Source organism: Streptomyces sp. NPDC001056, from assembly GCF_053598955.1.
In genome coordinates this window covers 1-55,986 of sequence record NZ_JBSFLI010000028.1, presented here as the reverse complement: position 1 = coordinate 55,986, position 55,986 = coordinate 1, and the positions used below count along the sequence as shown (strand labels likewise).

The 55,986-nt window shown below is 72.3% G+C and carries 51 protein-coding genes and 1 pseudogene (1 of these 52 only partly in view); 32 read left to right on the top strand and 20 right to left on the bottom strand.

The genetic code is table 11. The features are described from left to right. From tilS to folE, 4 genes are all read left to right on the top strand, one after another. Positions 1-811, top strand: partial view of a tRNA lysidine(34) synthetase TilS gene (tilS, locus tag ACWDD7_RS28160; RefSeq protein WP_450459474.1) — the 3' portion only. 257 nt of this gene lie to the left of the window's left edge; the window shows 811 of its 1,068 coding nt (coding positions 258-1,068); the start codon falls outside the window, past its left edge; the stop codon is at positions 809-811. An 89-nt stretch (positions 812-900) separates the two neighbouring features. Next, entirely contained in the window at positions 901-1,461 is a 561-nt protein-coding gene (gene hpt / locus ACWDD7_RS28155) for a hypoxanthine phosphoribosyltransferase (protein WP_037660361.1), read from the top strand. 218 nt (positions 1,462-1,679) lie between these two features. Then, positions 1,680-3,719, top strand: coding sequence for an ATP-dependent zinc metalloprotease FtsH (gene ftsH / locus ACWDD7_RS28150; protein ID WP_351876876.1), 2,040 nt, complete (start codon positions 1,680-1,682; stop codon positions 3,717-3,719). 124 nt (positions 3,720-3,843) lie between these two features. After that, positions 3,844-4,449 (top strand): GTP cyclohydrolase I FolE, encoded by a 606-nt coding sequence (folE, locus tag ACWDD7_RS28145; RefSeq protein ID WP_450459473.1) that lies wholly within the window; start codon positions 3,844-3,846, stop codon positions 4,447-4,449. Positions 4,450-4,480: 31 nt separating this feature from the next. On the opposite strand, the gene ACWDD7_RS28140 is transcribed toward folE, so the two are convergent. From ACWDD7_RS28140 to ACWDD7_RS28115, 6 genes are all read right to left on the bottom strand, one after another. After that, positions 4,481-4,972, bottom strand: a complete 492-nt coding sequence (locus ACWDD7_RS28140) for a DUF3180 domain-containing protein (protein WP_351876877.1) — start codon at positions 4,970-4,972, stop codon at positions 4,481-4,483. Positions 4,973-5,052: 80 nt separating this feature from the next. Beyond that, positions 5,053-5,664, bottom strand: coding sequence for a 2-amino-4-hydroxy-6-hydroxymethyldihydropteridine diphosphokinase (gene folK / locus ACWDD7_RS28135; RefSeq protein WP_450459472.1), 612 nt, complete (start codon positions 5,662-5,664; stop codon positions 5,053-5,055). Continuing rightward, on the bottom strand, positions 5,661-6,020 hold the full coding sequence (gene folB / locus ACWDD7_RS28130) for a dihydroneopterin aldolase (protein ID WP_450459471.1): 360 nt from the start codon (positions 6,018-6,020) through the stop codon (positions 5,661-5,663). Before folB ends, folK begins: the two co-directional genes overlap by 4 nt. 258 nt (positions 6,021-6,278) lie before the next feature. Continuing rightward, the gene (locus ACWDD7_RS28125) at positions 6,279-6,815 is read right to left on the bottom strand and encodes a nuclear transport factor 2 family protein (protein ID WP_450459470.1); all 537 of its coding nucleotides are present in this window, start codon (positions 6,813-6,815) and stop codon (positions 6,279-6,281) included. Further along, positions 6,812-7,690 (bottom strand): dihydropteroate synthase, encoded by an 879-nt coding sequence (gene folP, locus ACWDD7_RS28120; RefSeq protein ID WP_450459469.1) that lies wholly within the window; start codon positions 7,688-7,690, stop codon positions 6,812-6,814. The genes ACWDD7_RS28125 and folP overlap by 4 nt, the downstream gene beginning before the upstream one ends. Before the next feature lie 68 nt (positions 7,691-7,758). Beyond that, positions 7,759-9,573 (bottom strand): phosphatidylglycerol lysyltransferase domain-containing protein, encoded by a 1,815-nt coding sequence (locus ACWDD7_RS28115; protein ID WP_351874035.1) that lies wholly within the window; start codon positions 9,571-9,573, stop codon positions 7,759-7,761. Positions 9,574-9,798: 225 nt separating this feature from the next. On the opposite strand from ACWDD7_RS28115, the gene ACWDD7_RS28110 reads away from it, so the two are divergent. The 3 genes from ACWDD7_RS28110 to ACWDD7_RS28100 all read left to right on the top strand — a co-directional run bounded on the left by ACWDD7_RS28110 (position 9,799) and on the right by ACWDD7_RS28100 (position 13,705). Then, positions 9,799-10,917 carry an alpha/beta hydrolase gene (locus tag ACWDD7_RS28110; protein ID WP_351874038.1) on the top strand — a complete coding sequence of 373 codons (1,119 nt, stop codon included), beginning with the start codon at positions 9,799-9,801 and terminating at the stop codon, positions 10,915-10,917. Between the two features lie 96 nt (positions 10,918-11,013). Further along, positions 11,014-12,438 carry a hypothetical protein gene (locus ACWDD7_RS28105; protein WP_450459468.1) on the top strand — a complete coding sequence of 475 codons (1,425 nt, stop codon included), beginning with the start codon at positions 11,014-11,016 and terminating at the stop codon, positions 12,436-12,438. Between the two features lie 115 nt (positions 12,439-12,553). Continuing rightward, on the top strand, positions 12,554-13,705 hold the full coding sequence (locus ACWDD7_RS28100) for an NADH-quinone oxidoreductase subunit D (protein WP_392213712.1): 1,152 nt from the start codon (positions 12,554-12,556) through the stop codon (positions 13,703-13,705). 127 nt (positions 13,706-13,832) lie between these two features. Here ACWDD7_RS28100 and ACWDD7_RS28095 read toward each other — a convergent pair whose 3' ends face one another. Further along, a complete protein-coding gene (locus ACWDD7_RS28095; protein WP_450459467.1) occupies positions 13,833-14,888 on the bottom strand; it encodes an SAM-dependent methyltransferase in 1,056 nt (351 codons plus the stop codon). A gap of 118 nt (positions 14,889-15,006) precedes the next feature. On the opposite strand from ACWDD7_RS28095, the gene ACWDD7_RS28090 reads away from it, so the two are divergent. Both ACWDD7_RS28090 and ACWDD7_RS28085 read left to right on the top strand, forming a co-directional pair. Continuing rightward, positions 15,007-16,212, top strand: a complete 1,206-nt coding sequence (locus ACWDD7_RS28090) for a sensor histidine kinase (RefSeq protein ID WP_351874045.1) — start codon at positions 15,007-15,009, stop codon at positions 16,210-16,212. A 28-nt stretch (positions 16,213-16,240) separates the two neighbouring features. After that, the gene (locus ACWDD7_RS28085; RefSeq protein ID WP_351874047.1) at positions 16,241-16,918 is read left to right on the top strand and encodes a response regulator transcription factor; all 678 of its coding nucleotides are present in this window, start codon (positions 16,241-16,243) and stop codon (positions 16,916-16,918) included. Between the two features lie 151 nt (positions 16,919-17,069). On the opposite strand, the gene ACWDD7_RS28080 is transcribed toward ACWDD7_RS28085, so the two are convergent. Beyond that, a complete protein-coding gene (locus ACWDD7_RS28080) occupies positions 17,070-18,233 on the bottom strand; it encodes a threonine aldolase family protein (protein ID WP_450459466.1) in 1,164 nt (387 codons plus the stop codon). A gap of 185 nt (positions 18,234-18,418) precedes the next feature. Here ACWDD7_RS28080 and ACWDD7_RS28075 point away from each other — a divergent pair, with 185 nt between their 5' ends. From ACWDD7_RS28075 to ACWDD7_RS28030, 10 genes are all read left to right on the top strand, one after another. Next, positions 18,419-19,420: a Rossmann-like and DUF2520 domain-containing protein gene (locus ACWDD7_RS28075; protein WP_450459465.1), complete on the top strand. Its 1,002-nt coding sequence runs from the start codon at positions 18,419-18,421 to the stop codon at positions 19,418-19,420. After that, complete coding sequence (gene panC / locus ACWDD7_RS28070) at positions 19,417-20,418, top strand: pantoate--beta-alanine ligase (RefSeq protein ID WP_351874055.1); 1,002 nt, start codon at positions 19,417-19,419, stop codon at positions 20,416-20,418. Before ACWDD7_RS28075 ends, panC begins: the two co-directional genes overlap by 4 nt. Then, positions 20,415-22,112, top strand: a complete 1,698-nt coding sequence (locus tag ACWDD7_RS28065; RefSeq protein WP_351874058.1) for an L-aspartate oxidase — start codon at positions 20,415-20,417, stop codon at positions 22,110-22,112. Before panC ends, ACWDD7_RS28065 begins: the two co-directional genes overlap by 4 nt. 29 nt (positions 22,113-22,141) lie before the next feature. After that, positions 22,142-23,119, top strand: coding sequence for a carboxylating nicotinate-nucleotide diphosphorylase (gene nadC / locus ACWDD7_RS28060; protein WP_392213718.1), 978 nt, complete (start codon positions 22,142-22,144; stop codon positions 23,117-23,119). Between the two features lie 5 nt (positions 23,120-23,124). Next, a complete protein-coding gene (locus tag ACWDD7_RS28055) occupies positions 23,125-23,922 on the top strand; it encodes a type III pantothenate kinase (RefSeq protein WP_351874063.1) in 798 nt (265 codons plus the stop codon). Between the two features lie 223 nt (positions 23,923-24,145). Then, positions 24,146-24,760 carry a hypothetical protein gene (locus ACWDD7_RS28050; RefSeq protein WP_450459504.1) on the top strand — a complete coding sequence of 205 codons (615 nt, stop codon included), beginning with the start codon at positions 24,146-24,148 and terminating at the stop codon, positions 24,758-24,760. A 161-nt stretch (positions 24,761-24,921) separates the two neighbouring features. Continuing rightward, positions 24,922-25,104 (top strand): hypothetical protein, encoded by a 183-nt coding sequence (locus tag ACWDD7_RS28045; RefSeq protein WP_351874066.1) that lies wholly within the window; start codon positions 24,922-24,924, stop codon positions 25,102-25,104. Positions 25,105-25,268: 164 nt separating this feature from the next. Then, the gene (locus ACWDD7_RS28040; RefSeq protein WP_450459503.1) at positions 25,269-25,688 is read left to right on the top strand and encodes a BlaI/MecI/CopY family transcriptional regulator; all 420 of its coding nucleotides are present in this window, start codon (positions 25,269-25,271) and stop codon (positions 25,686-25,688) included. A 9-nt stretch (positions 25,689-25,697) separates the two neighbouring features. Continuing rightward, the gene (locus ACWDD7_RS28035; RefSeq protein ID WP_450459464.1) at positions 25,698-26,231 is read left to right on the top strand and encodes an amino-acid N-acetyltransferase; all 534 of its coding nucleotides are present in this window, start codon (positions 25,698-25,700) and stop codon (positions 26,229-26,231) included. 214 nt (positions 26,232-26,445) lie between these two features. Continuing rightward, entirely contained in the window at positions 26,446-26,781 is a 336-nt protein-coding gene (locus ACWDD7_RS28030; protein WP_392213722.1) for a histone-like nucleoid-structuring protein Lsr2, read from the top strand. Between the two features lie 43 nt (positions 26,782-26,824). Here ACWDD7_RS28030 and ACWDD7_RS28025 read toward each other — a convergent pair whose 3' ends face one another. Next, positions 26,825-27,445: an SCO3374 family protein gene (locus ACWDD7_RS28025; RefSeq protein ID WP_450459463.1), complete on the bottom strand. Its 621-nt coding sequence runs from the start codon at positions 27,443-27,445 to the stop codon at positions 26,825-26,827. Between the two features lie 430 nt (positions 27,446-27,875). On the opposite strand from ACWDD7_RS28025, the gene ACWDD7_RS28020 reads away from it, so the two are divergent. Then, entirely contained in the window at positions 27,876-30,398 is a 2,523-nt protein-coding gene (locus ACWDD7_RS28020) for an ATP-dependent Clp protease ATP-binding subunit (protein WP_285562743.1), read from the top strand. A gap of 344 nt (positions 30,399-30,742) precedes the next feature. On the opposite strand, the gene ACWDD7_RS28015 is transcribed toward ACWDD7_RS28020, so the two are convergent. After that, on the bottom strand, positions 30,743-31,387 hold the full coding sequence (locus ACWDD7_RS28015) for an HAD family acid phosphatase (RefSeq protein ID WP_351874084.1): 645 nt from the start codon (positions 31,385-31,387) through the stop codon (positions 30,743-30,745). Positions 31,388-31,845: 458 nt separating this feature from the next. Here ACWDD7_RS28015 and ACWDD7_RS28010 point away from each other — a divergent pair, with 458 nt between their 5' ends. Further along, positions 31,846-32,394, top strand: coding sequence for a M23 family metallopeptidase (locus tag ACWDD7_RS28010; protein ID WP_450459462.1), 549 nt, complete (start codon positions 31,846-31,848; stop codon positions 32,392-32,394). Positions 32,395-32,408: 14 nt separating this feature from the next. Here ACWDD7_RS28010 and ACWDD7_RS28005 read toward each other — a convergent pair whose 3' ends face one another. Further along, positions 32,409-33,002 (bottom strand): TetR/AcrR family transcriptional regulator, encoded by a 594-nt coding sequence (locus tag ACWDD7_RS28005; protein ID WP_392213726.1) that lies wholly within the window; start codon positions 33,000-33,002, stop codon positions 32,409-32,411. A gap of 174 nt (positions 33,003-33,176) precedes the next feature. Here ACWDD7_RS28005 and ACWDD7_RS28000 point away from each other — a divergent pair, with 174 nt between their 5' ends. Further along, positions 33,177-34,739 carry an MDR family MFS transporter gene (locus ACWDD7_RS28000; RefSeq protein ID WP_450459461.1) on the top strand — a complete coding sequence of 521 codons (1,563 nt, stop codon included), beginning with the start codon at positions 33,177-33,179 and terminating at the stop codon, positions 34,737-34,739. 87 nt (positions 34,740-34,826) lie between these two features. Here the strand turns inward: ACWDD7_RS28000 and cseC are convergent, their stop codons facing one another. The 5 genes from cseC to ACWDD7_RS27975 all read right to left on the bottom strand — a co-directional run bounded on the left by cseC (position 34,827) and on the right by ACWDD7_RS27975 (position 39,287). Further along, positions 34,827-36,173 (bottom strand): two-component system sensor histidine kinase CseC, encoded by a 1,347-nt coding sequence (cseC, locus tag ACWDD7_RS27995; protein ID WP_351874094.1) that lies wholly within the window; start codon positions 36,171-36,173, stop codon positions 34,827-34,829. A gap of 10 nt (positions 36,174-36,183) precedes the next feature. Further along, positions 36,184-36,888, bottom strand: a complete 705-nt coding sequence (cseB, locus tag ACWDD7_RS27990; RefSeq protein WP_351874097.1) for a two-component system response regulator CseB — start codon at positions 36,886-36,888, stop codon at positions 36,184-36,186. A gap of 50 nt (positions 36,889-36,938) precedes the next feature. After that, positions 36,939-37,550 carry a hypothetical protein gene (locus ACWDD7_RS27985; RefSeq protein ID WP_351874100.1) on the bottom strand — a complete coding sequence of 204 codons (612 nt, stop codon included), beginning with the start codon at positions 37,548-37,550 and terminating at the stop codon, positions 36,939-36,941. 41 nt (positions 37,551-37,591) lie between these two features. Beyond that, positions 37,592-38,131 (bottom strand): SigE family RNA polymerase sigma factor, encoded by a 540-nt coding sequence (locus ACWDD7_RS27980; protein WP_086809325.1) that lies wholly within the window; start codon positions 38,129-38,131, stop codon positions 37,592-37,594. A 280-nt stretch (positions 38,132-38,411) separates the two neighbouring features. Next, on the bottom strand, positions 38,412-39,287 hold the full coding sequence (locus ACWDD7_RS27975) for an HhH-GPD family protein (protein WP_351874104.1): 876 nt from the start codon (positions 39,285-39,287) through the stop codon (positions 38,412-38,414). 179 nt (positions 39,288-39,466) lie between these two features. On the opposite strand from ACWDD7_RS27975, the gene ACWDD7_RS27970 reads away from it, so the two are divergent. Continuing rightward, positions 39,467-40,270, top strand: a complete 804-nt coding sequence (locus tag ACWDD7_RS27970) for a hypothetical protein (protein ID WP_450459460.1) — start codon at positions 39,467-39,469, stop codon at positions 40,268-40,270. Positions 40,271-40,324: 54 nt separating this feature from the next. On the opposite strand, the gene disA is transcribed toward ACWDD7_RS27970, so the two are convergent. Both disA and radA read right to left on the bottom strand, forming a co-directional pair. After that, the gene (gene disA, locus ACWDD7_RS27965) at positions 40,325-41,449 is read right to left on the bottom strand and encodes a DNA integrity scanning diadenylate cyclase DisA (protein ID WP_351874110.1); all 1,125 of its coding nucleotides are present in this window, start codon (positions 41,447-41,449) and stop codon (positions 40,325-40,327) included. 80 nt (positions 41,450-41,529) lie between these two features. Next, positions 41,530-42,939, bottom strand: coding sequence for a DNA repair protein RadA (radA, locus tag ACWDD7_RS27960; protein WP_351874113.1), 1,410 nt, complete (start codon positions 42,937-42,939; stop codon positions 41,530-41,532). A 201-nt stretch (positions 42,940-43,140) separates the two neighbouring features. Between radA and ACWDD7_RS27955 the strand changes: the two genes are divergently transcribed. Continuing rightward, positions 43,141-44,997 (top strand): BACON domain-containing protein, encoded by a 1,857-nt coding sequence (locus tag ACWDD7_RS27955; protein ID WP_450459459.1) that lies wholly within the window; start codon positions 43,141-43,143, stop codon positions 44,995-44,997. Positions 44,998-45,180: 183 nt separating this feature from the next. Here ACWDD7_RS27955 and ACWDD7_RS27950 read toward each other — a convergent pair whose 3' ends face one another. After that, entirely contained in the window at positions 45,181-46,020 is an 840-nt protein-coding gene (locus tag ACWDD7_RS27950; RefSeq protein WP_450459458.1) for a hypothetical protein, read from the bottom strand. A gap of 71 nt (positions 46,021-46,091) precedes the next feature. On the opposite strand from ACWDD7_RS27950, the gene ACWDD7_RS27945 reads away from it, so the two are divergent. The 4 genes and pseudogenes from ACWDD7_RS27945 (at position 46,092) to ilvD (ending at position 50,366) form a co-directional block, all read left to right on the top strand. Then, a complete protein-coding gene (locus ACWDD7_RS27945; protein WP_351880765.1) occupies positions 46,092-47,024 on the top strand; it encodes a Ppx/GppA phosphatase family protein in 933 nt (310 codons plus the stop codon). Positions 47,025-47,173: 149 nt separating this feature from the next. Then, complete coding sequence (locus ACWDD7_RS27940; RefSeq protein ID WP_351880767.1) at positions 47,174-47,986, top strand: sugar phosphate isomerase/epimerase family protein; 813 nt, start codon at positions 47,174-47,176, stop codon at positions 47,984-47,986. A 207-nt stretch (positions 47,987-48,193) separates the two neighbouring features. Further along, positions 48,194-48,295 (top strand): annotated as a pseudogene (locus ACWDD7_RS27935) (TetR family transcriptional regulator); the annotation flags it as partial. A gap of 217 nt (positions 48,296-48,512) precedes the next feature. Beyond that, positions 48,513-50,366, top strand: a complete 1,854-nt coding sequence (gene ilvD / locus ACWDD7_RS27930) for a dihydroxy-acid dehydratase (protein ID WP_392213736.1) — start codon at positions 48,513-48,515, stop codon at positions 50,364-50,366. A gap of 64 nt (positions 50,367-50,430) precedes the next feature. Here the strand turns inward: ilvD and ACWDD7_RS27925 are convergent, their stop codons facing one another. After that, positions 50,431-52,563, bottom strand: a complete 2,133-nt coding sequence (locus tag ACWDD7_RS27925) for a serine/threonine-protein kinase (RefSeq protein ID WP_450459457.1) — start codon at positions 52,561-52,563, stop codon at positions 50,431-50,433. Between the two features lie 146 nt (positions 52,564-52,709). On the opposite strand from ACWDD7_RS27925, the gene ACWDD7_RS27920 reads away from it, so the two are divergent. The 4 genes from ACWDD7_RS27920 (at position 52,710) to proC (ending at position 55,525) form a co-directional block, all read left to right on the top strand. Further along, positions 52,710-52,964: an SH3 domain-containing protein gene (locus tag ACWDD7_RS27920; RefSeq protein WP_351881078.1), complete on the top strand. Its 255-nt coding sequence runs from the start codon at positions 52,710-52,712 to the stop codon at positions 52,962-52,964. A 262-nt stretch (positions 52,965-53,226) separates the two neighbouring features. Beyond that, positions 53,227-53,733: an EamA/RhaT family transporter gene (locus ACWDD7_RS27915; protein ID WP_392213738.1), complete on the top strand. Its 507-nt coding sequence runs from the start codon at positions 53,227-53,229 to the stop codon at positions 53,731-53,733. Positions 53,734-53,786: 53 nt separating this feature from the next. Continuing rightward, positions 53,787-54,569 carry a class I SAM-dependent methyltransferase gene (locus tag ACWDD7_RS27910; protein ID WP_450459456.1) on the top strand — a complete coding sequence of 261 codons (783 nt, stop codon included), beginning with the start codon at positions 53,787-53,789 and terminating at the stop codon, positions 54,567-54,569. 143 nt (positions 54,570-54,712) lie between these two features. Next, complete coding sequence (gene proC, locus ACWDD7_RS27905; protein WP_351881087.1) at positions 54,713-55,525, top strand: pyrroline-5-carboxylate reductase; 813 nt, start codon at positions 54,713-54,715, stop codon at positions 55,523-55,525. Positions 55,526-55,986: the final 461 nt, after the last annotated feature.

Genomic DNA, 55,986 nt, shown 5'->3' with positions numbered 1-55,986 from the left:
CGTCACCGTCGACCACGGACTCCAGCCCGGCTCGGACCTGCGCGCGGCCGAGGTCGCCCTGCGGATGCGCGGCCTCGGCCTCGACCCCGTCGAGTCCGTCTCCGTCGACGTCGGCCGCGACGGCGGCCCCGAGGCCGCCGCCCGCGACGCCCGCTATGCCGCCCTGGACGCCGCGCTCGAACGCCACGGCGCCGCCGCGATCCTGCTCGGCCACACCCGCGACGACCAGGCCGAGACCGTCCTGCTGGGCCTCGCCCGCGGCTCCGGCATCCGCTCCCTGTCCGGAATGGCCGCGGTCTCGGGGGCCGGCGGCCGTTACCGGCGCCCCTTCCTCCAGCTCGACCGGCAGACCGCCCGCAAGGCCTGCATGGTCCAGTCCCTGCCCGTCTGGGACGATCCTCACAACACCGACCCCGCCTACACCCGCTCCCGGCTGCGCCACGAGGGCCTGCCCGCCCTGGAGAAGGCCCTCGGCAAGGGGGTCGTCGAGGCGCTCGCCCGTACCGCCCAGCTGTCCCGCGACGACGCCGACGCCCTCGACTCCTGGGCCAGCCAGGCCGAGGCGTCCGTACGCGACGCCGCGGGACTCCTGGAGTGCGCCAAGCTCTACGCCCTGCCGCCCGCCGTGCGCCGCCGGATCCTGCGCCGGGCCGCCATCGCGGCCGGCGCTCCGGCCGGCTCCCTGTTCGCCCGCCACATCGAGGAAGTCGACCGCCTGATCACCGGCTGGCGCGGCCAGGGAGCCATCAATCTCCCGGGCCGGGTCGTCGCTCAGCGGCAGGGTGGCAGACTGGTGATTCGGCAAGGCTGAATCCCGACGGCCCGGAGCGAGTCTCCTCCGGCCGCCCGGGCCGGCCGGAGGCCGTGATTGCGGCCGTAAGTGCGGGACGACCGAAAGTGATGCGGGTGGACGCGAAAGACATGGGTGCCGACCTTGAGAAGGTGCTCATCACCAAGGAAGAGATCGACGCCAAGCTGGCCGAGCTGGCGGCGAAGATCGACGCGGAGTACGCGGGCAAGGACCTGCTGATCGTCGGTGTCCTCAAGGGCGCGGTGATGGTCATGGCCGACCTCGCACGGGCGCTGTCCACCCCGGTCACCATGGACTGGATGGCCGTGTCCTCGTACGGCGCGGGCACCCAGTCCTCCGGCGTCGTGCGCATCCTCAAGGACCTCGACACCGACATCAAGGGCCGGGACGTCCTGATCGTCGAGGACATCATCGACTCCGGCCTGACCCTGTCCTGGCTGATCAACAACCTCGGCTCGCGCGAGCCCGCCTCTCTCAAGGTGTGCACGCTGCTGCGCAAGCCCGACGCCGCCAAGGTCGCCATCGACGTGGAATGGGTCGGCTTCGACATCCCGAACGAGTTCGTCGTCGGTTACGGCCTGGACTACGCCGAGAAGTACCGCAACCTGCCGTTCGTCGGTACGCTCGCGCCGCACGTCTACGGCGGCTGAAACCGCACCGGGCACGCGGGCTGCGCCAGTCGGCCCAAGACCGGTGAGGCGATCGGGAACCCCGGCGGGTCCCGTGCCGTTGAAGCATGCAGAGACGGGTTCCCAGCCGTCGAAACGGCTTAGCGCGGCTTCGGGCGCCGAGGCTGGGGTACCGTCGGAAGAACTGTCTTATCAAACTCACTATGGCAGGAGGGACGGGGCGGCACCGCTCCGTATGGATGGACGTGAAGCGATACTTCCGTGGGCCGGTCATGTGGATCGTGCTGGCCGTCCTTGCCGTGGTCGTGTTGATGCAGGTCGTCGGCTCGTCCGGCGGCTACAAGTCGGTGGACACCGGCCAGGTCGTCGCGGCGATCAATGACAACAGGGTCCAGTCGGCCAAGCTGACCACCGGCGACGAGCAGACCGTCAAGGTCACGCTCAAGGACGGTCAGAAGGTCCAGGGCAGCTCCAAGATCCAGGCGAGCTACATCGGCGACCAGGGTGTGCAGCTCGCCAACAACCTGCAGACCAAGTACCAGGAGAAGCAGATCCCGGACGGCTACACCGTGTCGCCGTCCAAGCAGAACCCGTTCGTCGGTGTCCTGCTCTCCCTCCTGCCCTTCGTCCTGATCGTCGTCGTCTTCCTGTTCCTGATGAACCAGATGCAGGGCGGCGGTTCCCGGGTGATGAACTTCGGGAAGTCCAAGGCCAAGCTCATCACCAAGGACACCCCGAAGACGACCTTCTCCGACGTCGCCGGCTGCGACGAGGCCGTCGAGGAGCTCCACGAGATCAAGGAGTTCCTCCAGGAGCCGGCCAAGTTCCAGGCCGTCGGCGCCAAGATCCCCAAGGGCGTGCTGCTCTACGGCCGCCCGGGTACCGGTAAGACCCTGCTCGCGCGCGCCGTCGCCGGCGAGGCGGGCGTCCCCTTCTACTCGATCTCCGGTTCCGACTTCGTCGAGATGTTCGTCGGTGTCGGTGCCTCCCGCGTCCGGGACCTGTTCGAGCAGGCCAAGGCCAACGCCCCGGCGATCGTCTTCGTCGACGAGATCGACGCGGTCGGCCGCCACCGCGGCGCCGGCCTCGGCGGTGGTCACGACGAGCGTGAGCAGACCCTCAACCAGCTGCTGGTCGAGATGGACGGCTTCGACGTCAAGGGCGGCGTGATCCTGATCGCCGCGACCAACCGGCCCGACATCCTGGACCCGGCGCTGCTGCGCCCCGGCCGCTTCGACCGCCAGATCGCCGTCGACCCGCCGGACCTGCAGGGCCGCCTGGAGATCCTCAAGGTCCACCAGAAGGGCAAGCCGGTCGCGCCCGACGTCGACCTGGCCGCCGTCGCCCGCCGTACTCCCGGCATGACCGGCGCCGACCTGGCCAACGTGCTCAACGAGGCGGCGCTGCTCACTGCCCGCAGCGACCAGAAGCTGATCGACAACAAGGCGCTGGACGAGGCGATCGACCGCGTGGTCGCGGGCCCGCAGAAGCGGACCCGGATCATGTCGGACAAGGAGAAGAAGATCACCGCGTACCACGAGGGCGGTCACGCCCTGGTCGCGGCGGCCTCGCCGAACTCCGACCCGGTCCACAAGATCACCATCCTGTCCCGCGGCCGCGCCCTCGGCTACACGATGGTCCTGCCGGACGAGGACAAGTACTCGACCACGCGCAACGAGATGCTCGACCAGCTCGCCTACATGCTGGGCGGCCGCGCGGCCGAGGAACTGGTCTTCCACGACCCGACCACGGGTGCCGCCAACGACATCGAGAAGGCCACCAACCTGGCCCGCGCGATGGTCACCCAGTACGGCATGACCGAGCGGCTCGGCGCCATCAAGTTCGGCGGCGACAACAGCGAGCCCTTCCTCGGCCGTGAGATGGCGCACCAGCGCGACTACTCGGAAGAGGTCGCCGCGCTGGTGGACGAAGAGGTCAAGAAGCTCATCGAGACCGCGCACAACGAGGCCTGGGAGATCCTGGTCGAGAACCGCGACGTGCTCGACCACCTGGTGCTCCAGCTGCTGGAGAAGGAGACGCTCGGCAAGGAGCAGATCGCCGAGATCTTCGCCCCGATCGTCAAGCGCCCGCCGCGGCCCGCCTGGACCGGTTCCTCGCGCCGCACCCCGTCCACCCGCCCGCCGGTGCTCTCCCCCAAGGAGCTGGCGCTGACCAACGGTGCGAACGGCTCGACAGCCGCGATCAGCACGGTCAAGTCCACCGCCGGCGAGTCCGCCCCCGTGACGGACCAGACCCCGGAAGAGCGCCCGGAGAGCTGACCGCCCGGCGGCCGCTTTCCGGCCACTGAGGCCCGGAATGAACGCCGTGCCCCCCAGGTTCTAGCCTGGGGGGCGCGGCATTTTCCGTATGCACGCACGTGGGACGACAGGAACGAGGCACCAGATGACCGACCCGGTGACGCTGGACGGCGAGCGCCCCGTCGGCGAGTTCGACGAGAAGCGCGCCGAGAACGCCGTGCGCGAGCTGCTGATCGCCATCGGTGAGGATCCCGACCGCGAGGGGCTGCGCGAGACGCCGGCCCGGGTGGCGCGGGCCTACCAGGAGATCTTCGCCGGGTTGTGGCAGAAGCCCGAGGACGTGCTGACCACGACGTTCGACCTGGGCCACGACGAGATGGTCCTGGTCAAGGACATCGAGGTGTACTCGACCTGTGAGCACCATCTGGTGCCGTTCCGGGGTGTCGCCCACGTCGGCTACATCCCGTCGGTCTCCGGGAAGATCACCGGCCTGTCCAAGCTGGCCCGTCTGGTGGACGTCTACGCCCGCCGGCCGCAGGTGCAAGAGCGGCTCACCACGCAGATCGCGGACTCCCTGATGGAGATCCTGGAGCCGCGGGGCGTCATCGTGGTGGTCGAGTGCGAGCACATGTGCATGTCGATGCGCGGCATCCGCAAGCCGGGGGCCAAGACCATAACGTCCGCGGTGCGCGGTCAGCTGCGGGACGCGGCGACCCGCAACGAGGCCATGAGCCTGATCATGGCGCGCTGAGCCGCCACCGAGGCTCGGCCGGGACCGGCGGTCAGGCCGCCGGTTCCGTGCCCTGGTGGTGGTTCTGGTCGTCGTCCTCGGGGAGCTTGCAGACGCGCTCCAGGAAGAGGGCGGCCGCTATCACGCCGATGCCCGCGAGGACGGAGAAACCGGCGTAGAAGGCCTGGTCGCGGCGCGTCGGGAGGTCGAGGAGCTCCAGCAGGAACACGCCCGTGCCGCCGTACATGCCCGCGACGAGGGCGGCGACCAGGGCGCTGGCCTGGGCGAAGACGACCGCGCGGGCGGCCATCAGGGGGTCGACACCCTTCGCGCCGGGGCGCCGCTCGCGCTGGGCCTTGAAGCGGGCGCGCAGCGAGAGTGCCGTGGCCAGCAGGACCACGGCGATCAGGGCGAGCACGACGGGCGCGGCCAGGGGGACGCTCGGAAGGGTCCCGATCGAGTTCCAGAGGCGGGCGCCCGCCCAGGACAGGATGCCCGCCACGACGAACACGCCGGCCAGCACCCTGATGCGCAGCTCTCTCACGGTGTCCCTTCAGTTCCCCCGGACCGGGCCCCGGATGATGCCCGGATGTGCGACTGCCGGGTAGTCGTTGACCTTAACGACTACTCGGGCAGTCGGAGTTCCAGGTCCGCGCGCGGTTCGACGCCCTCGCGGGTGACGGCGGCGAGCAGCTCGGCCACGGCGCCGCGGCCGGGCAGCTGGGCCGCCGGGTCCACGTCGTGCCAGGGCGCGAGCACGAAGGCGCGCTCGTGGGCGCGCGGGTGGGGCAGGGTCAGCTGCGGGTCGTCGGAGACGACGTCGGCGTAGGCGACGACGTCCACGTCCAGGGTGCGCGGGCCCCAGCGCTCGTCACGGACGCGGTTGAAGGCCTCCTCGATGGCGTGCCCGCGCTCCAGCAGGGAGGAGGGCGGCAGGGTGGTCTTCAGGGCCACGACCGCGTTGAAGTACGACGGCTGGCTGCCGGGCTCGACGCCCCAGGGCTCCGTCTCGTAGACCGGCGACACGGCCTTCACGCGGACGCCGGGCGTGTCCTCCAGCGCGTCCACGGCGCCCTGGAGGGTCTCCAGGCGGTTGCCGAGGTTGGAACCGAGGGAGATCACGGCCCACTTGGGGTTCTGCAGGGTGGTGTCCGCCGCGTCCACCCGCTCGACGACCGAGGCGGGTACCGGCTGGACGGTCGGGTCACTGTGACCCTGGACGAAAGGTCGGGTCATACTCGGCTCCGGGTGATGGTGACGGTCACGTCGTCGAAGGGGACGGTGATCGGGGCGTCCGGCTTGTGCACGCAGACCTCGACCTCCTGGACCCCTCCGTGTTTCAGGCAGGTCTGGGCGATCCGCTCGGCGAGCGTCTCGATGAGGTTCACCGGCTCGCCCTCGACCACTGCCACGACCTCCTCGGCCACGATGCCGTAGTGGACGGTCTTCGACAGGTCGTCGTCGGCCGCGGCCGTCCGGATGTCCAGGCCCAGGACGAGGTCCACGAGGAAGGTCTGGCCCTCCTCGCGCTCCCTGGGGAACACGCCGTGGTGCCCGCGAGCCCTCAGGCCGCGCAGCGCGACACGATCCACGCGAATCACTCCTGCAATCGTCGGGAACGACCGGCCGTACCGCGTGCGAGCGACACACCGGTCGCACACGAATCTACCTGCGGGCACCGACAAAGCCGGGCCCCAGGGGCGTGGGCCCGGCCGGCGCCCGCAGCGTTCACCGGCCGTTTTCCCCGGTGAACCCGGCCCCGTCATGGGTTGGTAGCCCGTCATACCCGGGGGGAGGTGATTCCAACCACTTCCGGGAACCGCCGGGGCGCCCGCCCTTTACCTACCCGCTCAGGCGAGGGGGCCGTCGTCCGGATTCAGCCCGTTCGCGCCGTCGTCGCCTTCGTCCTCGTCGTCGGTCTCCGCCAGCACCGGGGAGGCGTGGTGCGACCAGAGTTTCCAGCCCTGCGGTGTGCGCCGGAACACATTGGTGGCGACGACGAGCTGGCCGACCAGCGGCCCGAGTTCGTCGCCCTCCGCCGGGGCGGGGCCGCCGCTGAGGATGTTCTCGGTGCAGGTCACGAGCGCGGTGTCGCCGGTGACGGAGACATGGACGTCGGTGAGGAAGAACTGGATGTAGTCGGTGTTCGCCATGATCAGGGCGTACGACCTGAGGACCTCGCCGCGTCCGGTGAGCACCGGCCAGCCCGGGTGGACGCAGGAGACCACGCCGGTGTCGGCGGGGTCGTGGTACTCCTCGTCGACGCCCAGGTCGGCGGGGGTGAGCCAGAGGGCCGAGACCTCCTCGAAGTCGCCGCGTTCCAGCGCCTCGTAGAAGGCGGTGTTGGCGGCCTCCACCTGTTCCACATCGGTGTGCGGGGCGCTCACCGGGCTCCGTCCGTCGTACGGGCCTCTTCCACCGCGCGCGCGACCCGTACGGCGTCCGCCGTGGCGCGCACCTCGTGGACGCGCACGGCCCAGGCGCCCGCCTGCGCCGCGAGCGCGGAGACGGCGGCGGTGGCGGCGTCGCGCTCCCGGGCGGGCGGGGGCGCGCCCTCGGGGCCGGCGAGGACGCGGCCGAGGAACCGCTTGCGGGAGGCGGCCACCAGCAGGGGGTGGCCGAGGGCGTGCAGCCGGTCCAGGTGGGCGAGGAGGGCGAGGTCGTGCTCGGCCTCCTTGGAGAAGCCGAGGCCGGGGTCGACCACGATCCGGTCGGGCGCGATGCCGCCGGCCAGGACGGCGTCCACCCGGGCGCGCAGCTCGTCCACGACTTCGCCGACGACGTCGTCGTAAACGCCCTGGACGGCGGCGCCCTCCAGGAGGCCGCGCCAGTGCATGACGACGAAGGGGGCGCCGGCGTCGGCGACGACCGGGATCATCTCGGGGTCGACGAGGCCGCCGCTGACGTCGTTGACGAGGGCCGCGCCGGCCGCGAGGGACCGGGCCGCGACGGAGGCGCGCATGGTGTCGACGGAGACGACGACGCCCTCGGAGGCGAGGCCGCGCACGACGGGGATGACCCGGCGCAGTTCCTCGGCCTCGTCCACCCGGGTGGCGCCCGGGCGGGTGGACTCACCGCCCACGTCCACCAGGTCGGCGCCCTCGGCGACCAGGTCGAGGCCGTGCTTGACGGCCGCGGTGGTGTCGAACCAGCGGCCGCCGTCGGAGAAGGAATCGGGGGTGACGTTCACGACCCCCATGACCGCGCACCGGTCCCATGCCGGAAGGCCCGCCACTCGGCCGCGCCCGCTGTGGTTGTTCATACGTTCAGCGTAGGCCCCGGACGGCGCCGCCACGGCTCGCGGGCCCGCGGCGCCGCCGGGACGGGCGATCACGCCGCGCGGGCGTCCCGTTCGGTCACCGTGTGGGCGCACGCGCGGGCGGCGACCGCGCGGCGGCGGCGCAGGAAGCGGGGGAGCGGCAGGGCCAGGGTGACGAAGCCCTCGGCCTGCATGGTGGCGAAGCCGATGCGGGGCAGGTCGCTCGTGGCGCGGTAGACGATGAAGCGCGGCTCCCAGCGCGGCTGGAACTTGGCGTTGAACTTGTACAGCGACTCGATCTGGAACCAGCGCGAGAGGAACACCAGCAGTCCGCGCCAGGCGCGCAGCACCGGGCCCGCGCCGATCTTCTCGCCGCGCGCGAGGGCGGAGCGGAACATGGCGAAGTTCAGCGAGACGCGGCTGATGCCGAACTTGGGGGCGGCCTGGAGGGCGGCCACGATCAGCAGTTCGTTCATGCCGGGGTCGGCGCTGCGGTCGCGGCGCATCAGGTCCAGCGAGGCGCCGTCCTCGCCCCAGGGCACGAAGTGCAGGATCGCCTTCAGGTCGCCGTACTCGCCGGGTTCGTCGTCGGCCTTGTGCGCGGTGGCTATGAGGCAGTCGCCGTCGGCCGGGTCGCCGATGCGGCCGAGCGCCATGGAGAAGCCGCGCTCGGTGTCGGTGCCGCGCCAGTCCTCCGCGGCCCGCCTGATGCGGTCGAGTTCCGTCTCGCCGAGGTCATGGATGCGCCGTACCCGGGTTTCGTAACCGGCCCGTTCGATGCGCTTGACCATTTGCCGGACGTTGCGCATGGAGCGTCCGGCGAGCGAGAAATCCGCCACGTCCACCACCGCCTCGTCGCCCAGTTCCAGGGCGTCCAGGCCGGTCTCGCGGGTCCACACCTCGCCGCCAGTCTCCGAGCAGCCCACGACCGCGGGCGTCCACGAGTGCGCCTTGGCCTCGTCCATGAAGCGCTCGATGGCACCCGGCCAGGCCTCGACGTCGCCGATGGGGTCGCCGCTGGCGAGCATCACGCCGGAGATGACGCGGTAGGTGACCGCGGCCTTGCCGCTGGGCGAGAAGACGACCGCCTTGTCGCGGCGCAGCGCGAAGTGGCCGAGGGAGTCGCGGCGGCCGTGCTTGGCCAGCAGCGCCCGCAGTTTCGCCTCGTCGTCCTCGGTGAGGTGGGCGGCCGGGTGCTCGGGGCGGAAGGCCAGGTAGATCGTGGTGACGGCGGTGAGCCAGCCGAGCGCGCCCAGCGAGAAGGCGACGGTCCAGGAGGTGGCGCCCTGGTAGTCGACCGGGCCCTCGAAGCCGAACAGGCCGTAGACGACGTGGGTGAGCCGGTCGGCCAGGCTCGGGTCGCCGAGCGTGCGGTGCGGGTGGACGCTGACGATGACCAGCCCGAGGACCAGCGAACCCGCGCTCATCAGCACGAAGTTGGCGAGGGCCCGCCAGCGGCTGCGCGGGTCCGGCAGGGCGGCGAACTCACGGCGGTGCCACACCAGCGGCACCAGCAGGACGACCGCGAGCAGCACCCCGATCAGCGAGTGCCGGTAGAGCAGTTGAGCCACCGCGCCGGCCGGCAGGAGCGCGACCGCGGCCCGCCACGCCCGGCGCTTGCGCCGCCTGAGCCCGTGCGCCAGCAGGAGCAGCAGCACGCCCGCGCTGAGCGAGAGCGCCGCCGCGAAGGGCCCGAAGGACCCGGGCAGCACCTCGGCGATGGCGTGCATACGGCTGTGCCTGAACCGCGGGAAGACCCCGGCGGCAATGTCCAGGAGGCCGACGAGCGCGACCGCCCTGCCGACCAGACCGGGGACGGCCTCGGGGCGCGGGCCGCGCAGTATGCGCCGCGCCCGGCTTGATCGGCCCGGAACCCCGCCCGACATTTCCCCATCTATCCTGACAGACATCGCATCCCGTAGTTCTGCGAGAGACCTTGAACCCGGGCCCGATCGGGCATCCGGTGACATTGCGCCCTCTAGGACGGTGTCTCGGGGAGAGAGGTTCACTCCCCACCGGAAAGTCGGGTCAAAGGCCGAGGAACGCCCCGGGCAACCCCGCGCGACGAAGCGTGGCGAGCAACGGGCCGAGAGCGCAGGCAGGAACAGTCCATGGGTCTCACGAGCAACAAGGTCCTGATGCTGGCGGTGGTGTTCGCCGTGGCGCTGTTCGCGGGCACGGTGTGGCTGTGGCCGCGGCTCGCCCGGCAGAACTGGCGGGCCGTCGGCGGGCGGGTCGGCCTGCTGCTGGCCACCCAGGTCGCCGTGTTCGCCTCGGTGGGGCTCGCCGCCAACCAGGCCTTCGGCTTCTACGCCACCTGGGCCGACCTGTTCGGGCAGGAGAACGGCGAGGGCGTGGTCGTCGACCACATAGCGGACGGCGCCGGCGATCCGATCCGGGTGGTGTCCACCTCGCGGGTCGCCGGGGTGAGCAGCGGGGTGCCGCGGGTGGCCGGGCAGATCCAGAAGGTCGACATCCTGGGCCGGACGACGCGGATCGCCGCGCCGGCGTTCGTGTACCTGCCGCCGGAGTACTTCCAGGACCGCACCCGCAAGTTCCCGGTCTCCGTCGTGCTGACCGGCTACCCCGGCACCGCGCAGGCGCTGGTGGACAAGCTGCACTACCCGAGCACGGCCCAGCAGCTCGCCAAGGGCGGCAAGATGCAGCCGATGATCCTGGTGATGCTGCGCCCGGCCGTGGCGCCGCCGCGGGACACCGAGTGCGTGGACGTGCCCGGGGGCCCGAAGACCGAGACGTTCTTCGCCAAGGACCTGCGCGACGCGGTGAAGGCTCGTTACCGCGTCGACGCCACGCCCGCGAGCTGGGGCATCATCGGCGACTCGACCGGCGGGTACTGCGCCCTGAAGATCGCCATGCACCACCCGAGGTCGTACGGCGCCGCCGTGGGCCTGTCGCCGTACTACAAGGCGCCGATCGACGCGACCACCGGGGACCTGTTCCACGGCGACAAGAACCTGCGCAATCGTGCCAACCTCTTCTGGGTGCTCAAGCACCAGTCGGCCCCGGAAACGTCACTACTGGTCACCAGCAGCAAAATCGGTGAGCACAACTACAAGGACACGCTTCGGTTCATCAAGAATGTGCAGGACACGAACGTGACCAGGATTTCTTCGATCATCCTCCCGAGCGGTGGGCACAACTTCAACACCTGGCGCCGTGAGATCCCGGCGGCGTTGCAGTGGCTCAGCGCCCGGTTGGTCTCCCACTGAGGACCCCGATCCTGACACCCTGTGAGGCGCGCGGTATGGCCGTGTTTTTGCGGGGTGGGGGTCCATCATTCGCCTACGCGCGGTAAGTTTCTGGCCATGCCACGTGGACGCCACCGCCATTCCCCGCCTCTGCACCGGCTGTTGCCCCCCTCCGCGATCGCCGGCGTCTCCGTCGTGTGCGCGCTGGGTCCCTGGGTGTTCTCCGAGGCCGCGGTGTTGCGCGTGCTGGCCGGGGCCGCTGCGGCGACCGCGCTCGCCGGTGCGTTCGTGATGCGCCGCTGGGACATCCACGCGGGCAAACAGGTCGCCGACCTCGCCCGCGCGCGAGCCAGTGACGAGTGGCGCTTCGAGGAACGGGTCGCCGAGCTGGAGACAGACCTGGAGGAGTCGCGCGAACTGCGCGTCAAGCTGGAGCAGCGGCTGCGCGCCAAACGCGCCGAACTGGCCGGCCTGCGCAACGAGCACGCTGCCCTGCTGCGCCGGTACGCCACCGCGGAGACCGAGCGCGCCAGCGCCCTGGAGGGGCGCCGCCTGCTGGAGATCGAGTCCGTCGCGCCCGCGCTGCCGCCTGCCGCGACGCGCCCGTCGCCCTCGCTGCCGTCCCGGGCGGCCTCGCCCTCGCTGCCGTCCCGGGGGGCCTCGCCCGCGCTGCCGCCGGCACGGACCGCCGCCGAGGAGACGCCCCGAAAGGCGTACGACGTCTTCTCGGCCGAGGGCGCCAAGCTGTACGGGCAGGCGCTGCGGGCGCTCGCCGCGTTCGAGCGGGATTCGGCCGCCGCTGCCGCCGGGCCGGAGACGGCGGGGGAGAACGGTGCCGGTGCCAAAGGGGACGGCGCCGAGGGTGACATAGCCGGGCGGAGCGGGGCGGAGACGGCGGAGGCCGGAGCCGCGCCGGAGGCCGGAGTCGAGCCGACGGCCGGGGACGAGGCGAAGGCTGAGCACGCGCCGAAGGCTGAGCACGGGGCGGGCGTCGAGGGCGCTTCGGGTGCCGAGGGCGCCTCGCGTGGCGAAGGCGTCGAGGCCGTCGAGGACGCGCGGGACGGCGAAGAGGCGCAGGACCGGCCGCTGACGGCCGACGGACACGCGACGGCGGCCGAGCCCGCCTCACCGGAGACCGCCGAGGCCCCGGGGGCTCCCGAAGCCCCCGAAACCTCCATGGCTTCCGAGGCCCCCGCGGCCTCCGAGTCCCCCGTGGGCCCGCCCCGCGCCGGGCACTTCACCGTGCCGACCGCCGTGGCCGTCGTACCGGCCGCGCCCGCGCGGCGTCCGGTCACCAAGGGTGGTTTCGACTTCTTCGGCACGCAGAAGGCGGCGCCGAAGGCCGCGCTGGACTCCGTGCAGAACGAGGACCTGGCCGATGTCGTCGGCCAGGAGGCGCTGGCCGTGCACAAGGCCGAGGCGGAGGCGGAGTTCAAGCCCGCCGACGACAAGGCGCGCGGTGTCGGCCAGGTCATCGACCTGACGGCGCACGACGAGACCGAGGTGATCGACCTCCAGGGGCTGCGCAGCGCGGCCTCCTGACGCCGGCACGTCGCCCGCGGGGCCCGGCCTCCCCCAGGGGATGCTGTTGGTAACCAACAGCATCCCCTGGGGGAGCCGGGCCTTCTCGCGTCCCGGCATGGGGGAAACTGGGGGCATGAGTCCTACGACGCAGACCACGGTCGGGATCGGTGGTGCCGCGGAAAGCACCGACATGGTGCTCAACATCGGACCCCAGCACCCGTCCACGCACGGCGTGCTGCGGCTCAGGCTGGTGCTGGACGGGGAGCGCATCGTGCACGCCGAGCCGGTCATCGGCTATATGCACCGCGGCGCCGAGAAACTCTTCGAGGCGCGGGACTACCGGCAGATCATCATGCTGGCCAACCGCCACGACTGGCTGTCGGCGTTCTCGAACGAGCTGGGCGTGGTCCTCGCCGTGGAGCGGATGCTCGGCATGGAGGTGCCCGAGCGCGCGGTGTGGACGCGCACACTGCTCGCCGAGCTGAACCGGGTGCTCAACCACCTGATGTTCCTCGGCTCCTACCCGCTGGAACTGGGCGGGATCACGCCGGTGTTCTACGCGTTCCGCGAGCGCGAGGTGCTGCAGAACGTGATGGAGGAGGTCTCCGGCGGGCGCATGCACTACATGTTCAACCGCGTCGGCGGCCTCAAGGAGGACCTGCCGGCCGGGTGGGCGAGCCGTGCGCGGGCCGCCGTCGCCGCCGTGCGCTCGCGCATGGACGTCTTCGACGACCTGGTGCTCGGCAACGAGATCTTCCGGGGGCGCACGCGCGGGGTCGGCGCGCTCGCTCCCGAGGCGGTGCACGCGTACGGCGTGAGCGGGCCCATCGCGCGCGGCTCGGGCGTCGACTTCGACCTGCGCCGCGACGAGCCGTACCTGGCCTACGGCGAGCTCCAGGACACGCTGAGGGTCGTCACGCGGAGCGAGGGCGACTGCCTCGCCCGCTTCGAGGTGCTCCTGGAGCAGACGCACAACGCGCTGGACCTCGCGGACGCCTGCCTGGACCGGCTCGCCGAGCTGGCGCCCGGACCGATCAACCAGCGCCTGCCGAAGGTGCTGAAGGCGCCCGAGGGCCACACGTACGCCTGGACCGAGAACCCGCTCGGCATCAACGGCTACTACCTGGTCAGCAAGGGCGAGAAGACCCCGTACCGGCTCAAGCTGCGCTCGGCGTCGTACAACAACATCCAGGCGCTCACCGAACTGCTGCCCGGGACGCTGGTGGCGGACATGGTGGCCATCCTGGGCTCGATGTTCTTCGTGGTCGGCGACATCGACAAGTAGGCCGCGACCGCGACAAGTAGGCCGCGACCGCGACAAGTAGGCCGCGACCGCGACAAGTAGGCCGCGACCGCGACAAGCAGGGCGCGATCGCGACAAGCAGGCCGCGGTCTCGACCGGTGGGCCCGGCTCAGGCCGGAGTGTCCGCGCTTCCCAGCGGGTCCGCGATTCCGGTCGGCCGGAGCAGCCAGCCGAAGTCGCCGAGGCCGCCGGGAGCGGTGAGTTCGGCGGCTTCCCCGGCGCTCGCGAGGGCGCGCACATAGGCGGCGGGGTCGGTGGAGGCGAGCGCGAGCGGGGGGCGTGCGCCGGTGATGCCCAGGGCGTGGAGGGCGGCGCGCTGGGTGAGGAGGCGCACCGGGGCCGGCCCTGCCGCCGCGCAGGCGTCCAGGGCGACATGGGCCGTGATGTCGCAGGTCCCGTCCGGTACGGGGGTCGTCTCGCGGCCCGCGCGGAAGCCCGTGAGGGTGCCGAACGGGGGGCGCGTGCCAGCGGTGTGGGCGTAGTCCACGGCCACCGCGAGCCCGCGCACCACCCGGCGCGCGGCGGCCGCCCACGCCCGGTCGCGGGGCAGCCCGATCTCCGCTCGCAGCCCCTCCTCGGCCCGCAGCGGCCACCAGCGCGCCAGCCAGTCCGCGTCCGCGCCGGTCACCGGTCCGCCGAGCCGCTCGGTCCCGTCGTCGCCGACGAGCACGTACCGGGGCACGCCCGAGGAGTCCGCCTCGGCCACGTCCACGGGCACGTTGTCCAGCCACTCGTTGGCGAACAGCAGCCCGGTGACCGCCTCCGGGGGCTCACCGAGCCAGGCGACGCGCGCGTCCATGTCCGCGGGGCGGCCGGCGATCTCGACGGCGTACGGCCGTACGCGCGCCGCCACCTCGTCCGGCAGGGCGTCGAGCACACCGGTGACCAGCTCGCCCCGCCCGGCCGCCATGTCCACGAAGTCCAGCGTCCCGGGCCGTCCCAGCGCCGCGTCGACCCGGCACAGCAGCTCCGCCACGGCCCGCGCGAACAGCGGCGAGGCGTGCACGGACGTACGGAAGTGCCCGGCGGGCCCCTCGGGGCGCCGGTAGAAGCCGCAGGGGCCGTACAGGGCCTCCTCGGCCGCCGCCCGCCAGCCCCGCGGACAGCCCCGCGGGCCCGCGCCCTCCGGTGTGCCCGGTCCCTGCCCGCGCCTCTCCTGCGTCACCGCACCAGACTAGGCGCACAGATGATCAACTCCTCCACCTTGGGGAGTACGTCCGCCGAGCCCGGATCGGTCCTCCGGTTGACCCGTGCGGGCATTCCGTTTCCCTACTCTGGGTTACGTGCAGCGCCTCTACGACTTCCTCCGCCGTCACCCGACCGGGGTCGACTCCCTCTGGGCCGTCGTCCTGTTCGGGCTGTCGGTCATCAGCGAGGTCAACCTGCACGGGAAACCCGCGCACACGGGGCCGATCGGGGCGGGGATCGCCGTCTCCGCCGTCCTGTGTGTCGTCGTCGCGCTGCGCCGCCGGTTCCCGGAGCAGATGCTGCTGCTCGCGCTCGCCACCGGCCTGTCCCAGCTGGTGCTGGACGTCCAGACGACCGTCGCCGACTTCGCCCTCCTGGTGATCGCCTACACGGTCGCCACGATGGGCGCGCGCTGGGCCTCCCGGCTCGCCCTCCTCGCCAGTTTCTGTGCCGCGATCATGGCGCAGCTGCGCTGGCCGGCCGAGCACGCCAGTTTCCCCGGGAAGATCGCCATCGTGGTCTTCCAGACCGTGCCGTTCACGCTGGCCTGGGTGCTCGGCGACTCCATGCGCACCCGGCGCGCCTACTTCGCCCAGCTGGAGGAGCGCGCGGCCCGCCTGGAGAAGGAGCGCGAGGCGCAGTCGAAGGTCGCGGTCGCCGCCGAGCGCGCCCGGATCGCCCGCGAACTGCACGACGTCGTCGCGCACAACGTGTCCGTGATGGTCGTCCAGGCCGACGGCGCCGCCTACGTCCTGGACGCCGCCCCCGACCAGGCCAAGAAGGCCCTGGAGACGATCTCCTCGACCGGCCGGCAGGCGCTCGCCGAGATGCGCCGCCTGCTGGGCGTGCTGCGCACCGGGGAGCACCAGGAGGGCGGGGAGTACGTCCCGCAGCCCGACGTCGAGCAGATCGACGAGCTGATCGAGCAGTGCCGCGCCTCGGGCCTGCCCGTCGACTTCAAGGTGGAGGGCACCCCGCGCCCGCTGCCCAGCGGGGTCGAGCTGACCGCGTACCGGATCGTGCAGGAGGCGCTGACCAACACCCGCAAGCATGGCGGCCCGAACGCGGGTGCGAGCGTCCGCCTGGTCTACTTCGACGACGGGCTCGGCCTGCTCGTGGAGGACGACGGCAAGGGCGCCCCCCAGGAGCTGTACGAGGAGGGCGGCGCGGACGGCCGGGGGCACGGCCTGATCGGCATGCGGGAGCGCGTCGGCATGGTCGGCGGCACCCTGGACGCCGGCCCGCGTCCCGGCGGAGGGTTCCGTATCAGCGTCCTGCTGCCGCTCAAACCGGCGCACTGAGTCACCGACCGATGGAAGAGGGACCCCGATGACGATCCGCGTGATGCTCGTCGACGACCAGGTGCTGCTGCGCACCGGGTTCGGGATGGTGCTCGCCGCCCAGCCGGACATGGAGGTCGTCGCCGAGGCGGGTGACGGCGTCGAGGCCCTGGAGGCGTTGCGCTCGACCGCGGTCGACGTCGTCCTGATGGACGTCCGCATGCCCAAGCTCGACGGTGTGGAGGCCACCCGGCGGATCTGCGCGCAGCCCGACCCGCCCAAGGTGCTGATCCTGACCACGTTCGACCTGGACGAGTACGCCTTCTCCGGGCTGAAGGCGGGCGCCTCCGGGTTCATGCTCAAGGACGTGCCGCCGGGCGAGCTGCTGGCCGCCATCCGCGCCGTGCACAGCGGTGACGCGGTGGTGGCGCCCTCCACCACGCGGCGGCTGCTGGACAGGTTCGCGCCGATGCTGCCCTCGGGCGCCCGGGAGCCCCGGCACAAGGAGCTGGAGCGGCTCACCGAGCGGGAGCGCGAGGTGATGGTGCTGGTCGCGCAGGGGCTGTCCAACGGCGAGATCGCGGCGCGGCTCGTGCTGTCCGAGGCGACCGTGAAGACCCATGTGGGCCGCATCCTGACCAAGCTGGGGCTGCGGGACCGGGTGCAGGTGGTGGTGCTGGCCTACGAGACCGGGCTGGTGCGGGCGGGCGGCCGCGGCCTGGGGTGACGGCACGGGTGGTGCCCTTCGGGGAGCGGGCCGCACCGGCGCGCCCGGCTGCGTCACCGTCCGCGCGCTCCGCCGGGACGTCACCCGGTGACTCCCCGGCGACCCGCCGACGGCGCCCCGGGCCCGCCCTCCCCGGGGCACCGCCCCCTGCTCACCCCCGGTCCGGCAACCGCCCCACGAAGTCCCGTACGGCCGCCCGCACGTCCTCCGCCGTCCACTCCAGCCCGGGTTCGCGCACCGAGACCTCCGTCCAGGCCAGACCCGGGCCGAAGTCGCCGGACCAGTGGCCGGGGAAGAGGGCCACCGAGGTCTCCTCGGCCTGGCGCAGCGCCGCCTCGGCCACCGCCTCGGGCGGATACGGCAGCCAGACCTGGAACTCGTGCGTGTGCGGCACCTCGGGGTGGACCCGCGCCCACGCGAGCCCCGCCTCGGCGAACCCCTCGCGCAGCGCGGCGGCGACCACGCGCGCGTGGCGGACGTACGCGGGCAGCCGGGGCAGCGCGCGCTCCAGGCCGATCAGCGCGGACAGCGCGGTCGGGAACTGCTGGAAGACCTGCCCGCCGTACCGGTGCCGCCAGGTGCGCGCCTCCTCGACCAGCGTCCGCGGCCCGGCGAGCGCGGCGCCGCCGAGGCCGTCGAGGGACTTGTAGAACGACACGTAGACGCTGTCGGCCAGGCCCGCGATCTCCTCCAGGGGGCGCCCGAAGTGCTCGGCGCACTCCCACAGGCGCGCGCCGTCGAAGTGCACCACCGCCTCGCGCTCCCGCGCCGCCTCCACCGCCTCCGTCAGCTCCTCCCAGGTGGGCAGCACGAACCCGGCGTCCCGCAGCGGCAGTTCGAGCATCAGCGCGCCGAAGGGCTCCCCGACCTCGCGTATCTCCGCCGCCGTCGGCTGACGGGGTCCGCTGCCGACGTGCACCGGGCGCAGCCCGCTGACCTGGCTGAGGGCGTCGCGCTCGTGCACCTCGGGATGGGACATGGGGTGCAGGGCGACCGCGGGGTCGCCGGTGCGGCCCGCCCAGCAGCGCAGCGCCACCTGCTGGGCCATGGTGCCGGTCGGGAAGAACGCGGCGGCCTCCATGCCGAGCAGCGCGGCGACCCTCTCCTCCAGGGCGGCGACGATCCGGTTGCCGTAGATGTCGGCGGATTCGTCCAGGTCGTACACCCCGGAGCCCGCCTCCGCCAGGTACGCGAGGCGTTCGCCGATCGAGTCGCCCGCCCCCGCGCGGTTCAGCCCGCGCGCCCCCCGTCGTCGTACCGCCGCCCACCGCTCCGTGGCCGTAGGTCCCGTGTCCTGCCCAGCTGTATCGGTCATGCCCGGGATCATGCCGCGCCGGAACCGCCCGGGGCACCGGTATATCCGCGCGCGGCCGCGTGGGGAAACCCACAGCCTGTGGACAACCGGTCGGCGGAAGCCCGAGATAGCGTTAACATGACGAGAAATCGTCCGGTACATCGTCCGGTACCCGAAGCGGACTGGAACGGGAAGGCCGCCGTCGCGTGAGTACAGTCCACCAGCAAGACCTCAGGGACCGCCCCGCGCGGCTCACCGTCGGCGTCGTGGGCGCCGGCCGCGTGGGCCCCGCGCTGGCCGCGTCCCTCCAGCTCGCCGGGCATCGCCCGGTGGCCGTCTCCGGTGTCTCCGACGCCTCCCGCAGACGCGCCGAGACCCTGCTCCCCGGTGTGCCCCTGGTGCCGCCCGCCGAGGTCCTCCAGCGTGCCGACCTGGTGCTGCTCACCGTCCCCGACGACGTGCTGCCCGCACTGGTCGCGGGGCTCGCGGAGACCGGTGCCGTGCGGCCCGGCCAACTGCTCGTGCACACCTCCGGCCGGTACGGCGCCAAGGTGCTCGACCCCGCCCTGCGCGCGGGCGCCCTGCCGCTCGCCCTGCACCCCGCGATGACCTTCACCGGCACCGCCGTGGACGTCCAGCGCCTCGCGGGCTGCTCCTTCGGCGTCACCGCGCCCGAGGAGCTGCGGCTGGCCGCGCAGGCCCTGGTGATCGAGATGGGCGGCGAGCCGGAGTGGATCAGCGAGGAGAACCGCCCGCTCTACCACGCCGCCCTCGCCCTCGGCGCCAACCATCTGGTCACCCTGGTCGCCCAGGCCATGGAGCTGCTGCGCACGGCCGGCGTCGAGGCCCCCGACCGGATGCTCGGCCCCCTGCTCGGCGCCGCCCTCGACAACGCCCTGCGCTCCGGCGACGCCGCCCTCACCGGCCCGGTCGCCCGCGGGGACGCCGGCACCGTCGCCGCCCACATCACCGAACTGCGCAGGCACGCCCCGGCCACCGTCGCGGGCTACGTCGCGATGGCCCGCGCCACCGCCGACCGCGCCCTCGCGCACGGCCTGCTCAAGCCGGAACTCGCCGAGGACCTTCTCGGCGCGCTGGCCGACGGCACGCAGGGCACGCAGGGCACGGAAGGCACCGACGGCGCGCCCGGCCTCAAGGGCGACGAAGGCACCGACGGCACGAACGGCACGGAGGGGAACGACCGATGACCACCGCCCTGCTCAGCACCGCCCAGGAGCTGCACGCCCGCACCCGCAGGGGCCGTCGCGCCGTCGTGATGACCATGGGCGCCCTGCATGAAGGCCACGCCACCCTCATCCGCTCCGCGCGGCGGATCGCGGGCCCGGACGGCGAGGTCGTCGTGACCGTCTTCGTCAACCCGCTCCAGTTCGGGGCGGGCGAGGACCTGGACCGCTACCCGCGCACCCTGGAAGCCGACCTGAAGATCGCCGAGCAGGCCGGAGCCGACGCCGTGTTCGCGCCCTCCGTGGACGAGGTCTACCCCGGCGGCGACCCCCAGGTCCGCGTCACCGCGGGTCCCATGGGCGAACGCCTGGAGGGCTCCTCGCGCCCCGGGCACTTCGACGGCATGCTCACCGTCGTCGCCAAGCTGCTCCACCTCACCCGCCCCGACGTCGCCCTCTACGGCCAGAAGGACGCCCAGCAGCTCGCCCTGATCCGGCGCATGGTGCGGGACCTGAACTTCGGCATCGAGATCGTCGGCGTGCCGACCGTGCGCGAGGAGGACGGGCTCGCGCTGTCCAGCCGCAACCGCTTCCTGTCGCCCGACGAGCGCCGCACCGCCCTCGCCCTGTCCCGCGCGCTGTTCGCGGGCCGCGACCGGCACGCCGCCCAGGAGGCGCTGCGTGCGCGGGCCCGCGAGGTGCCCGCCACCCAGGCGCGCGCCGAGGCGCTGAGCGCGATAGGGGAGTCCCGCGCGGCCGCCGACGCACACGCGGTGGCCACGTCGTCCCCCGGCGGCCCGGCCGCCGTCCGCGCGGCCGCCCGCCAGGTCCTGGACGAGGCCGCCCACTACGACCCGCCGCTCGAACTGGACTACCTCGCCCTGGTCGACCCGTCGGACTTCACCGAGATCGGCGACGGCTTCACCGGCGAGGCGGTCCTCGCCGTCGCCGCCCGGGTCGGCGCCACCCGGCTGATCGACAACCTTCCGCTCACCTTCGGAACCCTCGGAGCCGCCTCGTGACCAGCACAGGCATACGACTGCACGCGCCCGCCCCCGGCTGGGCCATCACCGCGGACGTGGTCGTCGTCGGCTCCGGGGTGGCCGGCCTGACCGCCGCCCTGCGCTGCGAGGCCGCCGGACTCACCACGGTGGTCGTCACCAAGGCGCGCCTGGACGACGGCTCCACCCGCTGGGCCCAGGGCGGCATCGCGGCCGCCCTCGGCGAGGGCGACACCCCCGAGCAGCACCTGGACGACACCCTGGTCGCGGGGGCGGGCCTGTGCGACGAGGCGGCCGTACGCCTCCTCGTCACCGAGGGACCGGACGCGGTGCGACGGCTCATCGACACCGGAGCCCACTTCGACGAGTCCTCCGAGGGCGGTCTCGCCCTCACCCGCGAGGGCGGCCACCACCGGCGCCGGATCGCGCACGCGGGCGGCGACGCCACCGGCGCCGAGATCTCCCGCGCGCTGGTCGAGGCGGTCCGCGCGCGCGGCCTGCGCACCATCGAGAACGCGCTCGTCCTGGACCTGCTCACCGACGCCGAGGGCCGCACGGCCGGCGTCACCCTGCACGTCATGGGCGAGGGCCAGCACGACGGCGTGGGCGCCGTGCACGCCCCCGCGGTGGTGCTCGCCACCGGCGGCATGGGCCAGGTGTTCGCCGCCACCACCAACCCGTCGGTGTCCACCGGTGACGGCGTGGCCCTCGCGCTGCGCGCCGGCGCCGAGGTCAGCGACCTGGAGTTCGTGCAGTTCCACCCGACCGTGCTGTTCCTCGGCCCGGACGCGGAGGGCCAGCAGCCGCTGGTCTCCGAGGCGGTGCGCGGCGAGGGCGCCCACCTGGTCGACGCCGACGGCGTGCGCTTCATGGTGGGCCAGCACGAACTGGCCGAGCTGGCGCCCCGGGACATCGTCGCCAAGGGCATCATGCGGCGGATGCAGGAGCAGGACGCCGAGCACATGTTCCTCGACGCCCGGCACTTCGGCGCCGAGATGTGGGCGCACCGCTTCCCGACCATCCTGGCCGCCTGCCGCGCCAACGGCATCGACCCGGTCACCGAGCCCATCCCGATCGCGCCGGCCGCCCACCACGCCTCCGGCGGCGTGCGCACCGACGACCACGGCCGCACCACCGTGCCCGGCCTGTACGCGTGCGGGGAGTGCGCCTGCACCGGCGTGCACGGCGCCAACCGGCTCGCCTCCAACTCCCTGCTGGAGGGCCTGGTCTACGCCGAGCGGATCGCCGCGGACATCGCCGCCGAGCGCGCCGCGGACGGCCTGCGCGCCCCGGTGCCCCAGCCGGTCCCGTACCCCGACAAGCCGGCGCACCCGCTGCTCGCGCCCGAGTCCCGGTTCGCCATCCAGCGGATCATGAGCGGTGGCGCCGGCGTGCTGCGCAGTGCGGAGTCCCTCGCGGGAGCCGCCGAGCAGCTCCAGCGGCTGCACACGGACGCCCGGGACGCCCTGGACGAGAACGGCAAGACCGCCGAGCCCGGCGTGGACACCTGGGAGGCCACCAACCTCCTGTGCGTGGCCCGCGTCCTGGTCGCCGCCGCCCTGCTGCGCGAGGAGACCCGCGGCTGCCACTGGCGCCAGGACCACGCCGAGCGCGACGACACGCGCTGGCGGCGCCACATCGTCGCCCGGCTCGATCCGGACCGTTCGCTGGCAGTGCGTCCCACCGACACCGCAGACTTCCCCCCTACCCGGTAACACCCAGCGCCTCAGGAGCAGTGACAGACGTGAGCACCGACGACCTTTCCCTCGTGACGACCGGTGGCTGCGGCGACGGCTGTGGCTGCGGCGCGGACCACGACGAGGAGTACCTGGAGTGCGGGCTCGACCCCGTGCTCGCCGAACTGCTGGCCGCCGCCGGGCTCGACCCGATCGAGGTCGAGGACATCGCCACCGTGGCCATCCAGGAGGACCTGGCCGGCGGGGTGGACGTGACCACGGTCGCCACCATCTCCGAAGAGGCCGTGGCCACCGGCGACTTCACCGCGCGTGAGGCGGGCGTCGTGGCCGGGCTGCGGGTCGCCGAGGCCGTGCTCTCCGTCGTCTGCACGGACGAGTTCGAGGTCGAGCGGCACGTGGAGGACGGCGACCGCGTCGAGGCCGGGCAGAAGCTGCTGTCCGTCACCACCCGCACCCGCGACCTGCTCACCGCCGAGCGCAGCGCGCTGAACCTGCTGTGCCGCCTGTCCGGCATCGCGACCGCGACGCGCGCGTGGGCGGACGTCCTGGACGGCACGAAGACCAAGGTCCGCGACACCCGCAAGACGACCCCGGGCCTGCGCGCCCTGGAGAAGTTCGCGGTCCGCGCGGGCGGCGGCGTCAACCACCGCATGTCCCTGTCGGACGCGGCCCTCGTCAAGGACAACCACGTGGTCGCCGCCGGTGGCGTCGCCCAGGCGTTCAAGGCCGTACGGGAGTCCTTCCCGGACGTGCCGATCGAGGTCGAGGTCGACACCCTGCACCAGCTGCGCGAGGTCGTGGAGGCGGGCGCCGACCTGATCCTGCTCGACAACTTCACGCCCGGCGAGTGCGCGGAGGCCGTCGGCATCGTGAACGGCCGGGCGCTCCTGGAGGCCTCCGGCCGCCTCACGCTCGCGACCGCGCGCGCCTACGCGGAGACCGGCGTCGACTTCCTCGCCGTCGGCGCGCTCACCCACTCCTCGCCGATCCTGGACATCGGCCTGGACCTGCGGGAGGCGGAGTAACGGCCATGCTGCTCACGATCGACGTCGGCAACACGCAAACCGTCCTCGGCCTGTTCGACGGCGAGGACATCGTGGAGCACTGGCGCATCTCCACCGACGCCCGCCGCACGGCCGACGAGCTGGCGGTGCTGCTCCAGGGTCTGATGGGCATGCACCCGCTGCTCGGCGACGAACTGGGCGACGGCATCGACGGGATAGCGATCTGCGCCACGGTCCCGTCGGTCCTGCACGAACTGCGCGAGGTCACCCGGCGCTACTACGGCGACGTCCCCGCGGTCCTCGTGGAACCGGGCGTCAAGACCGGCGTGCCCATCCTCACCGACAACCCCAAGGAGGTCGGCGCCGACCGCATCATCAACTCCGCCGCGGCGGTGGAGCTGTACGGCGGCCCGGCCGTCGTCGTGGACTTCGGCACGGCGACCACCTTCGACGCGATCTCCGCCCGCGGCGAGTACGTCGGCGGCGTCATCGCCCCCGGCATCGAGATCTCCGTCGAGGCGCTCGGGGTCAAGGGCGCCCAGCTCCGCAAGATCGAGGTCGCCCGTCCCCGCAGCGTGATCGGCAAGAACACGGTCGAAGCCATGCAGGCGGGCATCGTGTACGGCTTCGCCGGCCAGGTCGACGGCGTGGTGAGCCGCATGGCCCGCGAGCTGGCCGACGACCCCGACGACGTCACGGTGATCGCGACGGGCGGCCTGGCGCCGATGGTGCTGGGCGAGTCCTCCGTGATCGACGAGCACCAGCCGTGGCTGACGCTGATCGGACTGCGGCTGGTGTACGAGAGGAACGCGTCGCGGTTCTAGGGAGCCGCCGCCGTCGGCTGCCGCCGGGCCCGCCGGGTCGCTCGGCCCGGCGAAGGCTCCGGGGCGGGGCGGAATCCCGTGAGTAGGCCTCTTGGCCGAGCGGGAGTGGGGAACGTGGCCCCGGTCGAGGGAAAGGTTCGCGACACATCATCCCGTTGTGTCACTTTTGTCCGATTAGCGGTAGCGTCGCCGCATGCCCACGCCATACGGATCCCGCGGCGGCATGGCGTTCGGCGCGGAGGAGCTGCGTGTGCTCCGCCGCGCCCTCGCCCTCGCCCTTCACCCCGGCCCCACGTCCGCCGAGGACGTCCAGGACTGCCTCCGGCTCGCCGAGTCGCTCGACGAGGCGATCCACGAGGGGGTGAGACTGCGCGCCTTCCTGCTGGCCGACCTGGACCGCTACCGGGCCGCGCTCCCGGGTACCGCGGCCGGCTACTTCACCCTGCTGGAGGAGGCGCTGGGCGGCGCGTACCGGCCGGTGCCGGACGACCTCGCGGCGCTGCGGGCGCTACGGGGCAGCCCGCGGGCGGCGGCGCTGCTGGAGCGCTGTCAGACGCTCGCCGAACAGGACGTGCGGGCCCGCTTCGCCCAGGGTGCGCGCAGGGTCCAGGCGCCGTCGGTGCCGCCCGCGAGGACGCGCCTGCTGGCCCTGTCGGGCGGCGCGGCCCCCCGGTCGGAGGACGCGGACAAGCAGCCCCCCAAGCCCGCCCCGAAGCCGGCCCCGACCGAGCGCCCCGCCGCCCCCGACCCCTCCGCCCCCAAGCGCCCCATCCCCACTCCCGGCGAGGTCTTCCCCCGCCGCAAGCCCCCGGCCCCGCCCCGCCAGCTGGTCGGCTGACGCTCCGGGCCCCCGCGCGCCCCGCCCCGGTGATCCCGCCATCGCCTCGCCGGACCGGCCGGGCGCGCACCGCGATGAGTGGATCAAGGAAAGCCCGGCAACCCGCCGGTGTTCACCCACCCCGCCCCATTCGCCCCGTCCGCCATGGCTACTCTGGTCGCATGGACTATGTCTCCGCGCTTGTGCCCCCGGTCGTGATGGCCGTGTTCTTCATCGGTGTGGTCCGGGTGATCGTGAAGACCCAGGGCGGGGCGGCCAAGACCAAGGAGGACGCGGCCGTCGACGCCGCGATCGCCCGAGCCGAGGCGGCGCGGGGCGGTTCCGCCGCCGCCGGGGACGCCTGAGGCTCCGAGGGGCTGTCGCGGGCCGGGGTGTGCACCACTTTCCCCTCGCACGTCCTTTTTGTCCCGATTCGCAAGTTTCCGCACGTTCGGTGCGCCGTTGGCCGGTTCTCCCACTATTGTTCTGAGTTGTGCCTCGCCCCTTGGGAGAACTCGAAGACGCGGTCATGACGCGGGTGTGGAAGTGGAACCGCCCGGTGACCGTTCGAGAAGTCCTGGAAGACCTCCAGCAGGAACGCACCATCGCGTACACCACGGTGATGACCGTGTTGGACAATCTCCATCAGAAGGGCTGGGTCCGCCGCGAGGCGGAAGGCCGCGCCTATCGATATGAGGCGGTCTCCACCCGCGCCGCCTACGCCGCCGCCCTCATGAACGATGCCTGGTCGCAGAGCGACAACCCCGCCGCCGCACTCGTCGCCTTCTTCGGGATGATGAGCGAGGAACAGCGCCAGGCCCTCCAGGACGCCGTACGCATCGTCCAGGGGCCGGAAACCCGGCATGCCCCCGAAGCCGGGGAACCGCACGCCGCACAAGCGGAGCAACGGGAGAACCCCGGCTCGGCGGAGGACACCGGCGAGCGATAGCGTCCGCTCATGTCCGCAGAGCGTCCCGAAGTCCCCGCAAAAGCCATCACGGTCCGCCGGGCCCGCACCGGCGATGTGCCGGCCGTGCGCCAGCTCCTCGACGCCTACGTCCGCGGGCGCATCCTGCTCGACAAAGCCACGGTCACGCTTTACGAGGACATCCAGGAGTTCTGGGTCGCGGAACGGGACGACAACGCCGAGGTCGTCGGCTGCGGTGCGCTGCACGTCATGTGGGAGGACCTCGCGGAAGTCCGCACTCTCGCGGTGAAGCCCGGCCTCAAGGGCGCGGGCGTCGGCCATCAGTTGCTGGAGAAGTTGCTGCACACGGCACGTTGGCTCGGTGTTCGCCGGGTTTTCTGCCTGACCTTCGAAGTCGACTTCTTCGGGAAGCACGGCTTCGTCGAGATCGGCGAGACGCCGGTCGACACGGATGTCTACGCGGAGCTGCTGCGTTCCTATGACGAGGGCGTCGCGGAGTTCCTCGGACTCGAACGGGTGAAACCGAACACCTTGGGCAACAGCCGGATGCTTCTGCATCTGTGATCGTCATTGCCCGGCGACTATGCGCGGTGCCCTATGTCCGAAACGCGCATCTTCCCGGCCCGCGGGCCCTCCGCGGCCCTCTCCGGGGGGTTTGTGTTTTTCCCGCAAAAGCGGTTTGCTTTCCGACGTACTGCAGTACTGCATATAACAGGGGCGGCGAAACGGGCGGACGCGCGCACCCTGACCCTCAACGTTATCGATGAAAGGAAATCCGGTGGCACAGAAGGTTCAGGTCCTTCTTGTCGACGACCTCGACGGCGGCGAGGCGGACGAGACGGTGACGTTCGCGCTGGACGGCAAGACCTACGAGATCGATCTCACGACCGCCAATGCGGACAAGCTGCGCGGTCTTCTCGACCCCTATGTCAAGGGTGGGCGTCGTACCGGTGGCCGTGCCTCCGGTGGACGTGGAAAGGCCCGCGCCGCCGCCGGCGGCAGCCAGGACACCGCGGCGATCCGCGCCTGGGCCAAGGAGAACGGCCTTGAGGTCAACGACCGCGGCCGCGTCCCCGCGTCCATCCGCGAGGCGTACGAGAAGGCCAACGGCTGATCAGCCGAAACACTCGAATTCCAGTATGACAATCAGTACGACGCTACGGCGCGACAGGCTCCCCGCCGCATTCCCGCCGCAGCCGGATCCGGTGACAGCACATCGCCACCGTGTCCACGAGCCGTACGAGATCAGGGGCGTTCCCCTCGCGTCCCATGCCCGGCATCGCGGGCAGTGAGGCCCCGGCCTCGCGCCCCGGTCCAGGGGGCCGCAGCCACATGGCGGCCCCCTCCAGGCTCCCGGCCGACGGCAGGGGCCATCCGGGCGGCAGCGGCGCCTCCAGCGCGTCCCCCGCCCCCAGGGCCCGCACATCGAGCGCTACGGCGCCCCACTCCAGCCAGTCCAGCAGCCCCGGCAGCTCCTCCGCGCCGCCCGCCGCCACCAGCAGCGCCATCCGGTCGCCCCGCAGGGCCACCGGTGAGCCCGGCGCGAGATGCCGCAGCGCCCGCGCGCCGGCCCCGGCCGGCACGTCCAGGACGTCGAAGCACACCCCGGCGGGCAGCCGCGGCGGCGACCCGGGCAGGGTCGCCCAGCCCAGCTCTTCCTCGTACCAGCGCCGGACCGCGGACCAGCGCCCCGTGCCGCGCCGCCGCGCGCCGGGCGCTCCCGGTTCGACGGGGCGGCGCGGAAGGGGGACCGTGGACGTGGAGACCGTGCCAGCCATGCCAGGTGCAACAGGCGGGACAAGCGGGAAGTTACGCTGAGTACCCCAGTGCTTGCGCAGTGTGCCGGGAACGGCGGCATCCGGCGGTGGGAAGAGCCGCAAGGTTGTTCGCCCATAGCGGAGGGAACCGGTGCGCGCGGCATGGAGTGTCAGTCCCTGCGGGTAAGACATGCCTAGTGGGAGGGGGCGACGTGCGGGCGCGGCGGCCTTCCGTTCGCCATCGGCGTAGTGGCGAGTGGGGTAACTGCCTGGCCTGCGGGAACATCGTCTCGCACCATCGGGTTGGAGCAGATGTCGGCGTTCGGGGTCAGGAGGCCAAGGACGGTGTCGGCAGTTGGAATGAGCGGTCCCCGCTTGCGGGACTAAGCTGCGGAAGGACAGGGAGGGGAAGTTCCCCCCACTGCCTGACCGCTCTGAGGAGCGATTAACGATGTTCGAGAGGTTCACCGACCGCGCGCGGCGGGTTGTCGTCCTGGCTCAGGAAGAAGCCCGGATGCTCAACCACAACTACATCGGCACCGAGCACATCCTCCTGGGTCTCATCCACGAGGGCGAAGGTGTCGCCGCTAAGGCCCTGGAGAGCCTCGGCATTTCGCTTGAGGCGGTCCGCCAGCAGGTGGAGGAGATCATCGGCCAGGGCCAGCAGGCCCCGTCCGGCCACATCCCCTTCACTCCCCGTGCCAAGAAGGTCCTGGAGCTGTCGCTCCGCGAGGCCCTCCAGCTGGGCCACAACTACATCGGCACGGAGCACATCCTGCTCGGCCTGATCCGTGAGGGCGAGGGCGTCGCCGCCCAGGTCCTGGTCAAGCTGGGTGCCGACCTCAACCGGGTGCGGCAGCAGGTCATCCAGCTGCTCTCCGGTTACCAGGGCAAGGAGACCGCCACCGCCGGCGGCCCGGCCGAGGGCACCCCCTCGACCTCCCTGGTCCTGGACCAGTTCGGCCGGAACCTCACCCAGGCCGCCCGTGAATCCAAGCTCGACCCGGTCATCGGGCGCGAGAAGGAGATCGAGCGGGTCATGCAGGTGCTGTCCCGCCGTACCAAGAACAACCCGGTGCTGATCGGTGAGCCCGGCGTCGGCAAGACCGCCGTCGTGGAGGGCCTCGCCCAGGCCATCGTCAAGGGCGAGGTGCCCGAGACGCTGAAGGACAAGCACCTCTACACGCTGGACCTCGGCGCCCTGGTCGCCGGCTCCCGCTACCGCGGTGACTTCGAGGAGCGCCTGAAGAAGGTCCTCAAGGAGATCCGCACCCGCGGCGACATCATCCTGTTCATCGACGAGCTGCACACGCTGGTCGGTGCGGGTGCCGCCGAGGGCGCGATCGACGCCGCGAGCATCCTCAAGCCGATGCTGGCCCGCGGTGAGCTGCAGACCATCGGTGCGACCACGCTGGACGAGTACCGCAAGCACCTGGAGAAGGACGCGGCCCTGGAGCGCCGCTTCCAGCCCATCCAGGTCGCGGAGCCGTCCCTGCCGCACACCATCGAGATCCTCAAGGGCCTGCGCGACCGGTACGAGGCGCACCACCGCGTCTCCATCACCGACGAGGCGCTGGTCCAGGCCGCCACCCTGGCCGACCGCTACATCTCGGACCGCTTCCTGCCGGACAAGGCCATCGACCTGATCGACGAGGCCGGCTCGCGGATGCGCATCCGCCGGATGACCGCGCCGCCGGACCTGCGCGAGTTCGACGAGAAGATCGCCGCCGTCCGCCGGGACAAGGAGTCCGCGATCGACTCGCAGGACTTCGAGAAGGCCGCCTCCCTGCGCGACAAGGAGAAGCAGCTCCTGGCCGCCAAGGCCAAGCGGGAGAAGGAGTGGAAGGCCGGCGACATGGACGTCGTCGCCGAGGTCGACGGCGAGCTGATCGCCGAGGTCCTCGCCACGGCCACCGGCATCCCGGTCTTCAAGCTGACCGAGGAGGAGTCCAGCCGCCTGCTCCGCATGGAGGAGGAGCTGCACAAGCGGGTCATCGGCCAGAACGACGCCGTCAAGGCGCTGTCGAAGGCGATCCGCCGTACGCGTGCCGGCCTGAAGGACCCGAAGCGTCCCGGTGGCTCGTTCATCTTCGCCGGCCCCTCGGGTGTCGGTAAGACCGAGCTGTCCAAGGCGCTCGCCGAGTTCCTCTTCGGTGACGAGGACGCGCTGATCTCCCTCGACATGTCGGAGTTCAGCGAGAAGCACACGGTCTCCCGTCTCTTCGGTTCGCCCCCCGGCTACGTGGGCTACGAAGAGGGCGGCCAGCTCACCGAGAAGGTGCGCCGCAAGCCGTTCTCCGTCGTCCTGTTCGACGAGGTCGAGAAGGCCCACCCGGACATCTTCAACTCGCTGCTGCAGATCCTGGAGGACGGTCGCCTGACCGACTCCCAGGGCCGGGTCGTGGACTTCAAGAACACGGTCATCATCATGACGACCAACCTCGGCACCCGGGACATCTCCAAGGGCTTCAACCTGGGCTTCGCGGCCTCTGGTGACACGAAGACCAACTACGAGCGCATGAAGAACAAGGTCCAGGACGAGCTCAAGCAGCACTTCCGGCCCGAGTTCCTCAACCGCGTCGACGACGTGGTCGTCTTCCCGCAGCTGACGCAGGAGGACATCCTGCGGATCGTCGACCTGATGATCGGCAAGGTGGACGAGCGCCTGAAGGACCGGGACATGGGCATCGAACTGTCCCAGTCCGCCAAGGAGCTGCTGTCCAAGAAGGGCTACGACCCCGTGCTGGGCGCCCGGCCGCTGCGCCGCACCATCCAGCGCGAGATCGAGGACAGCCTCTCCGAGAAGATCCTCTTCGGCGAGCTGCGCCCCGGTCACATCGTGGTCGTCGACACGGAGGGCGAGGGCGACTCCGCGACCTTCACCTTCCGCGGCGAGGAGAAGTCGGCACTGCCGGACGCTCCGCCGATCGAGCAGGCGGCGGGCGGCGGCCCGAACCTGAGCAAGGACGCGTGAGCCTGCGGCGCTTCAGCTGAAAGGGGCCGGTGCTTCGGGCACCGGCCCCTTTCAGCTCTCCTCCACGGCAAGTTCGGCGCCGCGCGGCAGCACCCGGGAGTCGATGAGCAGCGCCTCCTCGCCCGGAGCCGGCTGCGGCGGTCACCGGGCGCTCGCCGGGCGGGACCGGCGGACGGCCGTACCGGCCTGTCCGCCGGTCCCGCTCCGGGGCCGTCCTGGACGATCGGTCTGCGCACCAGTGGGCCGAGCACGCTCGACGCCGGTTGCCGCCCGGGACGTCGGCTCCATCCGCCGCCCCCGCGGTCGTGCGACCGCCGGAAGACTGCGGCGGGAGCCCAACCGGCTTACGACAGCTGGCCGTTGTAGTCCGGCAGCTTGAACGTCCGGTCGGCGTGGCCGCCGGACAGGTCGGTGGCGCTGTTGCCGATGTTGGCGATGATGTCGTAGCCCTTGTTCTCGATGTCGACGCGCTGGGCCGTCTTGTAGTCGGCGACGTTCTTGAAGAGGTCGAACAGGCCGCGCACGTAGAGGCCGGAGACCTGGTAGCCGTCGTACTTCAGGTTCCACTCGGTGGGCTCTTCGATGATGCCCGGACGGGCGGTCACGAAGAAGAGCGCGACGCCGTGCTCCTGGGCGTACCGGGCGACGTCCAGCACCGGCTTGTTGGCCGCCTGGGGGATCTGGAAGCCCAGGTCGGTGGCCAGCGCGGTGTTGTCGATGTCGAGGACGATGGCCTGCTTCTCGCCCGTCCCGGCACCGTCGATGCGCTGCTTGAGATAGGGCAGGGCCTGGTCCATGACCGACTGGCAGTCGTTCTGCCAGGTGGCGAAGTCGACCTTGCCGGTCGTGCCGCTCGTGGTCGCCGTCGCCGTCGCGGTGGCGGCCGGGGCCGTGGTGGCGTCCGCCGCCTGGGCCGGGGCGGCCAGGGCGGCCAGTGCGGCCGTGGAGACGGCGGTCACGGTGAGGCGGCGAGCCAGGGGGCTGGTCATCGGTGGGGGTTCCTCTCACGTCACGTACGCGGTGCCGGGATGGCAGGTGCATGATCTGTGGTGCGGATGGCGTGAGGGGAACCGTAGGGTTACTGAGCGGTAGGTGCATAGGGGTCTGCGTCACATTCCCCGACCCGCGGATGCGGGGTCCCGGTGACATGCCACACAGGCGATTCATCCCTTACTAGCCCCGATAGCGGGATGCGCCTGTCGGGTAAAGAGGGGGCAAAAGGCTGTTTGATCCTCGGGGTCGCGGTGAAAAGAGCGCCCCGCAGGGGGGTGCGCCGGGGTAGCGGCGGGGCTGTCAAGGCAGTGGCCGGATTTCGGTCCGTCTACTACCGGGTGCCGTAGAAGCGCCGTTTTCGCCCGGACAGGGGCATCGGTTACCAAGGGATGGCCGCCGCGGCGAACGTCTGTCCGCCGGGCGGCCGATCTGTCCCCGAGTTCACGAGGTCCCGATGTTCAAGCGCGTCACGTCCCGTGCCCCCCGTACGTCCTCGCTCCGTAACCGCGCCGCCTTCCTGGCCGCCGGTGTCGCTGTCCCGGTCGTGCTGGGCGCCGGAGTCGCGAGCGCCGCTCCGTCGGCCGCCTCGTGGGTCGACCCGGTGAAGAAGTACACGCTGTCCGCGAACTTCAACGACTCCGGCGCCCACTGGGCCGCCAAGCACAGCGGCCAGGACTTCGCCGTCGCGACCGGCACCGAGGTCTTCGCCGTGCACGGGGGCACCGTCGTCAAGGCCGGCCCCAACGGCGCCGGTGACGGCCCCGCGTACGGCAACGCCGTCGTGATCAGGCACGAGAACGGCGTCTACTCCCAGTACGCGCACCTGTCCCGCGTCGACGTCAGGGTCGGCCAGACCGTGCGGACCGGCCAGCACATCGCCCTGTCCGGTTCCACCGGCAACTCCACGGGCCCGCACCTGCACTTCGAGATCCGCACGACCCCGAACTACGGCTCCGCCCTCAACCCGGTGCCCTTCCTGAAGGGCAAGGGCGTCCAGGTCTGAGGCCGGGCCCGCGGTTACCGGTGCGCGTGCTCGTGCGCCTGGGTGACCAGGTCCAGGGCGACCTCGAGGACGGCCTTGCGTTTCTTCTCGACGTCGCCCACCAGGTCCTGCATCACGAACATCCCCGCGTGCAGGGTGAACATCGCGCTGAGCGAGCGCACCTGGTCGACCAGTTCGGCGTCCGGGTCCAGGAGTATCTCCCGCAGGCCGTGCATGCGTTCCTTGAAGGTCTCGCCGATGCGCAGCTCCCGCACCGTCGCCTGGTTCTCCTGCATGAACCGGAACAGCGGCTCCGCGTGCGAGAGCGCCTCGCTGTAGCGCCGTACGATCTCCTGCTTCGTCTCCAGGGTGTGCGGCTGGCCGCGGCCCCACTCGATCAGGTCGGTGATCGGCTGCGTCAGGTCCTCGAAGAGGCTGACGATGATCTCTTCCTTGGTCTTGAAGTGGTAGTACAGGGCCGCCTTGGTGACGTCGAGGCGCTCGGCGATCTCGCGCAGCGAGGTCTTCTCGTAGCCCTGCTCGGCGAAGAGTTCGAGCGCGACGTCCTGGATGCGCTGGCGGGTGTTGCCGCGGCGCGGTTGCTTGGTGCCGTCCATGGTGACGCCCATCCTCGTACTCCTCGCACTCCCGCGGAAACCTGCCTGCCGACCTGCTAAGAGTGCCGATCGTCCAGGGGCATCGCCAAACTTACTTGACGACCGGCTAGTAGCCCTCTACCTTGCCCAGTGTAGTCACTAGCCGGTCGGCAAGTAAGTAGCCGCCCGAGGGGGAGTGGGGAAGAGATGGCGGACACGGTGGAAAGCGCCCGGGAGGGCAAGAAACAGCGGAGCGTGCGCGTCGTCCTGCTCGCGCTCATGATCGCGATGATGCTCGCGATGCTGGACAACATGATCGTGGGTACGGCGATGCCCACCATCGTCGGCGAACTGGGCGGCCTGGAGCACCTGTCGTGGGTGGTCACCGGCTACACCCTGGCCACCGCGGCCTCCACCCCGATCTGGGGCAAGCTCGGTGACATGTACGGGCGCAAGAGCGCCTTCCTCAGCTCGATCGTGATCTTCCTGATCGGCTCCGCGCTGAGCGGCATGGCCCAGAACATGGGCGAGCTGATCGGCTTCCGGGCCGTGCAGGGCCTCGGCGCCGGAGGTCTGATGGTCGGCGTCATGGCGATCATCGGTGACCTCGTGCCGCCGCGGGAGCGGGGCAAGTACCAGGGCATGATGGCCGGCGTGATGGCGCTGGCGATGATCGGCGGTCCGCTGGTCGGCGGCACCATCACCGACAACTGGGGCTGGCGCTGGTCCTTCTACATCAACCTGCCGCTCGGCGCGGTCGCGCTGGTGCTGGTCAGCGCGGTGCTGCACCTGCCGAAGAAGCGGGCCAAGGCGGGCATCGACTACCTCGGTGTCGCGCTGCTGACCATCGGCATCACCTCGATCGTGCTCGTCACCACCTGGGGCGGCAGCGAGTACGCCTGGACCTCCGCGCGGATCATGGAACTGATCGCCGTCGGCGTGGTGGCGCTGGTCGGGTTCGTGGCCTGGCAGACGAAGGCCTCCGAGCCGGTGCTGCCGCTGCACATCTTCCGCAGCCGCAACTTCACCCTGATGTCGGTCATCGGCTTCGTCACCGGCTTCGTGATGTTCGGCGCGACGCTGTTCCTGCCGCTGTACCAGCAGGCGGTGCAGGGCGCGTCGGCGACCAACTCCGGTCTGCTGCTGCTGCCGATGCTCGGCGCGATGCTGGTGACGTCGATGGTCGCGGGGCGGGTCACCACCAGCACCGGGCGCTACAAGGTGTTCCCGATCGTCGGCGGCGCGCTGATGGTCACGGGCCTGTACCTGCTGTCGCTGATGGACACCGGCACGAGCCGCTTCACCTCGGGTGTCTACATGGCGGTGCTGGGCCTCGGCATGGGCTGCCTGATGCAGATCACCATGCTGGTGGCGCAGAACAGCGTGGAGATGAGGGACATGGGCGTCGCGTCCTCGTCCACGACGCTGTTCCGTACGCTCGGCTCCTCGTTCGGTGTCGCCATCATGGGCGCGCTGTTCAACAACAAGGTCAAGGACGTCATGTCCGAGCGGGCCGGCACGCTGGGCAAGGGCATCACCGAGAAGTCGGCGCAGCTGGACGCCAAGAGCCTGGCGAAGCTGCCGCCGCTGGCCCGGGAGGCCTACCAGCACGCGGTCTCGGCCGGTACGCACTCCGCGTTCCTGCTGGGCTCCGTGATCGCCGTCCTGGTCCTCCTCGCGGCCTTCTTCGTCAAGGAGGTCCCGCTGAAGGGCGGACCGCAGAAGCCGAAGGCGGAGGAGCCGGTCGCTCCGCTGGTCGAGGCGGTCTGAGGGCGGCCCCGGTCCGACGAAGGCCCCCGGCGGGTGTCCGCCCCGGGGGCCTTCGGCATGTCAGGGGATGTGTGTCAGGGGCCGGGCTCAGCCCGCGCTCCCCGACAGCGGCAGCATCGGATAGCTCCCGGTATTGGTGGGCGCGTGCTCCGGGAGCCACAGCACGGCCACCGCGCCCTCCGCCGGGAGGCCGGCCGGGCGGATGTTGCGGAAGGTGAGGCGGGCGCCGAGGACGCGGGCCTGGCCGGCGGCGATGGTGAGGCCGAGGCCGTGGCCCTGGCCCGAGCGGTCCATGCTGCCGGTGCGGAAGCGGCTCGGTCCCTCCGCGAGGAGTTCCTCGGGGAAGCCGGGGCCATGGTCGCGGATCCGGATCACCCGGCCCTCGACGCTCACCTCGATCGGCGGCCGGCCGTGCCGCGCGGCGTTCGCGAGGAGGTTGAACAGCACCCGCTCCAGGCGGCGCGGGTCCGTCGTCACCTCCGACTCGTGGACGACCCGTACGACGATCTCCGGGTCCTTGGCCGCCACCCGCCGCGCCACGAACTCGCCCAGCATGATGTCCTGGAGCTCGGCCCGCTCCGAGGCGCTGTCCAGGCGGGCCACCTCCAGCACGTCCTCCACCAGCGTGCGCATCGCCTTGGCCCGGTCCAGCACCAGCTCCGTGGGCCGGCCCGGCGGCAGCAGCTCGGCGGCGGTCAGCAGCCCGGTCACCGGGGTGCGCAACTCGTGCGCGATGTCCGCGGTCACCCGCCGCTCGGCCTCAAGGCGTTGCCGCAGCGCGTCCGCCATCGCGTCCACCGCCCGCGCGAGATCGTCGGTCTCGTCCCGTACGACCCCGCCGATCGCCTCCCGCACCCGTACGTCGGTGTCGCCCCCCGCGACCCGGTTCGCCGCGGCCGCGGCCTTGCGCAGCCGCCCGGACAGCTGTCCGCCGATCAGCACCCCGAGCGCGCTGCCGCCGAGGACCACCGCGATGGACCCGATGACCAGGGCCTGGTCCAGGTCCTTCATCACGTCCATGGAACGGTCCGGGAAATGGCTGTGCAGCGACAGCACATGCCCGTCCTTCGCCGGCACCGCCGCCCAGATGTCCGGCGGTCCCGAGCCGCGGTCGGAGACATCGCTCGCCCGGCGCCCGGCCATCACCTTCTCGCGCACCGCCGGGGGCATCGCCGGATCATCGATCTTGATGTTCGGGAAGTTCGTCCGCCCGTACAACTCGTAGTTGCGCTGGGCGAGCTGGACCCGGTCGTTGGCCAGGTCGCGCGCGTTGTCCAGCATCGAGACCCGGGCCGCGTTGTGCACGACCAGGCTCAGCGCGATCGCGACCAGACCGGCGACCAGCGCGATCGCCGCGCTGAGCTTCCACCGGATGCCGGTGTGCAGGCCCGCGCGCTCCATGCGCCGGACCGGGTGCCGCAGAAACCCCCGCATGCCGCTCCGTTCAGGCCTTCAGCTTGTAGCCGAAGCCGCGGACCGTCTCGATCCGGTCCTGGCCGATCTTCTGCCGCAGCCGCTGCACATGGACGTCGACCACCCGGGTGTCCCCGCCCCAGCCGTAGTCCCACACCCGCTCCAGGAGCTTGTCGCGGGAGAGCACGGTCCCGGGCGCCGAGGAGAACTCCAGCAGCAGCCGCATCTCCGTCGGGGTGAGCGCCACCGGCAGGCCGGCCCGGCGCACCTCCATGCCGTCGGTGTCGATCCGCAGATCGCCGAAGGTCAGCGTGCCGCCCTGCACCGCGGACGCGGGCTCCTCCGGGTGCGCGGTGCCGCCGGCGTGCCCGAAGCGGCGCAGCACCGCCCGGATGCGGGCGACCAGCACGGCGCCGTCGAACGGCTTGGTCACGTAGTCGTCCGCGCCCGCCTCCAGGCCGAGGACCACGTCGATGGAGTCGGCGCGCGCCGACAGCATGATCACCGGCACCGTCGACTCGTCCCGGATCCGGCGGCACAGGCTGACCCCGTCGAGGCCCGGCACCATCACGTCGAGCAGGGCGATGTCGGGACGGTTCGCGCGGAACGCCTCAAGGCCCGACAGCCCGTCGGGCATGGCGGTGACCGCGAAGCCGTCCCGCTCCAGGGCGAGCTGTGTGGCCTCGCGGATGACGTCGTCGTCCTCGACGAACAGGACGTGGGTCTGGTCTGCCATCCCGGTGCTTTCCGTCCTCGTGAAGTGCTGCTGTCTCGGTCGCGCGCGGTTCAGCTGTCCGGCACGGGCGTCGGGACCTGCCCGGCCGACTTGCTGTACTCGTTGCGCACGCTCTTGCCGGGCGTGAACCGCCCCGCCTTCCAGCTGTACGGCGTCACGATCTCGCCGGACGGGCTGGAGATGGGATCGCCCTTCTCGTAATACTGCCTGGTCACCGACAGCCGCCCCTGGTCGATCTCGGCGTAGACCGGGGACTCCTCGGTGCGGAAGACGTTCTCGAAGGTGCCGGAGTCGTCCCGGTACACGTACGAGCCGATCCCGACCGCGTCCGCGCAGGTGAGCACGTTGATCACGACGTCGTCCACCGGGGACCCGGTCAGATCGCCGTAGGAGACGTCCACCGGGTACTCGTCACCGCTGCACGGCTTCAGCTCCCGCTTGACGGTGGCGGACACCGCCGGGTCGTGCTTGATCAGCTGTACGGCGTCCACCTTGTGGTACTTGTCCGGGTCGCTCGGCGAGGGCGACGGCGAGGCCACCGCGCGGGCCCCGGCCACCGCCGAGGGATGCGCCGGGCCCTCGTCCCGGGCACCCAGGCCGCCCGTGCCGCACGCCGCGGCGAAAAGGGCGAGGGCGGTGACCGAGGCCACCGCCGCGATCACCGCCAGCCAACTCCCTCGGGCCTGTCTCGGCCCGGGCCCGGTCAGGCCGCGCAACGCTCCCGCTCCTCACGCTCCAACGCCCGTGCGTCCAGGTCGCGGGCCTCCAGCTCCTCGCGGAGCCGGGCGAGCGCCCGGTGCAGCGTGCTCTTGACGGTACCCGCCGACATACCCAGGGCCGCGGCCGTCTCCTCCGTGGACATCTGCTCCCAGTGTCGCAGCACCACGACGCTGCGCTGCTTGGGTGCCAGAACTTTCAGGATGTCCATCAGCAGGGCCCGGTCGGCGTGCTGCTCGGTGGAGTCCTCGACACTGGCGTCCGGCAGCTGCTCGGTGGGGACCTCCTCCAGCTTGCGGGCCCGCCACCACTCGGTCCGGGTGTTGATCATGACCCGGCGCAGATAGGCGTCGGCCAGCCGCTTGTCGGCGATGCCGTCCCAGCGGCCGTACGTCCGCACCAGCGCGGTCTGCAGCAGGTCCTGGGCGTCGACGGGGTCCGGAACCAGCCGACGCGCACTGCGCAGCAGTGCGTCCTGTCGTGTGCGGACGTACTCCTCGAATGCGAGCACCTCGCCCTGCGCCATGTTCAACCGCCTCCGTTCCCCGTGTGCTTCGGCCACGAGCCGAAGTCCCGCTGTCCTGCCGCCCGTGGTCTGCCGGGCACGGAGAAGAAGTTAGGCAGTCGTTGTCACGAGGCTGTGCGGACCAGCCTGCGGCTGGCAATCGGCTATCCGTCGGTTGTGTAACGGCCGTAGGAACGGGGTAAAGAGCGTGATATTTATGTCCAGTTGTGAGGCTTTTGTCGCGTCTGGTGGGGCTCGGAGTCACGTAACAGCGGGAGTGACGCTGAGACCTGGCTGTGCGTCAGGTGAGCGGCAGCCGGTACAGGCCGCCCGGCAGCGGCTCCACCAGGCCGTCGGCGACCAGCCCGTCCAGCGCCCGGGCCCGCTGCACCGGCTCGTGCCACACCCGGTCCAGCAGCGCCTGCGGCACCGGCGTGTGCGCCTCGCGCAGGACGGCGAGGAGTTTGCCGCGCACCTGCCGGTCCGTACCGGCGTACGTCTGTCCGCGCCGCGGGGGCCCCTGGTGCTCCGGCTTGCCCGCCTGCCGCCAGGCGCACTGCGCGGCGATCGGGCAGCGCGCGCACCCCTCGTTCTTCGCCGTGCACACCAGCGCGCCCAGCTCCATGGAGGCGGCGGCCCAGCGCGCGGCCGTCCGGTCGTCCTCGGGCAGCAGCTCGCGCGCGAGGCGCCGCTCGGCGGCCGTCGTCGCGTTCGGCGGGTACTGCACCCCCGTCACCGCCCGCGCCAGCACCCGCCGCACATTCGTGTCCAGCACCGGGTGCCGCTGCCCGTAGGCGAACGAGGCCACCGCGGCGGCCGTGTACTCGCCGATGCCGGGCAGCGCGAGCAGTTGCGCGTGTTCCGTCGGTACGTCGCCGCCGTGCCGTTCCGTTATGGCGACCGCGGCGCCGTGCAGCCGCAGCGCGCGGCGCGGGTAGCCGAGCCGGCCCCAGGCGCGCACGGCCTCGCCGGGAGCCTCCTTCGCCAGGTCGGCGGGGCGCGGCCAGCGGGCGAGCCACTGCTCGTAGACGGGCAGCACCCGGTTCACCGGGGTCTGCTGCAGCATGAACTCGCTGACCATCACGCCCCATGCGCCCGCCTCCGGGCGGCGCCAGGGGAGGTCGCGGGCGTGGGTGTCGAACCAGGCGATCACGGGGGCGTGGAGCTTCTCAGTCATGGCCTTCCGATCCTGCCACGCCGCGTGGGGCGTGGCGGGTGACGGCGCCGTCACCGAGCGTGCCGGTCGCTGAAGAAGCGTGCCTGCGGGGGCAGTTACCGGGATGATGATCCGGAAAAGTTGGTGCGTGCGCGGCGGGTGGGGCAAGGCAGCGCGCCGAACTCTCGTAGAGTTCGGGCGTGGGATCTCTGCGCAATCCGGTCGGGCCGCTTCCCTCCTCCATCTATTGGCGTAGGAGGGTCGTACTGCTGTCGTTGGTCGCCGTCTCGGCGCTGGTGACCGCGTGGATCGTCGTCGCGGGAGGCGGGGGCGGCGGCGGGAAGAAGGGCACCAGCGCGTCCGGCGGCAAGAATCCCGCGAACACCATCACGCCGGGACCGTCGGGATCGGGGCCCGCATACAGCCAACACCCGGGCGGGCGGGACGAGTCGGGGGGATCGGGCTCGGGGTCCGGGTCTTCCGGGTCCGGTTCGGGCTCGGGTGACGGCACATCGGGCTCGGGCGCGGGCTCGGGTGGTTCCGCGGGCACGGGTGGCGGGGCGGTCGTCGCGGGCGACGCGCTGCCCGGCTCCTCCGCGCTGCCCGACTGCACGGCCGGTTCCGTGTCGTTGGGCCTGCGCAGCCTGCACAACTCCTACTCGCCGGACCAGACGCCGGCCTTCGAACTCACCGCGAAGAACACGTCGTCCGCCGACTGCAAGGTCGATCTCGGCCCGAAGAACGCGGTGTTGACCGTCACCCCGGCCGACGGCGACAGCTCCTTCTGGTCCTCCGCCGACTGCCCCCAGGGCCCCGGCGACCTCCTCTTCCGGGTGCCGGCGGGCCAGAGCATCTCGTACACGGCGAAGTGGGACCGGAGGCCGAGCGCGGCGCACTGCGCGACCTCGTCGGGCGGCTCGGCGAAGCCCGGGACGTACCTGCTGGAGGCCAGGACCCCGGGCTACGGGAAGCTTCAGGCGTCGTTCGTGCTGTCGGCGGACTAGCGGGCGCCGAGGGCCGGGGGCCGGGGGCGGGCACTGACCCGGCGTCCCCGGAACCTATACGTACCGCTCCAGGATCGAGGACTCGGCGAGCCGGGACAGCCCCTCCCGGACGCTCCTCGCCCGCGCCTCACCCACACCGTCCACCGTCTGCAGGTCGTCCACACTCGCGGCCAGCAGCTTCTGCAGACCGCCGAAGTGCTCCACGAGCCGGTCGATGATCGCGCCCGGCAGTCGCGGCACCTTGGCCAGCAGCCGGAAGCCCCGCGGGGACACCGCGGAGTCGAGGGTCTCGGGCGAGCCCGTGTACCCCAGCGCCCGCGCGACCGTGCCGACCTCGATCAGCTCCGCCTGGGTGAGCGCGTCCAGCTCGGCCAGGGCCTCCTCGACCGTGCGGGAGCGCTTCGCCGTCGGCTCGGGCACGTAGTCCCGCACCACCAGCTCCCGGTCCGGCTCGACCCCCGCGATCAACTCCTCCAGCTGGAGCGAGAGAAGACGGCCGTCCGTCCCCAGCTCCACCACGTACTCGGCGATCTCGGTGGCGATCCGGCGCACCATCTCAAGACGCTGCGCGACGGCGGACACGTCCCGCACCGTGACCAGGTCCTCGATCTCCAGCGCCGAGAGTGTGCCCGCCACCTCGTCCAGGCGGAGCTTGTACCGCTCCAGGGTGGCCAGCGCCTGGTTCGCGCGGGAGAGGATCGCCGCCGAGTCCTCCAGGACGCGGCGCTGACCGTCGACGTAGAGCGCGATCAGCCGCATCGACTGGGAGACGGATACCACGGGGAAGCCGACCTGCTTGCTCACCCGGTCCGCCGTGCGGTGCCGGGTACCCGTCTCCTCCGTGGGGATCGTCGGGTCCGGGACCAGCTGCACGCCCGCGCGCAGGATCTTCGACAGGTCCGACGAGAGCACGATGCCGCCGTCCAGCTTGCACAGCTCCCGCAGCCGGGTCGCGGTGAACTCCACGTCCAGCACGAACCCGCCGGTGCACATCGCCTCGACGGTCTTGTCGCAGCCGAGCACGATCAGCCCGCCGGTGTTGCCGCGCAGCACGCGCTCCAGCCCGTCGCGCATGGCCGTACCGGGTGCCACGGCGCTCAGCGAGGCGCGCATCAGGCCATCGGAACCGGCACTCCCACCGGACTTTCCGGGAGCTGCTGCCCGGTCGTTGGCTGCCACTGCACTCCTCCGGTCGCAGGTTCTGACGCGCTCCCGTGCCCGCACTCGGTTCGTACGGACGGGCGAGACCTGGGCAAAGTCTACCGGCGCTCCTCCGCCTCCCGTGGGGCCTCTCGGCGACGGGAGCGGGGCAGGACCCGCAGCGCGTCCCCCATGTCGGCGACTTCCAGCACCTTCATCCCCTGCGGGACCTTGCCCGGGTCCCCCGGCACCAGCGCGTGCGTGAAGCCGAGCCGGTGCGCCTCGGCGAGCCTGCGCTGCACACCCGTGACCCGTCTCACCTCGCCCGCGAGGCCCACCTCGCCGATGGCCACCAGGTTCTTCGGCAGCGGGGTGTCGCTCGCGGCGGAGGCCAGCGCGAGCGCGATGGCCAGGTCGGCGGCGGGCTCGGACAGCTTCACGCCGCCGACCGTCGCCGAGTAGATGTCCCGCTTGCCGAGCGCGCTGATCCGGCCGCGCTGTTCGAGCACGGCCAGCATCATCGACACCCGGGAGGTCTCCAGGCCCGACGTCGTACGGCGCGGGGAGGGGATCTGGGAGTCCACGGTCAGCGCCTGCACCTCCGCCACCAGCGGGCGGCGGCCCTCCAGGGTCACGGTCAGACAGGTGCCCGGCACCGGTTCGGCGCGCCGGGTCAGGAAGAGGCCGCTGGGGTCGGCGAGGCCGGTGATGCCCTCGTCGTGCAGCTCGAAGCAGCCGACCTCGTCCGTGGCGCCGTACCGGTTCTTCACGCCGCGCACCAGGCGCAGCCGGGCGTGCCGGTCGCCCTCGAAGTGCAGGACGACGTCCACCAGGTGTTCCAGGAGGCGGGGGCCCGCGATGGCGCCGTCCTTGGTGACATGGCCGACCAGCAGGGTGGACATGCCGCGCTCCTTGGACGCGCGGATCAGCGCCCCGGCGACCTCGCGCACCTGGGCCATGCCGCCGGGCGCGCCCTCGATCTCCGGGGAGGCGACGGTCTGCACCGAGTCGAGGATCAGCAGGGACGGCTTGACCTCGTCCAAGTGTCCGAGGACGGCGGAGAGATCGGTCTCGGCGGTCAGGTACAGCTGGTCGTGCAGCGCGCCGATGCGGTCGGCGCGCAGCCGCACCTGGCTGGCCGACTCCTCGCCGGTGACATAGAGGGTGCGGTGCTCCTCGCTCGCCGCCTTGGCCGCCACGTCCAGCAGCAGGGTGGACTTGCCGACGCCCGGCTCGCCCGCCAGCAGCACCACCGCGCCCGGTACGAGCCCGCCACCGAGCACCCGGTCCAGCTCGGGCACGCCGGTGGAGCGGGCGGTGGCCTGGCGGCCGTCGACCTGGCCGATGGGCAGCGCGGCGTTGGTGACCCGGCCGGCCGCCGTGGTGCGGACCGCGGGCGCGCCGTACTCCTCGACCGTGCCCCAGGCCTGGCACTCGGGGCAGCGGCCGAGCCACTTGGCCGTCTGCCAGCCGCACTCCGTGCAGCGGTAGGACGGGCGGTCCTTGGTGGTCTTGGTACGGGCAGCCATGCGGAAACCGTAGCCCGCGGCACTGACAACGAGATCGGGGGCCGCCAATTGGGTGGACCGGTATCGGCCACCGCCCCGCGGAATCCGGCCGCGGAAGAAAGGGTTCCTGTCCCCTTATGAGGGATCGTTTCACCCGTACGGATTAAAAGAGCTCAAGGCTCCGGAAGGGGCGCTCCACCGACGCCTACGGTCGCACGGGTGATGAGCAGCAGCCCGGAGACCACCACCCGAACCACCGGCGCGCACCGGGCGCACGGCGCGGCGCGCGAAGCACGAGAGGCGCGCGAGGGGCGCGAGCCACGCGAGGGCGCGCGTGTGCCCGGTGTGTTCGAGGCGCACGAGGCGCAGGAAGCGCACGAGTCCGGCGGAGTCCATGAGGCCGGCGCGACACATGAGGCCCGCGAAGGGCGCGAGGGCCGTGAAGGCAGCGACGGGCATGGGGCGCGTGCGGGCCGTGAGGCGCGTGACCGTGCCGCCGCGCGCGCCATCGCCCGGCGGGCGTCGACGCGCTACGAGTCGTACCTGGACGGCCTGTTCACCTACTGCCTGTCCGTGCTGTGCGACCACGAAGCGGCCACCGCCGCGCTCGGGGACGCCCTCGCCCTGGCCGAACGGCGCGCCCACCGCGTCCCCGGGACCGAGGGCGAGCGCAGGGCGTGGCTGTACGCGCTGGCCCGTTGGGCGTGTCTGCGCAAGCTGGCCGAGGCGAAGCAGAAGCGGCAGGCCGCGCACGCGGCGGGCCGCTCGGACGCGGCGAAGGGGGCCGGACCGGAGGCGCCCGGCCCCGCGCTCCCCCCGGAGGTGCAGGAGCGCCGGCGCCGCGAACTCGCCCTGCTCGCCTGGCCGGAGGCGGCCGGCACCACCCCCGAGCAGCGCGAGGCCCTTGAACTCGCGGTCCGTCACCACCTGACCGCCCCCGAGGTCGCCGCCGTCCTCGGCATGGCACCGGCCGCCGCCCGCGATCTGCTCGCCGCGGCCGCCTGCGAGGTGGAGCGCACCCGCGCCGCGCTCGCGGTGGTGGAGACCGGCGGCTGCCCGAGCGTGGCCCACCTCACCGGCGACAGCAGGCTGATCCTCAGCACCGCGCTCCGCCGCGAGCTGGTACGACACGTCGACGACTGCCCGCGCTGCCGCCGTACCGCCGAACGCGCGGCCCCCGGCCGCTGGCCCGGCACCACGGTCACCCCCGCCGAACTCCCCGTCCTGGAAGCCCCCCGCACGGCCCTCGCCCCGCGCTCCCGGGCCAGGGTCACGGCCGCACCCCGCTTCGACCGGCGCGGCTTCCCGATGGACCCGCGGGACCGCGCGGCCCGCCGCGACCGGCTGCGCGCCCGCGCGGTGACGACGACGGTCGTGGCGACGGTGGTGGCGGCGCCCGTACTGGCGCTGTGGGCGGCGTACCGCGGCGCGCCGACCGGCGAGCCGGACGGCCGCCCCGGCACCGCGCGCGAGGCGCACGGCCCGGACGCGGCCGGCGGGGACGGCACGGGCGGGGGGTACGAGAACGCGGGCAGCGCGAGCGTGAAGCCCGGCGTGGGCAAGGACGGCAAGCCGGACGTCTCGGTGGAGGTGACGAGCGTCGCCCCCGGAACCGCGGACACCACGGCCGGCCAGCTGTCCGTGACCGCCGCGAACGACGGCGACACCACGCTGATCACGCTGACCGCCGCCGGCCCCGCCCCGGTCCGCTGGTCCGCCGCCACCGGCTCCTCCTGGCTCTACCTCAGCCAGACCTCCGGCACCCTCGCCCCCGGCGCCTCGGTGACCCTGAGGGCCTACCTCGACCACCTCCACGAACCGAGGGGCCTCTGGCGCGCCCAGGTGTCCGTCGCCCCGGCCGGCGCGGTGGTCACCATCACCGGCTACGGCCCCCCCGCGACCCGCCCGACCCCGCCTCCGGCACCCCCCACGACCAGCGCCCCGACCACCCCGCCCCCCACATCCCCCAGCACTCCACCGGCACCCCCCACCACACCGGCCGCCCCTCCGCCCTCCGCTACCCCCACGCCGACCCCGACCCCGACGGACAGCGGGACACCGAGCCCGTCCGGGAGCTAGCGATGGCCCGTCGTCCGGGAGCGGGCCGGCCGTGGGCCCCGGGCCCGAAGGCCGGCCCCCGGCCCTCGCTCGGCAGGAGAAGAGGCCGGGCCGCGGCCGGCCCGGTTGTCGCGTCCCGGCCGTGGTGAGGGCGGCTCGGGGGACCCGCCGGCCCACCGGGTCGGGTGGGGCGGGGGAGACGGGTCAGGGGGTGGGGTCCGCCGGGTGGGGGGCCACCATCGGGAGCGCGGCGGCGAGGCGCTGCTCGCAGAGTTCGGCCAGGCGGTCGTAGCCCTCCTTGCCCATCAGCTCCGTCAGCTCCGCGCGGTAGGAGACGTACACCGGGTCGCCCGCGCCGTGCGCCGACGTGGCGGACGTGCACCACCAGTGCAGGTCATGGCCGCCGGGGCCCCAGCCCCTGCGGTCGTACTCGCCGATGGAGATCTGCAGGACGCGGGTGTCGTCGGGCCGGTCGATCCACTCGTACGTCCGCCGGACCGGCAGCTGCCAGCACACGTCCGGCTTGGTCTCCAGCGGCTCCCGGCCCTCCTTGAGCGCGAGGATGTGCAGCGAGCACCCCGCGCCGCCCGCGAAACCGGGCCGGTTCTGGAAGACGCAGGACCCCTGGAAGGGCCGCGTCTGCCGGGACCCCTCCTCGTCCTCGGAGATCCAGCCGTTCTTCGTGCCCTCGGCGTGGTGCTGCCAGATCTCCGGCGTGAGCCGCGCCACGTGCTCGGCGACCCGCTTCTCGTCGTCCTCGTCCGAGAAGTGCGCCCCCAGCGTGCAGCACCCGTCGTCCGCGTGCCCCGCCTTGATGCCCTGGCAGCCGCTGCCGAAGACGCAGTTCCAACGCGAGGTCAGCCACGTCAGATCGCAGCGGAAGACCTGCTCGTCGTCCGCCGGGTCCGGAAACTCCACCCACGCGCGCGCGAAGTCGAGCCCCTTCTCGTCGCTCACCTTCGACCCCTTGATGGCTTTCGCCGCCTTGTGAACCTTGTCCGTCTTCTCGGCTTTCGCGGACTTCGCCTTTTTCGTCTTTGGCACGCGTCCAGGGTAAGTGCCCCGTCCCCGGTCCGGGGACCGTGGAGCGGCGTTCTGGCAGTAGCGTTCCGCATATGAGACTCGGTGTCCTGGATGTGGGTTCGAACACGGTGCATCTGCTGGTGGTGGACGCCCACCCCGGCGCGCGCCCGCTGCCCGCGCATTCGCACAAGGCCGACCTTCGGCTCGCCCAACTCCTCGACGACAGCGGTGCCATCGGCGACGAGGGCATCGAGCGGCTCGTCGAGGTCGTACGGGACGCCCTCCAGGCCGCCGAGGACAAGGGCGTCGAGGACCTGCTCCCCTTCGCCACCTCCGCCGTCCGCGAGGCGAGCAACGCCGACGAGGTCCTCGCCCGGGTGGCCGACGAGACCGGCGTACGGCTCCAGGTACTCTCCGGCGCCGAGGAGGCTCGCCTCACCTTCCTCGCCGTACGCCGCTGGTTCGGCTGGTCCGCCGGAAAGCTGCTGGTCCTGGACATCGGCGGCGGGTCCCTGGAGATCGCCTTCGGCATCGACGAGGAACCGGACGCCGCCGCCTCCCTCCCTCTCGGCGCCGGCCGCCTCACCGCCGGCTGGCTCCCCGGCGACCCGCCCGCCCCGGACGACGTACGTGCCCTGCGCCGCCATGTCCGCGCGGAGATCGCCCGCACGGTCGGCGAGTTCGCCCGCTTCGGCGCCCCCGACCACGTCGTCGCCACCTCCAAGACCTTCAAGCAGCTGGCCCGCATCGCCGGCGCCGCCCGCACCGCCGAGGGCCTGTACGTGCAGCGCGAACTCAAACGCGAATCCCTGGAAGCCTGGGTCCCGCGCCTGGCCGGAATGACCACCGACCAGCGCGCCGAACTGCCGGGCGTCTCCGACGGCAGGGCGGGGCAGCTCCTCGCGGGGGCGTTGGTGGCAGAGGGCGCGATGGATCTCTTCGGCGTGGAGAGCCTGGAGATATGTCCATGGGCCCTGAGGGAAGGCGTGATCCTGCGGCGACTCGATCACATGGGGTCCGCCTAGTCACCCGAGGGGCGCGGGGCGTACCGGTACGCCCCTCCGCCGCGTGGGGCGATCGGCCACCCGCGACCCGCACCCGCCCCCATGGCGAACCTCACAACGGCGAACAGGCACCCAGCACCCGGACCTTCCCAAGCCTTAAGGTGACGGACGTGGCTGAACCAAGGGACGTCTCCGTCGCGCTGTCGACAGCCTCCGTCTACCCGGAGTCCACGGCGACGGCCTTCGAGATCGCCGCGCGCCTCGGCTACGACGGCGTCGAGGTCATGGTCTGGACCGACCCCGTCAGCCAGGACATCGAGGCGCTGCGCCGCCTGTCGGACTACCACGGCATCCCGATCCTCGCCGTGCACGCCCCGTGTCTGCTGATCACGCAGCGCGTCTGGTCCACCGACCCGTGGACCAAGCTGCGCCGTGCCCGGGCCGCCGCCGAGAAGCTGGGCGCCTCCACCGTCGTCGTGCACCCGCCGTTCCGCTGGCAGCGGCAGTACGCGCGGGACTTCGTCGCGGGGGTGTGGCGCATGGCGGACGAGACGGACGTGCGGTTCGCGGTCGAGAACATGTACCCCTGGCGCTACCGCGACCGCGAGATGCTCGCCTACGCCCCCGCCTGGGACGTCACCCAGGACGACTACCGGCACTTCACGATCGACCTCAGCCACACGTCGACGGCCCGTACCGACGCCCTGGCGATGCTCGGGCGCATGGGCGACCGGCTCGGCCATGTCCACCTCGCGGACGGGCGCGGCTCGGCCAAGGACGAGCACCTGGTGCCGGGGCGCGGCGACCAGCCCTGCGCCGAGCTGCTGGAGCACCTGGCCGTCTCCGGCTTCGACGGCCATGTCGTCATCGAGGTCAACACCCGGCGGGCGATGTCCGGCGCCGAGCGCGAGGCCGATCTCGCCGAGGCCCTGGCCTACACCCGCAAACACCTGGCCGCCGCCGCCCGGCTCCCCCGCCGATGAACGAACCCGTGGAACCCGCCGGTCCCGTGGAACCCGCCGGTCCCGTGGAACCCGCCGGTCCCGTGGAACCCGTCGGTCCCGCCGGTCCTGTGGACCACAGTGAGCCCACCAGCCACGTGGAGCCCAGCCACACGGAGCCCACCAGCCACACGGGGCCCACAGAGCCCCCGCCGACCGCAGATCGCCAAGGCCGCCGGTGTGGGCTTCCGCTTCGTGTTCGGCGTCCGGGAGAACCCCACGACCCGGGCGCCGCTGCTCGCGATCCTGCGCTCGGCCGTCACCGACGACACCGCCGCCGTCTTCCGCAGGAGATCATCGCGCGGGTGGCGCCCGTCGTACAGGGACACCTCAGCGGCCCTGAACCGCGGCCGGGGCCCCGAAACCGGCCGCACGCACCCGGGCAGGACCCGCACCGCGGCCCGCCGGTGAAATGACCGTCCCGCATTCCGGACAACAGCGTCCATTCCTTGGAGCCCCGGCGTACGCTCGGAGAAAGCCAGAACTGTCCATCGAGGAGCGAGCGACGATGCCCGAGCTGAGGTCCCGCACAGTCACCCACGGCCGCAACATGGCGGGCGCCCGCGCCCTTATGCGTGCCTCCGGTGTACCCGGTGCGGACATCGGCCGTAAGCCGATCATCGCCGTCGCGAACTCCTTCACCGAGTTCGTGCCGGGCCACACCCACCTCCAGCCGGTCGGCCGGATCGTCAGCGAGGCGATCACCGAGGCCGGCGGCATCCCGCGCGAGTTCAACACCATCGCCGTGGACGACGGCATCGCCATGGGACACGGCGGCATGCTCTACTCGCTGCCCTCCCGCGACCTGATCGCGGACTCCGTGGAGTACATGGTCGAGGCCCACCGCGCCGACGCCCTGGTCTGCATCTCCAACTGCGACAAGATCACCCCGGGCATGCTGATGGCCGCCCTGCGCCTGAACATCCCGACGGTCTTCGTCTCCGGCGGCCCCATGGAGGCCGGCCGCGCCACCCTGGTCGACGGCACCGTGCGCTCCCTCGACCTGATCGACGCCATCTCCGAGGCCGCCAACGACAAGGTCTCCGACGCCGACATCCTGCGCATCGAGGAGAACGCCTGCCCGACCTGCGGCAGCTGCTCCGGCATGTTCACCGCCAACTCGATGAACTGCCTGACCGAGGCCATCGGCCTCTCCCTGCCCGGCAACGGCTCGGTCCTCGCCACCCACACCGCGCGCAGGCGGCTCTACGTCGACGCCGCCCGCACCGTCATGGACCTGACCCGGCGTTACTACGAGCAGGACGACGAGACCGTCCTGCCCCGCTCCGTCGCCACCTTCCAGGCCTTCGAGAACGCCATGGCCCTGGACATCGCGATGGGCGGCTCCACCAACACGATCCTGCACCTGCTGGCCGCCGCCCAGGAGGCGGGGGTCCCCTTCGGCCTGGAGCAGATCGACGCCGTCTCCCGCCGCGTCCCCTGCCTCGCCAAGGTCGCGCCGAACGTCGGCAAGAACCGCACGTACTACATGGAGGACGTGCACCGCGCCGGCGGCATCCCCGCCCTCCTCGGTGAACTGCACCGCGCCGGCCTGCTGAACGAGGACGTGCACGCCGTGCACAGCCCCTCCCTCGCCGACTGGCTCAAGACCTGGGACGTCCGCGGCGGCTCCCCGTCCCCCGAGGCGGTCGAGCTGTGGCACGCGGCCCCCGGCTGCGTCCGCTCCGCCGAGGCATTCTCCCAGTCCGAGCGCTGGGAGTCCCTGGACGACGACGCCGAGGGCGGCTGCATCCGCTCCGCCGAGCACGCCTACTCCAAGGACGGCGGCCTCGCGGTCCTGCGGGGCAACCTGGCGGTCGACGGCTGCGTGGTCAAGACGGCCGGCGTGGACGAGTCGATCTGGACCTTCGAGGGCCCGGCCGTGGTCTGCGAGTCCCAGGAGGAGGCCGTCCAGCGGATCCTCACCCAGGAGGTCAAGGAGGGCGACGTCGTCGTCATCCGCTACGAGGGCCCCAAGGGCGGTCCCGGCATGCAGGAGATGCTCTACCCGACCTCGTACCTGAAGGGCCGCGGCCTCGGCAAGAGCTGCGCGCTGATCACCGACGGCCGCTTCTCCGGCGGCACCTCGGGCCTCTCCATCGGCCACGCCTCCCCGGAGGCGGCCTCCGGCGGCACCATCGCCCTGGTCGAGGACGGCGACCGCATCCGCATCGACATCCCGAACCGCACCATCGAGCTGCTGGTGGACGAGGCCGAACTGGCCCGCCGCGAGCAGGCCCTGAACGGCACGTACGCCCCCAGGAACCGCGACCGCAAGGTCACCGCCGCGCTGCGCGCCTACGCGGCGATGGCGACCAGCGCGGACAAGGGCGCGGTGCGGGACGTGAGCAAGCTGGGCTGACGCTCTTCCACGAGCCTCTTGTGGCAGCAGGGGCCGCCTCCGCCCGGGGGCGGCCCCTGCTGCTTCACCAGGCCGACGGATCGCGCCCGTCGAGCGCGAACACCGAACCGTCGGGCGCGGTCGCGAACACCTGCGGGTCGACGAGCACCGGCGCCGCCCGCAGCGCGGCGATCCGCTCCGCCCCGGCCCCCGGCCGCGCCGGCGTCTGCCCCGCGAGCCGTCCGCCCCGCGCGTCCACGGCGAGCAGCCGCCCGTCGCCCGCCGAGAAGTACAGGTACCGGTCCCCGGCGATCAGCGCCGAGCCCCGGCTCACCGACGTCTCCAGGTGCCACAGCCGCTTGCCGGCCGCGGCGTCCACGGCGTCCAGGCCGCCGTTCACGTCCAGGAGGTAGACCACGCCCTGGTGCACGGCGGTGTGGACGTCCGGCCGGGGCGCGGGCAGCGGCACCCGTCGCAGGGCCCGGGACGAGGCGTCGTAACGGACCACCGCGTCGGTGTCGCCGTAGACCGGATCGGCGGACACGAAGAACACGGTGCCGCCCTGCGCGCCGACCGGTCGCAGCAGCCCGGTCAGCAGGGTGTCCCACCGGACCTCCCCGGTCTCCGGGTCGAGCGCGACGACGCGCGTGCTCCCGCCGTCCGCGGAGGAGGTCGTCGCGTAGGCGGAGTCGGCGCCCGGGAAGGCATCGACGCGGGGCCTGCCGGCCCCCGGCAGCCGCCGGCTCCAGCTCGTGCGCCCCGACGCGCTGTCCACGCCCGTGACGGTGCCGTCCGCGGCGGTGATCAGCAGCGTCCCGTCGGTGTACTGCGCCCCGGCGCCCGTGGGCAGCGCGCGCCGCCAGTGGGTACGGCCCGTGTCCGGGTCGAGCGCCACCACGTCCCCGGCCTCGTCGCGCACCTGCACCAGCCCGCCCGACACCACCGGCGCCGCGCTCCAGCGCGCCCCCGTGAAGGGATGCCGCCACAGCACCCGGCCGCCGCGCGGATCGAGCGCGTACGCCTGCTCCGCGCCGGTGCACAGCAGCAGTCCCGCGCCGAAGGCACACCGGGGCGCCTCCGTCCGCCCGGCGACCGGTTTCGTGCGCCACCCCGCGAACCCCACGGCCGCCGTCCGCGGATTCCCCGCGGGGCCGTCGTCGCCGAGCAGGTGCACGGAGGCGAGGACCCCGCCGGCGACCAGCGCGAGCACCCCGGCCGCGACGGCGGCGATCCGGCCGGGCCGCAGGGCGCGCTTCTCCGTCCCCGGCGCGTCGGGCGTGCCCGCCGGGGACGGCCGCCGCTCGGCCTTGCCGGCCTCGCCGGACGTGTCGGTCTCGCCGGCCGAACCCGCCGCCCGCTGCGCCGGTATGAACGCCTGTGTGTCGTACGACGCCGCCACCGACCGCAGTTGACGCATCAGCTCGTCCGGCGTCGGCCGTGCGTCCGGGTCCTTGGCGAGACAGCGCTCGATGAGCGGCGCGAGGCTCGCCGGCACCCCCGACAGATCGGGCTCGTCGTGTACGACCTGATAGGCGACGACGTACGGGCTGTCGGAGTCGAACGGCCCCCGTCCGGTCGCCGCGTGCACCAGCACCGAGCCCAGCGCGAAGATGTCCGCGGCGGGCCCCACCTCCCGCGGCCGCCGGAACTGCTCGGGCGCCATGAACGGCGGCGTGCCGATCAACTTGCCGGTCTCCGTGCGCAGTTCGCTGTCCTTGGGCCGGGAGATGCCGAAGTCGATGACCTTCGGACCGTCCTCGGCGAGCAGCACATTGCTCGGTTTGAGATCCCGGTGCACCACACCCACGCGGTGGATGTCGCGCAACGCCTCCGCGAGCCCCGCCATCAGCCGCCGCAACTGCCCCGCGTCCAGCGGCCCGTGCTCCTTCACCTGCTCGGAGAGGGTCGGACCGGGGATGAACAGCGTGGCCATCCAGGGCCGTTCGGCCTCCGGGTCGGCGTCCACCACGGGCGCGGTGAACGCACCGCTGACCCGGCGCGCCGCGGCCACCTCCTGCCGGAACCGCCCCCGGAACTCGCGGTCCCGGGCGAACTCCGCGTGGACGACCTTCACCGCGAGCCGCAGCCCCGAGGTGCTGCGGGCGAGGTGGACCACGCCCATGCCGCCGGAACCCAGCCGCGACTCCAGGTGGTAATGCCCGGCGTATTCGGGCATATCGGCCTCCGTGCCCGCTCCGGTGCTGCGCTGTGTCGTCATCGACTGGACCGCCCCCCGTGCTCCTCGTCCGCGCGCGACGCACGGAGCCTAGTCGATGGCTCGTACGAGACCGAGGCGGCTTGCTAACCTCCGTTCGCAATCGACAGTCCCCGTCTCCTGACGGGGTATCACGGGGGAGATTCCGCATGTCCGTCCGCTACTACTCCGTCGCCCCGGGTGTCCGCGTCAACGTCCGCAGCGGCCCCGGCACCAGCTACGGCGTCATCCGCGTCCTCCCCGAGGGCGCCAAGGTCCCCATCTACTGCCAGACCCCGGGCACCACGGTCACCGGCACGTACGGCACCTCGAACATCTGGGACAACATCAGCGACGGCGAGTTCGTGGCGGACGCGTACGTCCTCACGGGCAGCGACGGCTATGTGGCCGACCGCTGCGGATGAGTCCCGCGCCGGGGGCCGGGGGCGGCGCCGCCCCCGCCCTCCCCGGCTCCTCGGCCAGACCCTCGCGCCGTGACCGCTCCTCTCCGGGGCGGCGGCCGGGCGTCTTCCAAGGGGGGCGCCGCCGCGCCGGCGCCGGGCCATCGGACCTGCCGGACCGGACCCGTCGGACCCCTCTGACCCGCCCGCGCCCTGGTGCCGTCCTGCCCGTGTCCGGCGTCGCCCCGCCCGTGGGCCCGTCCCCGACCGGCGCCATAATCGTCCCGTGAGCGACGAAACCGGCGCCCCGGGCGCCCCGGAGGGGTCCGCGAGCGGACCCCGGCCCGAGTCCCTGCGTTTTTTCGGCACGTCCTGGGTGCACCACGACGACGGCTACGCGGCCCGCCGGGCCGGTGTCGCCGTCGGCTCCCTCGTCGCCGCGGTCGTCTCCTGCCTGGTGCTGCGCTTCGCCTACCAGGGTCTCCAGATCGCCGACAGCGGCACCTTCGTGACCGTCCTGGTCGTCGCCATGTTCGCGATCTGCACCGCGCTCGCCTTCGGCAACACCTGGGCCGGGTTCGGCAAGCGCCACGACCCCCAGCGCCAGGCCTCCCTGCGCGGCCTGCTCGCCATCGGGTTCGTCGGCACCCTCCTCGCCTACTTCTTCCGCTCCCTCACCGAGGCCCCGGGCGAGAAACTCCACCGCGAGGAGTACGAGAAGGCCCGCGCCGAACACGCCCTGCGCACCACCCGCCGCTCGGGCAACCCCTCGAAGAAGAAGCGCCGCCGCTAGAACTCCTGGCAAAGCCGCCGCCGTACGCGGTGCCGGGCGACGACCATGGCCGTATGACGACCACGGACCCCGCCGACCCCGCCCACACCGCCCGTGCTCACTCCTTCAACGCGGCCGCCGCCCAGTACGCGGCCAACCGCCCCTCCTACCCGCCCGCCCTCCTCGACGCCGTCGAGGACATCGCCGGCCGGGCCCTGACCGGCGCGCGGGTCGTGGACGTCGGCGCCGGGACCGGCATCTCCACGAGCCTGCTGCACGCCCGCGGCGCGGACGTCCTCGCGGTCGAGCCCGGCGAGGGCATGGCCGCCGAGTTCCGCCGCGGCAACCCGGAGATCCCCCTGGTCCGGGGCAGCGGCAACGCCCTCCCGCTCGCCGACGCCACGGCCGACTTCCTCACCTACGCCCAGTCCTGGCACTGGACCGAGCCCGCCCACTCGGTGCCGGAGGCGCTGCGCGTGCTGCGGCCGGCCGGGACGCTGGCCCTGTGGTGGAACACCCACGCCCTCGACATCGAGTGGATCGCGGAGGCATCCGCCCGCGTCAGCCGCCGCTTCGGCCTCGACGCGGCCGAACAGGGCAAGGCAGGCGACCGCGTACACCTCGCCGACCCCAGCGGCCGCCTCGACTTCACCCACCGCGAGATCCGCTGGAGCCGCCAGGTCCCCCTGGACACCCACCTCGCCAACCTCGCCAGCCACTCCTTCTTCCTCGTCATGGACGAGGCCCGCCGCGCCGCGTTCCTCGCCGACGAACGCACCCACCTCCTGAAGGTCTTCCCCGACGGCAGGGTCGAGGAGACGTACGACGTGCTCCTCCTGGTGGCCGGAAAGCAGTGACCGGGACGGCGGACGGGGCCACGCGCCCAAGACGGTGGCGGCGCCGGTGAGCGTCCCCACCCCGGCCGGTGACGGCACAGCGCACCTGTTCCGCCCACCGGACAAGCCCCCGCCAAGAAACCCCCGGTGCCAGACTGAACCGCATGAGCCAGAAAGTCGCAGTACTCGGCACCGGCAAGATCGGCGAAGCCCTGCTCAGCGGAATGATCCGAGCCGGCTGGGCCCCCGCCGACCTCCTCGTCACCGCCCGCCGCCCCGAACGCGCCGAGGAACTCCGCGCCCGCCACGGAGTCACCCCGGTCACCAACACCGAGGCCGCCAAGACCGCCGACACCCTGATCCTCACGGTCAAGCCGCAGGACATGGGCACCCTGCTGGACGAACTGGCCCCGCACATCCCCGCCGACCGCCTGGTCATCAGCGGCGCCGCCGGCATCCCGACCGCCTTCTTCGAGGAACGCCTCGCCGCGGGCACCCCCGTCGTCCGTGTCATGACGAACACCCCCGCCCTCGTCGACGAGGCCATGTCCGTCATCTCCGCGGGCACCCATGCCACCCCGGACCACCTGGCCACCGCCGAGAACATCTTCGGCGCCGTCGGCAAGACGCTCCGCGTCCCCGAAAGCCAGCAGGACGCCTGCACCGCCCTGTCCGGCTCGGGACCGGCGTACTTCTTCTATCTGGTCGAGGCCATGACCGACGCCGGCATCCTGCTCGGCCTGCCCCGCGACAAGGCCCACGACCTCATCGTCCAGTCCGCCATCGGCGCCGCCGTGATGCTCCGCGACAGCGGCGAGCACCCGGTGAAGCTCCGGGAGAACGTCACCTCCCCGGCCGGTACGACGATCAACGCCATCCGCGAGCTGGAGAACCACGGCGTCCGCGCCGCCCTCATCGCCGCGCTGGAAGCCGCCCGGGACCGCAGCCGCGAGCTGGCCTCCGGCAAGAAGGACTGACCCCGGCCGGACGGGACCGACCGTCAGTTGACACACCTCGGAGCGATCCGTAAGGTACTCCGAGTTGTCCGACGTGAGCGCCGACTCCGGTCGGTCCCCGGGCAGCCATTCCGTGAGTGCCACCCGTTCTCGACGCTTCGGCGTCGAACACTTTGGCGTGCGTATTTGCGAAATGAGGAATCCGCGTTCGAAAGGACGCAGGCCCCCGATTAGCTCGGGAGCCGGGAATCCGCTAAAGTCTCACTCGTCGGAACGGCCCAACGGCCGGGAAGACAAGCCCCGCTGACCGGGGATCAGACGCCGAAAGGGTCTGATAGAGTCGGAACCGCCGGAAAGGGAAACGCGAAAGCGGAAACCTGGAAAGCGCCGAGGAAATCGGATCGAGAGAAGATCTGATAGAGTCGGAAACACCGAAGGGAAGCCCGGAGGAAAGCCCGAGAGGGTGAGTACAAAGGAAGCGA

Coding starts and splice junctions, on each gene's coding strand:
- hpt (WP_037660361.1), top strand. CDS start 901: ATGCGGGTGGACGCGAAAGACATGGGTGCCGACCTTGAGAAGGTGCTC.
- ftsH (WP_351876876.1), top strand. CDS start 1,680: ATGGACGTGAAGCGATACTTCCGTGGGCCGGTCATGTGGATCGTGCTG.
- folE (WP_450459473.1), top strand. CDS start 3,844: ATGACCGACCCGGTGACGCTGGACGGCGAGCGCCCCGTCGGCGAGTTC.
- folK (WP_450459472.1), bottom strand. CDS start 5,664: ATGACCCGACCTTTCGTCCAGGGTCACAGTGACCCGACCGTCCAGCCG.
- folP (WP_450459469.1), bottom strand. CDS start 7,690: ATGAACAACCACAGCGGGCGCGGCCGAGTGGCGGGCCTTCCGGCATGG.
- ACWDD7_RS28115 (WP_351874035.1), bottom strand. CDS start 9,573: ATGTCGGGCGGGGTTCCGGGCCGATCAAGCCGGGCGCGGCGCATACTG.
- ACWDD7_RS28110 (WP_351874038.1), top strand. CDS start 9,799: ATGGGTCTCACGAGCAACAAGGTCCTGATGCTGGCGGTGGTGTTCGCC.
- ACWDD7_RS28105 (WP_450459468.1), top strand. CDS start 11,014: ATGCCACGTGGACGCCACCGCCATTCCCCGCCTCTGCACCGGCTGTTG.
- ACWDD7_RS28100 (WP_392213712.1), top strand. CDS start 12,554: ATGAGTCCTACGACGCAGACCACGGTCGGGATCGGTGGTGCCGCGGAA.
- ACWDD7_RS28085 (WP_351874047.1), top strand. CDS start 16,241: ATGACGATCCGCGTGATGCTCGTCGACGACCAGGTGCTGCTGCGCACC.
- ACWDD7_RS28080 (WP_450459466.1), bottom strand. CDS start 18,233: ATGACCGATACAGCTGGGCAGGACACGGGACCTACGGCCACGGAGCGG.
- panC (WP_351874055.1), top strand. CDS start 19,417: ATGACCACCGCCCTGCTCAGCACCGCCCAGGAGCTGCACGCCCGCACC.
- ACWDD7_RS28055 (WP_351874063.1), top strand. CDS start 23,125: ATGCTGCTCACGATCGACGTCGGCAACACGCAAACCGTCCTCGGCCTG.
- ACWDD7_RS28050 (WP_450459504.1), top strand. CDS start 24,146: ATGGCGTTCGGCGCGGAGGAGCTGCGTGTGCTCCGCCGCGCCCTCGCC.
- ACWDD7_RS28045 (WP_351874066.1), top strand. CDS start 24,922: ATGGACTATGTCTCCGCGCTTGTGCCCCCGGTCGTGATGGCCGTGTTC.
- ACWDD7_RS28040 (WP_450459503.1), top strand. CDS start 25,269: ATGACGCGGGTGTGGAAGTGGAACCGCCCGGTGACCGTTCGAGAAGTC.
- ACWDD7_RS28035 (WP_450459464.1), top strand. CDS start 25,698: ATGTCCGCAGAGCGTCCCGAAGTCCCCGCAAAAGCCATCACGGTCCGC.
- ACWDD7_RS28025 (WP_450459463.1), bottom strand. CDS start 27,445: ATGGCTGGCACGGTCTCCACGTCCACGGTCCCCCTTCCGCGCCGCCCC.
- ACWDD7_RS28020 (WP_285562743.1), top strand. CDS start 27,876: ATGTTCGAGAGGTTCACCGACCGCGCGCGGCGGGTTGTCGTCCTGGCT.
- ACWDD7_RS28015 (WP_351874084.1), bottom strand. CDS start 31,387: ATGACCAGCCCCCTGGCTCGCCGCCTCACCGTGACCGCCGTCTCCACG.
- ACWDD7_RS28010 (WP_450459462.1), top strand. CDS start 31,846: ATGTTCAAGCGCGTCACGTCCCGTGCCCCCCGTACGTCCTCGCTCCGT.
- ACWDD7_RS28005 (WP_392213726.1), bottom strand. CDS start 33,002: ATGGGCGTCACCATGGACGGCACCAAGCAACCGCGCCGCGGCAACACC.
- ACWDD7_RS28000 (WP_450459461.1), top strand. CDS start 33,177: ATGGCGGACACGGTGGAAAGCGCCCGGGAGGGCAAGAAACAGCGGAGC.
- cseC (WP_351874094.1), bottom strand. CDS start 36,173: ATGCGGGGGTTTCTGCGGCACCCGGTCCGGCGCATGGAGCGCGCGGGC.
- cseB (WP_351874097.1), bottom strand. CDS start 36,888: ATGGCAGACCAGACCCACGTCCTGTTCGTCGAGGACGACGACGTCATC.
- ACWDD7_RS27980 (WP_086809325.1), bottom strand. CDS start 38,131: ATGGCGCAGGGCGAGGTGCTCGCATTCGAGGAGTACGTCCGCACACGA.
- ACWDD7_RS27975 (WP_351874104.1), bottom strand. CDS start 39,287: ATGACTGAGAAGCTCCACGCCCCCGTGATCGCCTGGTTCGACACCCAC.
- radA (WP_351874113.1), bottom strand. CDS start 42,939: ATGGCTGCCCGTACCAAGACCACCAAGGACCGCCCGTCCTACCGCTGC.
- ACWDD7_RS27955 (WP_450459459.1), top strand. CDS start 43,141: ATGAGCAGCAGCCCGGAGACCACCACCCGAACCACCGGCGCGCACCGG.
- ACWDD7_RS27945 (WP_351880765.1), top strand. CDS start 46,092: ATGAGACTCGGTGTCCTGGATGTGGGTTCGAACACGGTGCATCTGCTG.
- ilvD (WP_392213736.1), top strand. CDS start 48,513: ATGCCCGAGCTGAGGTCCCGCACAGTCACCCACGGCCGCAACATGGCG.
- ACWDD7_RS27925 (WP_450459457.1), bottom strand. CDS start 52,563: ATGACGACACAGCGCAGCACCGGAGCGGGCACGGAGGCCGATATGCCC.
- ACWDD7_RS27920 (WP_351881078.1), top strand. CDS start 52,710: ATGTCCGTCCGCTACTACTCCGTCGCCCCGGGTGTCCGCGTCAACGTC.
- ACWDD7_RS27910 (WP_450459456.1), top strand. CDS start 53,787: ATGACGACCACGGACCCCGCCGACCCCGCCCACACCGCCCGTGCTCAC.
- proC (WP_351881087.1), top strand. CDS start 54,713: ATGAGCCAGAAAGTCGCAGTACTCGGCACCGGCAAGATCGGCGAAGCC.